Raw genomic sequence first — 57,458 nt, forward strand, 5'->3', positions numbered from 1 at the left:
GGGTGGAGAGGATCACGCCGCCGCGAGGACCGCCGAGGGTCTTGTGCGTGGTGGTGGTGACGACGTGGGCGTGCGGCACCGGGCTCGGGTGCAGACCCGCGGCGACCAGGCCGGCGAAGTGGGCCATGTCGACCATCAGGTATGCGCCGACCTCGTCCGCGATGCGGCGGAAGGCGGCGAAGTCCAGCTGGCGCGGGTACGCGGACCAGCCGGCCACGATCAGCTTCGGCCGGGACTCCTTGGCGAGGCGCTCCACCTCGTCCATGTCCACGACGCCGGTCTCGTCGACGTGGTACGGGACCACGTTGTAGAGCTTGCCGGAGAAGTTGATCTTCATGCCGTGGGTCAGGTGGCCGCCGTGGGCCAGATTCAGACCCATGATCGTGTCACCGGGCTGGAGCAGCGCGAACATCGCGGCGGCGTTCGCCTGCGCACCGGAGTGCGGCTGGACGTTCGCGGCCTCGGCGCCGAAGAGCGCCTTGATGCGGTCGATCGCGATCTGCTCGACCACGTCGACGTGCTCGCAGCCACCGTAGTAACGGCGGCCCGGGTAGCCCTCGGCGTACTTGTTGGTGAGGACGGAGCCCTGCGCCTCCATGACGGCCACCGGAGCGAAGTTCTCCGAGGCGATCATCTCGAGGGTGGACTGCTGGCGGTGGAGCTCGGCGTCGACAGCGGCGGCGACGTCCGGGTCCAGCTCGTGGAGGGAGGAGTTGAGAAGCGACATCAGGCGGTCCCTTGGGTCTCAGTTGCCGGAGAACTCGGTGTATTCGTCGGCGGTGAGCAGATCCCCCGGCTCCTCCGCGACGCGTACCTTGAACAGCCAGCCGCCCTCGAAGGGGGCGCTGTTCACCAGGGACGGGTCGTCCACCACGTCCTGGTTCGCCGCGGTGACCTCGCCGGTGACCGGCGAGTACAGGTCGCTGACGGACTTGGTCGACTCCAGCTCGCCGCAGGTCTCGCCCGCGGTCACCGTGTCACCGACCTCGGGGAGCTGGACGAAGACGACGTCACCGAGGGCGTTGGCCGCGTGCTCGGTGATGCCGACGGTCGCCACGCCGTCCTCGACGGCCGACAGCCACTCGTGCTCCTTGCTGTACCGCAGCTGCTGGGGGTTGCTCATGACCTGAATTCTCCTGTACGCGGGTGGGTGCTGATGAACGATGGTCTTACGGGATGAGACGCGACTGCGTCACGTTCGGCCCGGTGGGCGGGGCGTGAGCAGGATGCGATCGGGCCGTGAGCAGGACGCGATCGGGCCGTGGAGGGGCACGATCCGGGCGCCGTGGGCCCCTGCGCCTACTTCTGGCGCTTGTAGAAGGGCAGGGCCACGACCTCGTACGGCTCCTGGGTGCCCCGGATGTCCACGGCGACACCCTTGGTGCCGGGGGCGGCGAAGGCAGCGTCCACGTACGCCATGGCGATCGGCTTGCCCAGCGTCGGGGAGGGGGCGCCGGAGGTGACCTCGCCGATCACCTCGACGTCGGACCCGTCCACGGAGACGACCGCGAAACCGGCGCGCGGCACCCGGCGGCCCGCGGCGACCAGGCCGACGAGCTTGCGGGGCGGGGCGGTTTCGGCGCGCTCGGCGGCGGCGGTGAGCGCCTCGCGGCCCACGAAGTCGCCCTCCTTCTCGAACTTCACGACCCGGCCGAGGCCCGCGTCGAACGGGGTCAGCGCGGTGGTCAGCTCGTGCCCGTACAGCGGCATGCCCGCCTCCAGGCGCAGCGTGTCGCGGCAGGAGAGCCCGCAGGGGATCAGGCCGTGCGGGGCGCCCGCCTCGGTGAGGGCCTGCCAGAGCGTCTCGGCGTGCTCGGGGGCGACGAAGAGCTCAAAGCCGTCTTCGCCGGTGTAACCGGTACGGGCGATGAGCGCGGGGACTCCGGCGACCGTGCCGGGCAGGCCCGCGTAGTACTTCAGCCCGTCCAGGTCGGCTTCGGTGACGGCCTTCAGGACGGCGGGGGACGCGGGGCCCTGGACGGCGATCAGCGCGTACGCGTCGCGGTCGTCGCGGACCTCGGCGTCGAAGCCGGCGACGCGCCCGGTCAGGGTGTCCAGGACGGTCTGGGCGTTGCCCGCGTTGGCGACCACGAGGTACTCGGTGTCGGCCAGCCGGTAGACGATCAGGTCGTCCAGGATGCCGCCGTCCTCACGGACGATCATCGTGTAGCGGGCGCGGCCGACGCCGACCGTACCGATGTTGCCGACGAGCGCGTGGTTCAGGAAGGCGACGGCCCCGGGGCCGGTGACGGCGATCTCGCCCATGTGGGAGAGGTCGAAGAGCCCGGCGCGGGTGCGCACCGCGTGGTGCTCATCACGCTCGCTCGCGTACCGCAGCGGCATGTCCCAGCCCGCGAAGTCGGTCATGGTCGCGCCCAGGCGACGGTGGGTCGCGTCGAGGGCGGTCGTACGGGGGGCGGTGCTCATGAGGTGTGGCTCCCGGGGCGCAGGGCATGACGACGAGGACGGTCCCTCCCCATCTGTCATCGGAACCTGAGAGGTTCGCCGAGAGGCCCCTGACGGGTCGGCTTGCACCTTGGGTGGAGCCGTCGGACGGCTCGCTTTTCAGATCTGCCTCATCCACGCGGTACGGGGCCTGAGAGATTCAAGGGAGGAACTTGCTCCTTCGGCGCCCGGCACACACGGTGGCCGGAACTCTCCCGCGTGGATTCAAACGGCCGGTATGCAGTTGCGGGCACATCATCGCACGCAGCACGGACGGCCACGGCGCCCGGTACCCCGCCCGGAGCGCGGGCCCGGCTTCCCCTCCCGGACGGTTGCTCCGTATTACCTTTTCTTTACACTCTGTGAGCAGGTGTGGGGTGACTCGACAGGGGGAGTGCCGATGTCGTTGCGACCGTACGCGGGGGTGGTGCGGGCGGTGGTCCCGGCGCGGCACGCGCCATCCGCCGCCCAGCAGGGACCACCGGTCGTGCGCGACCTGCGGGGCGGGGCGGGGGACGGACCGAGGCGGCTGGAATTCGCCCCGGGGGACGTCGTCGTCGTCTCCGGGCTGCCCGGCAGCGGCAAGTCGACCCTGATCCGGCGCACCGTCACCGCCCGCGCCGTCGACTCCCAGGACACCCGGGACCGCTTCACGGCGGTCCTGCCCCGCTTACTTCCGTACGCCCTCTACCGCCCCCTGGTCCGCGCCGCCCACTACTACGGGCTGCTCGGGGCGCTCCGCTCCGGCGAGGCGGTCGTCGTCCACGACTGCGGGACCCAGGGCTGGGTGCGGCGCTGGCTGGCCCGCCACGCGGCACGCCGGGGCCGCACCCTCCACCTCGTGCTGCTCGACGTGACCCCCGGGACGGCCAGGGCGGGCCAGCGCGAACGCGGGCGCGGCGTCTCCGGTTACGCCTTCGCCCGGCACCGGCGCGCGGTCGGCCGACTGCTGCGGGACGCGGAGCGCGGCCTGCTGCCCCCGGGCTGCGGCTCCGCCGTGCTGCTGGACCGCCCCGCGGCCGGGGCGCTCCTCGCCATCGCCTTTGCGGCGGCGGCGACGGACGTGCGGGGCCCGGCAGCGGGCCCGGTGGTGGACGTGCCGGGCGTGGCGGTCGTCGACAGGGCCGTCGCCGACCTGCGGATCACCGAGGTGGCGGAGGCGCCGGAGGGGGTGCCGGGCGGGGTGCCCGGGATGCGGGAGAACCTCGGGGACGGCAGCGTGGCCGGGACGCCGGGGCCCCGCGCCGGTTAGTGTTTCTGCCCCAGGACCCGGTCGACAAGAGGACGCAGAGGCAGTGGACATCCCGGCACAGACGGCGCCCCACCAGCTCCAGGGGTGGCCGGCGAACGAGTTCGAAGAAGTGCTCAGCGCCTCGCTGGGGGTCCCCGGCGCGGGCGGCCGGCTCGTCGAGGTGCTCGGCCGCAGCCAGGTCTGGGTTCCGCTGCCGGCCGGGGGCAGTCCCGCCAGCGCCGATCTCGACCTGCCGACCATCGAACTCGACGGTGCCGCCTTCGTCCCCGTCTTCAGCTCCGAGGCACAGTTCCTCAGCTGCGTCGGCACCCACCTCTCCTTCGCCGTCGCGCCCGCCCGCGAGTTCGCGCGCGGACTGCCCCCGCAGGTGGGCATCGCGGTCAACCCGGGCGGTGCGGTGGGGCTTCCGCTGCCGCCCGCCGCCGTCGCCGAACTCTGTCGTGCCGGGAACACCCCGCTGGACGGGCCGGCCGGCGGCGGCCGGGTGCGGCTCTGGGAGCCGGACTGGAAGGAGGAGCCGGTCGACTTCCTCGCCGCCGTGTCCGCGGAGTTCCAGCGGACCGGTGTGGTCGCCACCGCCCGGCGGGCGCTGGCCAGCATCGAGGGCGGCGACCCCGTCCTCTTCATCGGTGTCCAGTTCTCGGCGTGGGACGAGGCGACGCAGAGCGCCCCCATGGACGCGCTGGGCCGCGCGCTCGGCCACGTGCAGGTGCCGTGGCCCGTCAACCTGGTCCTGCTCGACATGGCACAGGACCCGGTCGGCGACTGGATGGTGGAGAAGGTCCGGCCCTTCTTCCAGTGAGTCCGGCGCTTCTTCCGGTGAGTACGGCCCTTCTCCGGGTGACCGGCCGCACCCGCGGCGTCCGGGCCGGCCGCCGGCCGGGGTGGTGCGGGGCCGCCGTGTCCGGCATGTCGGACGGTGGCGTCAAGTCGGTGTCAGTAAGGGCGCATAAGCTGGTTTGATGGCGAGGCCGCTCCCGCACGCCCGGGGGCGGCGCGCGACACGGTGAATCGACGAGGGGCGGGACCCAGGGTGAGTGCGTCGGGCACGGCAGCGGCCGGGCAGGTCGAACACATGCTGCGCCAGGTGACCCCCGGGCGCTTCGACGCGTACGAGGAGCTGCTGAGGGCACTCTCGGACGGCCAGGTCTGGATGCTGCTCTGGCACGGCACGGCCGGCTCCCCGGATGCCCAGTACGGCAACATCCGGGTGGACGGCCTCGGTTACGCCCCGTGCGTCACCTCCGCCCAGGAGCTCGCGGCCAGTGGCTGGAACCGCGCCCACGAGGTGACCACCGGTCGGGAGATCGCCCGCTCGCTCTTCCCCGACCACTGGGGGATCTGGCTCAACCCGCACACCCCCGGGGGCGGCGTCGGCATCCCCTGGCTCGATCTGCGCCGGATCGCCAACGGTCTCGACCGGCTGCCCGCCGGCCCCCTCACCCTCTCCGAACCGGCCATCGAGATCCCGCAGTTCTACGCGCTGCTGTCGCAGAACGCGCACCGCACCCCGGCGATCCGCTCGCTGCGCCGTGCCTGGGTGCAGCCGGCGCTCGGCGCCCCGTACCTCGCCATCGGGCTCGACCTCTACGACACGGGACGGGTCGCCGTGGAGTCGGCCCGCGCGATGATGGGGCAGACGATCGGCGCGGTCCCGGAGGGGCTCCCCGTCTCGACGGTCGCGATGTCCGACGACTACGACCCGGTCGCGATGTGGCTGCGGGCCAACTCCCGTCCGTTCTACGACCGGGAGGCGCACGCGCAGCCCGTCGTGCCGCCACCGGCCGCCCCCGGTTACGGCTACCCGCCCGCGTACTGACGGGTACACCCTCCCCGGCCCGCTCCCCGGCGTGGTCGCGCCGTCGCGGTCCACGCGTTTCGGGAACCGCCGCCGCGAGGGAAGTGACCTGCGTGTTTCGGCCATCTCCGGCCGTCTTCCGGGCCCTTGACGCACCGTGTGCGGTGTCCGAGAGCAGCGCTCATGAGGCTTTCACGCCTTTTTCGCCGACGGACGGTGAAGCGTGCCGTCTGAGGGGTACATCGCCCCCATGCGCACCATGCCCTGCTCTGGCCACTTCCGCCGTCCAAAAGGGCATAGGCGCCCATCTGTCAGCATGCGGATTTCAACTGTGTTGCGTCCGGGGGTCGTTCGCGGGCGTCCGGATAACGGATCGACCACGTCGGATCACGGTTAGGCATCCATTCGCCGTCAAGTCTGGCAACAGATCACGACGGGGATGAAGACTCCCGCTCCAAGGGGCGATCCGTCCCGCGTCACCACGGACGAGAACCGCCGCCACCGCGGCAAGTGTGTGCCGGCCACCGCCGGTTGAGAGGGGTCCACGCCACGATGACGGCACCACTGCACGAGCCGACAACGGAAGCGGCCCCCCCGGCGGGATTCGAGGCGGGCGTGGCGCCCGGGAAGGCGGTGCAGGGCCGTTCCCTCGGCCGCATCGCCTGGGAGCGGCTGAAGCGCGACAAGGTGGCCCTCGGCGGCGGCATCGTGGTGCTGTTGCTGGTCGTCGTCGCCCTGCTGGCGCCCGTGATCACCCACCTGGTCGGCCAGTCCCCGTACGACCACCACGAAGAGCTGATCGACCCGCTGTTCTCCACGCCCACCGGCTCCTACGGGGCGATGAGCGGGAAGCACTGGTTCGGCGTGGAGCCGGTCAACGGCCGGGACATCTTCGCCCGCATCGTCTACGGCGCCCGGGTCTCGCTGCTCGTGGGCTTCCTCTCCGCCGTCGTCGCCATCGTGCTCGGCACGGTGCTCGGTGTGCTGGCGGGCTTCTTCGGTGGCTGGCTGGACGCGCTCATCAGCCGCGTGATGGACATGCTGCTCTCGTTCCCGCAGCTGCTCTTCATCATCGCCCTGGTCTCCGTGATGCCCAACAAGCTCCTGGGGCTGGAGGGCTCCGGTGTCCGGCTCGCCGTGATGGTCCTGGTCATCGGGTTCTTCGGCTGGCCGTACGTCGGCCGCGTGGTGCGCGGCCAGACCCTGTCCCTCCGGGAGCGGGAGTACGTGGACGCGGCGCGCAGCCTGGGCGCCGGACGGTTCTACATCCTCTTCAAGGAGCTGCTGCCCAACCTGGTGGCGCCGATCATCGTCTACACCACGATGATGATCCCCACCAACATCCTGACCGAGGCGGCTCTGAGCTTCCTGGGCGTCGGCGTGAAGCCGCCCTCCGCCTCCTGGGGCCAGATGCTGTCGGCCGCTCTGAGCTACTACGAGTCGGACCCGATGTACATGATCATTCCGGGCGTGGCGATCTTCATCACCGTCCTCTCCTTCAACCTCTTCGGCGACGGCGTGCGTGACGCGCTCGACCCGAAGGGTTCTCGCTGACTGCCGTACCACGGAGCCCGTGCGCCGCACGGGCCGATCTACACACGGAGGAATCCGAATCGTGACGACTCGACGGAACACACGGCGCAAGCAGGCCGTGGCAGCTGCTGCCGTGGTCGCGGCACTGCTCTCCACGGCGGCCTGTGGCGGCGGGGGCGACGACGGCAAGGGCAAGGGCGGTGGCGGCTCCGCGTCCGCGGCCGGTTTCGACGCGGCGAACAACAAGGTCGCCAACCCCTCGACGAAGGCGGGCGGCGAGCTGAAGTTCGCCGGTGTCCAGGACACCGACTCCTGGGACACCACGCGCGCTTACTACGGCTTCGTGTGGGACTTCATGCGCTACTACAGCCGTCAGCTGGTGACCAGCAAGACGGCCCCGGGCGCCGGCGGCACCGAGCTGACCCCGGACCTCGCCACCGACCGCGCGAAGATCACGGACGACGGCAAGACCTACACGTACACCCTGCGCGACGGGGTCTCGTGGGAGGACGGAAAGCCGATCACCTCGCAGGACGTCAAGTACGGCATCGAGCGCCAGTGGGCTCAGGACGTGCTGGCGGGCGGCCCCGTCTACCTGCGCGACATCCTCGACCCCAAGGGTGAGTACAAGGGTCCCTACAAGGACACCTCCCCCGACAAGCTCGGCCTGAAGGCCATCGACACCCCGGACGCGAAGACGATCGTCTTCCATCTGCCCGCCGCCAACAGCGACTTCGAGGCGATCCTCGCGCTGACCTCGTCCTCGCCGGTCCGGCAGGACAAGGACACCAAGTCGAAGTACGGCCTCAGGCCCTTCTCCTCGGGCCCGTACAAGTTCCAGTCGTACACGCCCAACAAGTCCACCGTGCTGGTCCGCAACGAGAACTGGAAGCAGTCCTCCGACCCGGTCCGCAAGCCGCTCCCGGACAAGATCTCGCTGACCCTGTTCTCCAACGCGGACGACATGGACAACAAGCTGCTCAGCGGCGAGTACGACCTCGACGTCAACCAGACGGGTCTCTCCCCGCAGGGCCGCACCAAGGCGCTCAAGGAGTACAAGGCGAACCTGGACAACCCGGTCTCCGGCTACATCCGTTACGCCGCCTTCCCGCAGAACGTCGCGCCGTTCGACAACATCCACTGCCGCAAGGCCGTGCTCTACGGAGCCGACCACAAGTCGCTCCAGACCGCCCGTGGCGGCCCGGTGGCCGGCGGCGACATCGGCACCAACATGCTGCCCCCGTCGGTGCCCGGCTCCGAGGGCCAGAAGTACGACCCGTACAACTTCACCGCCAACGACGGCGCGGCGGACACCGCCAAGGCGAAGGAAGAGCTGGCCGCCTGCGGCAAGCCGAACGGGTTCTCCACCACCATCGCGGTCCGCAACAACAAGCCCGTCGAGGTGGCCACCGCGGAGTCGCTCCAGGCGTCCCTCGCCAAGATCGGCGTCAAGGTCGACATCGACCAGTACGACGGTGCCCAGTACTCGGGCATCATCGGCAACCCGACCGTGGTGAAGAAGAAGGGCTACGGCATCATCATCATGGGCTGGGGCCCCGACTTCCCCTCGGTCCAGGGCTACGGCCAGCCCCTCTGGGACAGCAGCTACATCCTGGAGAGCGGCAACAACAACTTCGCCATGATCAATGACAAGGCGATCGACGCGAACTTCGACAAGTACGCCGTCGAGCTCGACGACGCCAAGAAGGTCGCCCTCTCCACCGCGCTCAACCACCAGGTGATGGAGGGCGCTTACTACCTGCCCTTCGTCTTCGAGAAGTTCATCAACTTCCGCTCCTCGCGCCTGACGAACGTCTACACCACCGACGCGTACAGCGGTGAGTACGACTTCATCAGCCTGGGCGTCAAGAAGTAATCATTCCCCCGGCACACCCGCCGAACGGCACGAAAGGCAGGTGAAGGCCGGAGCGGTTCGGCCGCGGGCCACCGGACGACCTCCGGTGGCCCGCGGCCCCCGCCGGGCCGAGAGCAGTGCTCACATACCTCATCAGGCGGCTGCTGGCCGCCGCAGTGATGCTGATCGTCATCATCGTGGTGGTCTTCAGCATCTTCTTCCTCATCCCCAAGTGGACGGGCGTCGACCCGGCCACGATGTACGTGGGCAAGACGTCGGACGCCGCAGCCGTCGAAGGCATCCGGCAGAAGCTCCACCTGGCCGAGCCGATCTACCTCCAGGTCTGGGAGTTCTTCAAGGGCATCTTCGTCGGGCGCACCTACTCCGGCGGCGGCGACGTCACCGAGTGTGCCGCGCCCTGCTTCGGTTACTCCTTCCGCAACGAGCAGGCCATCTGGCCGGTCATCACCGACCGCCTTCCGGTGACGCTCTCCCTCGCCATCGGTGCCGCGGTGCTCTGGCTGCTGGCCGGCGTCTCGGCCGGTGTGCTCTCGGCGCTCAAGCGCGGTTCGTTCTGGGACCGTTCGGCCATGATCGTCGCCCTCTCGGGCGTCTCGCTGCCGATCTTCTTCACCGCCATGCTGTCGCTGGGCATCTTCGACTACGGCCTGGGGTGGATCCACTCCGGTTTCGTCCCGCTGGAGGACGGCCTCGGCGGCTGGTTCCAGGGGCTGTTGCTGCCCTGGATCACCCTCGCCTTCCTCTACGCGGCGATGTACGCCCGCATCACCCGGGCCACCATGCTCGAAGTGATGGGCGAGGACTACATCCGCACCGCCCGCGCCAAGGGGCTGAGCGAACCGGTGGTCATCGGCAAGCACGCCATGCGCTCCACCATGACGCCCATCCTCACCATGCTCGGCATGGACCTCGGCGCCCTCGTCGGCGGCGCGATCCTCACCGAGACCGCCTTCAGCCTGCCCGGTCTCGGCCAGGCCGTGCTCAAGGCGATCAACGAGCGGGACCTCCCGGTGATCCTCGGCGTCACCCTCATCACCTCTCTCGCGGTGATCGTCGCCAACCTCCTCGTGGATGTCCTGTACGCCGTGATCGACCCCCGAGTGAGGCTGTCATGACCGAGCTGAGCAAGAGCGGGACGGCCGCGCCGGAGGCAGCCGCCCCCGCCTCGCCCGCCCCCCGCGCCTTCCTCGACGTCCGCGACCTGAAGGTGCACTTCCCGACCGACGACGGCCTGGTCAAGTCCGTGGACGGGCTGAGCTTCACGCTGGAGAAGGGCAAGACCCTCGGCATCGTCGGCGAGTCCGGCTCCGGCAAGTCCGTCACCTCGCTCGGCATCATGGGCCTGCACACCGCCGGTCAGTACGGCAAGCGCAGGGCGCAGCTGTCCGGCGAGATCTGGCTGGACGGCACCGAGCTGCTCTCCAGCGACCCGGACGAGGTCCGCAAGCTGCGCGGCCGCAACATGGCGATGATCTTCCAGGACCCGCTCTCCGCGCTGCACCCGTACTTCACCATCGGCAAGCAGATCGTGGAGGCGTACCGGGTCCACCACGACGTGGACAAGAAGACGGCCCGCAAGCGTGCCGTCGACATGCTCGACCGGGTCGGCATCCCGCAGCCGGACAAGCGGGTGGACAGCTACCCGCACGAGTTCTCCGGCGGGATGCGCCAGCGCGCCATGATCGCGATGTCGCTGGTCAACAACCCCGAACTGCTGATCGCGGACGAGCCGACGACCGCCCTGGACGTCACCGTCCAGGCGCAGATCCTCGACCTGATCCGGGACCTGCAGAAGGAGTTCGGCTCCGCCGTCATCGTCATCACGCACGACCTCGGCGTCGTCGCCGAGCTCGCCGACGACATCCTCGTGATGTACGGCGGGCGCTGCGTGGAACGCGGACCGGCCGAGAAGGTCTTCTACGAGCCGCGCCACCCCTACACCTGGGGGTTGCTGGGCTCGATGCCGCGCCTGGACCGCGAGCAGACCGACCGACTGATCCCGGTCAAGGGCTCCCCGCCCTCGCTGATCAACCTGCCGTCCGGGTGCGCCTTCAACCCGCGCTGTCCCTACGCGGACCTACCCAAGGACAACGTCACCCGTACCGTGCGGCCCGAGCTGCTGGAGGTGGAGAGCCGGCACTGGGCGGCCTGCCACCTCCCCGCGGAGCAGCGGGAGCGCATCTGGACCGAAGAGATTGCGCCCAAGCTGTGAGCGACGACGAAGCAGTGACGAGCCGGCCGCACGAGCCGGAACCGACGGCCCCCCGCGGGACGGCAGCGACGGCCGGGACCGCACCGGTGCCCGCGCCCCGCTCCGGGAAGGGCGTCGCCCAGGGCGAGGTGCTGCTCCGGGTCAAGGGGCTGGAGAAGCACTTCCCGATCAAGAAGGGCCTGTTCCAGCGCACCAGCGGCGCCGTACGGGCCGTCGACGGGATCGACTTCGAGGTCCGGGCCGGGGAAACCCTGGGCGTCGTCGGCGAGTCCGGCTGCGGCAAGTCGACCATGGGACGGCTGATCACCCGGCTGCTGGAGCCCACCGCCGGCACCGTCGAGTTCGAGGGCACCGACATCACGCACCTCGGGGTCGGCCGCATGCGGCCGTTCCGCCGTGACATGCAGATGATCTTCCAGGACCCGTACTCCTCGCTGAACCCGCGCCACACCATCGGCACGATCGTCAGCGCTCCCTTCAAGCTCCAGGGCGTCACCCCCGACGGGGGTGTCAAGAAGGAGGTGCAGCGGCTGCTGGAGGTGGTCGGCCTCAACCCCGAGCACTACAACCGGTATCCGCACGAGTTCTCCGGTGGCCAGCGCCAGCGCATCGGCATCGCCCGTGCGCTCGCGCTCAACCCGAAGCTGGTCGTGGCCGACGAGCCCGTCTCCGCGCTGGACGTCTCCATCCAGGCTCAGGTGGTGAACCTGCTCGACGACCTCCAGGACGAGCTGGGTCTCACGTACGTGATCATCGCCCATGACCTGTCGGTGGTCCGGCACGTCTCGGACCGGATCGCGGTGATGTACCTCGGCAAGATCGTGGAGCTCGCCGACCGCGAGTCGCTCTACAAGGCGCCGATGCACCCGTACACCAAGGCGCTCCTCTCCGCCGTGCCGATCCCGGACCCCCGGCGCCGGAACGCCAAGAGCGAGCGCATCCTGCTCACCGGTGACGTCCCCTCGCCGATCTCGCCGCCGAGCGGCTGCCGCTTCCACACCCGGTGTTGGAAGGCCACGGAGGTCTGCGTCACGCAGGAGCCGCCGCTGATCGCGCTGCGGACCGGTCACCAAGTGGCCTGCCACCACCCGGAGAACGCGCCGGACCAGGCTCCGGGCGAGACCGTACTGCCCCTGGCGCGTGAGGCGATCGTGGCCGCCACGCCGAAGGAGCCGGAGCAGCCGGCCGAGCCGGAGCCGGCGGCCCCGGAAGCTCCCGGGGCGCCCGCCGGGGCCGCCGGGGACGCCGGTGCTCCTGAGGCACCCGGGGCTGCCGGGGACGCCGGTGCCCCTGAGGCCCCCAGGGACACGGGGGACGGCGCGAAGGCGTAGCACCGGCACAATTGCCCGGTGCTCACCGAACTGTTCACGCCCTCCGTCCAGCACGCGCTCGATGTCGTCGGGATCTTCTTCTTCGCGATCTCCGGCGCTCTGCTCGCCGTACGCAAGAACTTCGATGTCTTCGGCATCGCGGTCCTCGCCGAGGTGACCGCGCTGGGCGGAGGGCTTCTCCGTGACGTGATCATCGGAGCGGTACCGCCGGCCGCCTTCACCGACCTCGGCTACTTCCTGACCCCGCTGATCGCGGCCGGCCTCGTCTTCTTCCTCCATCCGCACGTCGAACGCATCCAGGTCGGCGTCAACGTCTTCGACGCCGCCGGGCTCGGCCTGTTCTGTGTGAGCGGCACGGTCAAGGCGTACGACTACGGGCTCGGACTGACCTCCTCCGTCGCGCTCGGCCTCGCCACGGCGGTCGGCGGCGGTGTGCTGCGGGACGTGCTGGCCAACGAGGTGCCCTCGCTGCTGCGCTGGGACCGGGACCTGTACGCGGTGCCCGCGATCGTCGGCGCCTCCATGGCCGCGCTCTGCATCCAGTTCGACATCCTGAACGGCTGGACCAGTGCCTTCGCGGTCGTCACGGGGTTCGTCCTGCGGCTGCTGGCGATGCGCTTCCACTGGCGGGCGCCGCGCGCGTACAACCGCCGTTCGGCCCGGGGGGAGGAGGGGGCGGCGGCCACCTGAAGGTGCGGCGCGCACCACGCCCGCGCCGCCGTGCCCCAGCCTCGCGCGCACCATAAGCTACCGCTCAGTAAGTCCTCGGTGTAGCGTGCACGGCATGGCACAGGCAGCAGCGCACCCGGCACCGACCGGGCAGACGACCTCGGGACCGGCGACCCTCGCGCGGGCGGCCATCGGGGAGAGCGAGTTCGACCGGGACACCGCGGTCGTCCGGCGCGAGGAAGGCGTCTACGACGCGGAACTCTCCGCGGGGTGGACCATCATCCGCGCGGTCAACGGCGGTTATCTGCTGGCCCTCCTCGGCCGCGCCCTCGGTGACGCGCTGCCGCACCCCGACCCGTTCTCCGTCACCGCGCACTACCTCACCGCCTCCGTACCCGGCCCCGCCGTCATCCGTACCGAGGTGGTCCGCGCCGGACGCACCCTCTCCACCGGGCAGGCGACCCTCTACCAGCGGGCCGAGGACGGCAGCGAGGTCGCCCGCATCCGGGTGCTCGCCACCTACGGCGACCTCGACGCCCTCACCGACGAGGTCCGCACCACCGCCCTCCCGCCGTCGATCCCGCCGCTCGACCAGTGCCTCGGGGCGGAGGCGGGCAGCGACGTGATCCCCGGCAGCATCGCCATCACCGAGCGGCTCGACATCCGGCTCGACCCCGCGACGGTCGGCTGGGCCCTCGGCAAGCCGTCCGGCAAGGGCGAGATGCGCGGCTGGTTCGGCTTGGCGGACGGCCGCGACCCGGACCCGCTCTCGGTTCTGCTCGCCGTCGACGCGCTGCCGCCGACCGCGTTCGAGCTCGGCCTCAAGGGGTGGACCCCCACCGTCGAACTCACCACCCACATCCGCTGCCGCCCGGCCCCCGGCCCGCTGCGCGTCGCCATCACCACCCGCAACCTCGCGGGCGGCCTCATGGAGGAGGACGCCGAGGTCTGGGACAGCGCGGACCGCCTCGTCGCCCAGTCCCGCCAGCTCGCCCAGACCCCGCGGAGCTGATCGCGAGGGCCGCCGGGCCGATCGCGGGGCCCGCGGGGCCGACCGTGCGCCGTGGAGCCGATTCCGCCGAGCCCGCCCCGCAGCGTGGACCCGACCCGTCCGGCGGACCGCCGGACGGGTTCTGTGCTGTCCGGGCCTCCTCCGGCCGGGCCACGCCCGGGGCAGCGGCGGTCACCGGTACGGCTCCTGACGTGCCGTTTGCCCTCGGGGACTCCCGGGTACCCGGACTCAGCGCCGAGCGGCGGTGCAGCGACGCCGCACCCCAGGAGGCAATGCCCATGAGTCACAGCGACGGAACGCGTCTCGGGACCATCACCACCAAGGTCCCGGCCCGCCTCGACCGACTGCCCTGGTCACGATGGCACTGGATGATCGTGATCGGCCTCGGAACCGTCTGGATCCTGGACGGTCTGGAAGTGACCGTCGTCGGGAACATCGCCAGCCGTCTGTCCGAGGACGGCAGCGGACTGCCGATCTCCGACTCCCAGGTCACCGGCCTCGCGGCGGCCCTCTACGTCGCCGGAGCGTGTGTGGGCGCCCTCTTCTTCGGCTGGCTCACCGACCGCTTCGGCCGGAAGAAGCTCTTCCTGATCACGCTTGCGGTCTACCTCGTCGCCACCGCGATGACCGCGCTCTCCTTCTCCGTCTGGTGGTTCTTCCTCTTCCGCTTCTTCACCGGCTTCGGCATCGGCGGCGAGTACGCGGCCATCAACTCCGCCATCGACGAACTGATCCCGAGCAAGTACCGGGGCCGCGTCGACCTGATCATCAACGGCAGCTACTGGCTGGGCGCGATGGGCGGCGCGCTGCTCTCCGTCCTCGCGCTCAACACCGACATCTTCCCCAAGGACATCGGCTGGCGGCTCACCTTCGCCCTCGGTGTGGTCCTCGGCCTGGTCATTCTGCTGGTGCGGCGGCACGTGCCCGAGAGCCCCCGGTGGATGTTCATCCACGGGCGCTCCGAAGGTGCCGAACAGCTCGTCGACGGCGTGGAGAAGGAGATCGAGCAGGAGAAGGGCCGACCGCTCCCCGAGGCGGAGACCGCGATCACCATCGAGCAGCGGCACAGCGTCGGCTTCGTGGAGATCGCCCGTACCCTCTTCCGCGACTACCCGAAGCGGGCGACGCTCGGCTTCGCGCTCTTCATCGGCCAGGCGTTCCTGTACAACGCCATCACCTTCGGGTTCGGCTCGATCCTGGTGAAGTTCTTCGACGTCTCCAGCGGAACGACCGGGTACTTCTTCGCCGTCATCGCCTTCGGCAACTTCCTCGGCCCGCTGCTGCTCGGCCGGCTCTTCGACACCTGGGGCCGCCGCCCGATGATCGCCGGCACCTACATCCTCTCCGGCCTGCTGCTCTTCGGTACCGCAGCGCTGTTCGGCGCCGGGGTGCTCACCGCCACCACCATGACCGCCTGCTGGTGCGTGGTGCTGTTCTTCGCCTCGGCCGGGGCGAGCTCGGCCTACCTGACGGTCAGCGAGATCTTCCCGATGGAGACCCGGGCGATGGCGATCGCCTTCTTCTACGCCATCGGTACGGCCGCCGGCGGCATCTCCGGCCCGCTGATCTTCTCCGGGCTCACCGCGAGCGGGGTCGTGGGCGACGCCGTCATCGCGTTCTGCATCGGAGCCGCGCTGATGGTGATCGCGGGGATCGTCGCGGTCTTCTTCGCGGTCCCCGCCGAGCAGAAGTCCCTGGAGGACATCGCCACCCCGCTCTCCGCGCGGAAGGCGGAGCAGGCATGAGGGGGTGAGGAGGCTGCCGGGAAGAGGACTGGCCCCACGAGCCAGTACCTCGCCCGGCGGCCCGCCGCACGGTGTCTGACTACGGTGAGGCCGGGGCGGACGTCTCCCAGGCGGCCATCTGCTTCCGGAACTTGGTACAGCTGACGATGTCCTCCTCACCGCACTGCAGGGCGTGGACCAGGAGTTGGTGGGCGTGGTCGAGGTCGATCATCCGCTGCTCGACCTCGGCGATCTTGGCGCGGATCATCGCCCGCCTGCGCGGTTGGTCCTCCTGGAACTCGCCGATCTCCGCCAGAGTCAGCCCCGCCTGCTGACACTTGCGCAGCACCACGATCCGCTGCGCGGCCTCCGGGGGGTAGCGCCGCTGCCCGCTCTGGCGCCCGGGCTCGGGCAGCAGTCCCTGGCGCTCCCAGAAGCGGATGGCCGACGCCGGCACCCCGGTGATCTCCGCGAGCTGTCCGATGGTCATGCGCACGTGACCGCTCCTGCCGTTCCCGCTCGGGCCGGCCGTCGGCCGCTTGACTTGAACCTGAGTTTAAGTTGAAGAGTGGGACGTGCAAGCACGGCGGCGATCGAGAGCCGTCGGCAGCGGACTTCGGAGGTGCCGAATGGCAACCACACAGGTGGCGAACGAGCGGGCGCACGAGCTGGTCGCGGCGGCGGAGGTGCTCTTCACGGCGGGGGTGATGTCCCACTCGGGGCATGCCAACCTCAGCGCCCGGCTCGACGCGGAGAGCTTCCTGCTGACGCCGGGATTCGTTCGCGGGCTCCGCCCGGCCGACCTCGCGGCCGTCAGCCTCGACGGGCGGGTCCTGGAAGGGGAACTACGGTCGGTCAGCGCTGAGATCATCGCCATGCACAGCGCCGTCTACCGCGCCCGTCCGCACGTGGGCGCCGTCATCCACACCCACTCGCCCTCCGCGACGGCCTTCGCCGTCGCCCACCGACCTCTGCCGTGCCGGACCGAGCCGATGCTGCGCTTCGGACAGCCCGAGAAAGTCCCGGTGGTGCCGTGGGGGCCGCGCGGGTCCGACGTATCCGTCCGGGGCATCGTCGAGGTCCTGGAGCGGCATCCCACGACTTCGGCGGCCCTGCTGGCCAACCACGGACTGATCGTGTTCGGCCCGGACTCGGCGGCGACCGCCCACCTGGTGGTGGCCATCGAGGAGAGCGCCGAGGCGGAGATCGCGGCGGCGTCGATCGGCGGCGCCGTGGATTTCCCCGAGGGCGCCCTGGCCGCCGTACGCGTCTCGATCGCCAGGGTCGCGTCATGACCGGCGACGCGAGGACAGTCGCGGCGACGAGCGAGGACGCGACGACCGACGACGCCTTCGCCCGGCGCACGGAGGCCGTGCGCGCCCGCTACCGATCCACCCTCGGAGACGTTCCGGGTGGCGTGCAGGACCGGCTGCGCCTGGCGCGGGACTCCGGCCGGCTCCCCACCGAGGAGGCGCTCGCGGCGCTGCGGCACATTGTGCTGACCGACAGTCCGCTGGGCGCTCGCGTGCAGCAGCTCGTCCACTACGGGCAACTCCTGTCCCTCGGCCGGGAACACCCCGCCAGGATTCACGCCCGGGGTGCGCTCCACGCGGGCGCCACCGTCGCCGACCTCATCGGAGTCGCCGAGACAGCCCTCATCACCTCGGGCGTCCCGGCGTACGCCTTGGGAACGGAGATCGTCATCGACCTCCTGGCAACCACCGCCCTCCGACCTCCGTGCTGACGCGGCCGGACAGCCCCTGGGGGGTCCGCACAGCCGGCGGAAGCGCGAGATCGAGGCCGGGCGAGGCGCTGGCTACGACGATGTGATCGGCCGCCCCTCACCGCGAGCCTGGACGTGTGCCCGGAGACCGGCCGGGCCCGGCTCCTCTACCGCCGGGCCGACGAGATCGTCGAGCGGTACGGGGCCGGCGGGACCGGTTCGTACGGGGCGCGGGGTGCCGGGGCGGCGGGGATGCGGGCGGTGCGGGGGTCAGAACCGTCGGGCCTTCCCCCGTGCGAAGGCGGCCGATCTCCAGGCCGACCTGCCGGCCATCCCCTCGACGCCGGAGAGCCGCGGATGGTGCGCTTCCTTCTCACGGTCGCCGTAGAGCATCGTGACGTTGATGCGCAGGTTCTCGTAGCCCGGCCGGAAGCGGACGGCGTCCGAGGCGTGGAAGAGGTCGGAGTTGAAGATCACCGCCCGGTTCTGCCGGTAGGGGATCGTCATGCTGCGGGCCCGGGTGCGTCGCAGGAACGGGCGGATCACGTCCTGGCGGCCGTTGTAGGTCTCGAACCCCCAGGACAGGGGGGCGTCGACGTCGTGCACCACCAGGCCGCCCGAGTGCGCGTCGGCGTTCGCGTCGTCCGGGGTGACCCAGAAGTTGACGTTGACGGCGGCGAAGTCCGCGTGCGTGGTGACCTCGGCCGGTACGTGGGGTCCGCACTTGAAGCCCCACATCTGCCGCAGCGGGTAACGGTCGCCGATGAGCCGGGGCAGGGCGTCCCTCAGTTCCTCGGCGATCTGCATGAGCAGGGGGGAGACGAACCCGTCCTGCATGAGTGCGCCCAGCCGGCCGTGGGCGTACCGGTTGCCGGACCACACCGTCGACTCCAGGCAGAACCGGTACAGCTCGCCCAGCGCCTCCTCCGTGAGGAAGTCGTCCACATACACCACACCGGGGGCGTTCGCCAGGTACCGCTCCTCCACCGTCACCGGATCCCAGCCGGGGGACAGGGCGCGCGCCACGCGTGGAGTGTCGCGTACGTGCAGCAGCCGGTTGTAGGTGTCGGCGACGGACCGCTCCGCATCGGTGTCCAGGGGCTCCCGGGCATCGGGGCCCCGGGCCGCCAGTCGGTCGTGCACGGCCCGGTAGGCGTCGATGATCCGGCCGTACTCGGAGCCCAGCACGCCCAGACGCCGGAGGTGGTGCAGCTGGTCGATGTCGTGCCGCAGCTTCGGGACGCTCAGCGGAACGGCCGAGCGTCCGGCCGGATCGGAGGAAGGCCCCCAGCGCAGCAGGGCGGAGAGCGAGGCGCAGCCCTCGGCGAGCGGGAAGTCGTGGTGTTCCAGGGCGGCGTCGAGCGCGTCCGGCATCCACGCCAGGTCGTCCGCCTCCGCGCGCACCCCGTCGCGGAGCAGCGGCAGTGCCTCGTCCCGGCGCTCCGCGGCGACGAGCAGGAGGGCCAACGCGCGTCGCGCCGAACGGTCCTGGGGGTCGGCCCGCAGGGCTTCGCGGAGAACGCCCGCCTCCTCGTCCGCCCGGCCCGCGCGGACGGTGGCCCTCGCGCGGGCGACCACCGGCCCGGCACTCCACGGCGTGCCCACGCGGATCACCCGAGCCGGAAGGCGTCGCGTGCCTGGAGCTCCACCGCGTAGCGGGCCAGGCCGTTGAGGGTCACCGCGGCGTACGGAGGCACGAAGTGAGGGCTGAACGCCAGGTCCTCGTCCTCCTGCTGGGCCTTGATGTAGGTGGTCCAGGTGATGTTCGTGACGAACGGGGTGGTGCCCCGCGCCTCCATGCCGACGTTCTCCCGGTCCGCCTCCGTGCCCCCGTCCCTCCCTTCGCAGATCGTCTGCGCGACGTGGAGGTTGACGAAGTAGTGCAGCAGCTCGTCGGTGAGCCCGGCGATACCCGTTGCCGCCACACACCCTTCCAGCAGGGCGGCCACCACGTCCTGGCCCCCGTGGCTGACCGTCGCCTCGCAGAAGGAGTTGAGGAAGTGCTCCCTGGTGGGCACCTCGTCCGCGTGATGGTGCACGTACGCCTGGAACCAGCGCAGCAGCGCCGGACTGGCGAACACCGAGTAGATGAGCCGGTCGGCGAGGTCCGTCCGCTCCCGGGCCACGGGCGGGCCCCCCAAGTACTCCACCAGGATCTGGGTCGGACCGGTGATGAACTGCTCGCGCAGGAGGAAGTCGGTCTCCATGGCCTGGAAGAGCGCGTCGATACGGCGCACCGTCGCGGCACGGGACATCACGGTGGATCGGCGGGTGCTCTGGATGCTCTGGGTGCTCTGTGTACTCACGGGTCTTCCTTCGGGTGCGTCCATGCGCACCGGGCGGACCGGCGCGTGCTGAGCCACGCCCAGTTAAGGGCGAAGCCGCCGCGGAACGCTGAGCGGCGCGCCCCCGCCCGAGTGGCGCGGCCCGGGTTCACACCTTTGGCTGGTGGAGGCGCAGCCGGGCCCTCCACCGCCCCGGCTGCGCCTCGCGTGTCACCGGCCCGACGTCGTTCGACCGGGGCGCGATCACGGCCGCCGGTCGCCACGGGGCGAGGTGCGGCGAATCCTTCACCGGGTCGTCCGCCTTTCGGCGGAGTACGGTCACGAGGGAGCCCGACTCCGCCTTCTCGCGCCGAGGTTGGTGGCCCTCGCCTGCCTCGCGTGCCGCGTCCACCCGTCCCTCGGAGCCCGTCCGGTGCTGGCGGAGCCCGCAATTGCCGACGACAGTGATCTACCAGGGCTGACATGATGTCCGCCATGGGCAGAGTGGTGACCGCGAGGGAAGACCTCGCGTCCCGCCGTCGGTACGCGGCTCTCCGTCGGGAGTCCTTCGACGGTGGTGATCTCGTATCGGTGTGCCTGCGGCAGTTGTGGTTCACGCGGTGCTCGTTCCATGGTGCTGACCTGCGTCACGCCACCCTGGACGGCTGTTGCTTCACCCTGTGCGATCTTCGCGGGGCCAACCTGAGCGGCGCCTCCCTGCGAGGGGTCTCCTTCGCGGGCTGCGATCTGACGGGCGCCGATCTTCGGGCGGCGGACCTGACCGGCGCGCGAATGGGGCAGGTCCTCACCGGCACCCCGCCTCATGGACTGACCAAGACCGCCGGCATCAGGCTGGACAACGCAGTCCTCCGCGACCTGCAGCTCGACCAGGTCATCGGCTGGCCCCTCACCGGGTGACCGGCCGACGAGCCGAGGTGGGCGTAGCCGCCTCGACCCGGCCTTGATCCGCCGGGCGCGGCACTAGTCCAGCCAGTGGCGGCGTCCCAGCGTGATCAGGCGCAGGCGCCTGCGAGCCGTGCGGACGACCTCCTCCTCGGTGCCGGGCTCCGTGTCCAGCAGGGTGGATGCGGTGATCACCATGTGGTCGACGTGGAGCCCGCCCAGCATCAGCAGGTCCTCCCGGCTCCACCCCGCCGACTCCGCCTCCCCGCCCAGCGCGTCGGCCACCTCCCGGGCGAACAGCGCGAGTTGGGCCGCGATGGCCGCGCGCACCGGGGCCACCCCGCCGTGCTGTTCCCGGGCGATGAAACGGAAGTGCGCGGGCATCGCCGCCACATGGTCGGCGATGACCGCGATGCTCCGCTCCACCCGCTCCTCGCTCTCCCCGGTCTCGGTGAGCACCGCGCCGATCATCCCGTGCAGGCTCCCGAGCGTCTGGTCGACCAGGGCCACGCCGAGCGCCGCCGTGTCCTCGAAGTGGCGGTAGAAGGCCGTGGGTGCCACTCCCGCCGCCCGGGTCACCTCCCGCAGGCCGAGACCGCTCAGGCTCTGGTGCTCCAAGAGCTGGAGGGCCGCGTCCAACAGGGCCTGACGCGTCCTCAACTTCTGTGCCTGGCGGGCTCCGGTGGTGTGACTCATGCCATTCAGTAAACAACTGTTCTCCGGACCGAGGAAGGGGGGCCGGGTTTAGACTGGGTGGTCAGTGAACAGTCGTACTCTCACGGGGCCCGGTGATCGCCGGCCGCACCCAGGGGCGCGCCCGAGGCGTGCCGCTCCCGACGACCAGAAAGGCCGCTCATGCTCGCCCTCGTCGCCGCACTGCTCCTGTTCGGCATCCTGCTCGGGCCGGTCGCGCACCTTCCGGTCGCGGTGACCCTGGTGGCCGCCACCGCGATCGGCTGCTGGCTGATCGGCTTCGCGGTCCGCGAGCGCCGGTCCCACTGAGCCGGTCCCGCGCAGACGCGCAGACCCCCTCGCGCACCAGCGGACCACCTCGCAGACATCCGCCTTCCGACCGAAGGAGCTCCCGCCATGGCCCTCTCCTCGCTCGTCGCCCCGGTCTTCGGGCCCCGCCGCTCCGAAACCCGCGACGCCCGGCCCGCCGCGGCCGAGTCCCCGGCCGCCCCGGCCGACCGCGCGGCCACCCGGGCGGGTACCCGTGATGCCGACAGCCTCGCCGTCGCCTCGTTCGTCCTCGGTCTGCTGGGCCTGCTCGCCTTCAACCTGGTGCTCGGCCCCACCGCCGTCGTCATGGCGCTGATCGCTCTCGCCCGGTCCACCGAACGGCGCGGGAGGGCCTTCCTGGGGCTCGCGCTGGGCGTCGCCGACCTCGTCGTCCTCGCCTTGGTGGTCACCGCCCACGGGGTGGTCGCCTGGGGCTCGTAGAATCGGACGCACCATGGCTTACCTCGACCACGCCGCGACCACGCCGATGCTTCCGGAGGCGATCGCGGCGATGACCGCGCAGCTCGCCGCGACCGGCAACGCGTCCTCCCTGCACGCAGCCGGGCGCCGGGCCCGCCGTACCGTCGAGGAGTCCAGGGAGACCCTCGCCGACGCCCTCGGCGCCCGCCCCAGCGAGGTGGTCTTCACCTCGGGGGGCACCGAGGCCGACAACCTCGCCGTCAAGGGGCTGTACTGGGCCCGCCGGGACGGCGAGCCCCGGCGCACCCGGGTGCTGGCCGGGCCGGTCGAGCACCACGCGGTGCTGGACGCGGTCGACTGGCTCGCCGAGCACGAGGGTGCGACCGTCGAGTACCTCCCCGTCGACCGCTACGGCCGGGTGCACCCCGAAGCGCTGCGCGAGGCGATCCTCCGGGACCCCGACGACGTCGCGATGATCACGGTGATGTGGGCGAACAACGAGATCGGCACCGTCATGCCGGTGCGGGAACTCACCGCGGTGGCAGCTGAGTTCGGCATCCCGATGCACGCAGACGCGGTGCAGGCATTCGGGCAGCTGGAGGTCGGGTTCGCCGACTCCGGGCTCGCCGCCATGACGGTCAGCGCGCACAAGATCGGCGGGCCGTTCGGCATCGGCGCCCTGCTGCTGGGCCGCGCCCACACCCCCGTACCCGTCCTGCACGGCGGTGGGCAGGAGCGGCACGTGCGGTCCGGCACCCTCGACGTCCCCGCCGTCGCCGCCTTCGCGGTCGCCGGTGACCACGCCGCCCGTCACCGTGCGGAGTTCGCCCGCCGCGTCGGGGGGCTCCGCGACGACCTGGTCGAGGCCGTGCTGAGGGCCGTCCCGGACGCCGTGCTCGGGGGCGACCCCGCTCCCGGTGGCCGGCTCCCGGCCAACGCCCACTTCAGCTTCCCCGGCTGCGAGGGTGACTCCCTCCTGCTGCTGCTGGACGCCCAGGGCATCGAATGCTCCACCGGCTCCGCCTGCACCGCCGGGATCGCCCAGCCCAGTCACGTGCTGCTGGCCACCGGCACCGATCCCGACCTGGCGCGGGGCACCCTGCGCTTCTCCCTCGGCCACACCTCGACCGCCGGGGACGTGGCCGCCGTGGCCGGCGCGATCGGCCCCGCCGTCGAACGCGCCCGTACCGCCGGACTCAGCTGAGGCACCGGCGGCCGTCAGGCCGGTCGGGCCGGTCGGGCCGAGGCCGCCCGGCGTATCAGCTCCATGTACCGGTCCCAGTCCCAGTGCGGCCCGGGGTCGGTGTGGTCCGTCCCCGGCACCTCCACGTGTCCGATGACGTGCTCCCGGTCGACGGGGATGCCGTACCTCCCGCAGACCGAGGCCGTCAGCCGGGCGGAGGAGGCGTACATCGCGGCGGTGAAGTCCTTGGGGCGGTCGACGAACCCCTCGTGCTCGATGCCCACGCTCCGCTCGTTGTACGAGCGGTTGCCCGCGTGGTACGCCACGTCCAGCTCCCGGATCATCTGCGTCACCGACCCGTCCCGGCCCACCACGTAGTGCGCGGCGGCCCGGTGCGCCGGGTCCTGGAAGACCCGTACCGCGCTCGCCAGGCTGCCCTGGGTGACGTGCACGACCACCCGGTCTATCCGGTAGTCGTCGGGGCGGTCCGCGCGACGCCAGTTCGCCTCGGAGGCCGCCGTCCAGAGCGCGCCGGCGTAGTCCAGCTCACCGGGGGTGCGCGGCTGCTCCACACCCGGCACCCGCCACCACGCGTGCTTCAGCTCGTCCCGCGTCAGAGCGGCGGCCGTGACCGCCGCGGCCATGGCCGAGCCGCCGATCAGCAGGGTGCGACGGCTCACACCGTCCGCCGTCCCGTCCGGGCCGGACCGGCTGCCTCCCGTGGTTCCCATGACAGCTGCAACGCATATCCGCGGGCGATCGGTTCCCGGCGCCCCGTACTCTGGACGGGCTATGACTCAGACTTCCCAGCGCCCCCTCCGTGTGCTCGCCGCCATGTCCGGCGGAGTCGACTCCGCCGTCGCCGCCGCGCGCGCCGCCGAGGCGGGGCACGACGTGACCGGTGTGCACCTCGCCCTCTCCGCGAACCCGCAGTCGTTCCGCACCGGAGCGCGCGGCTGTTGCACCATCGAGGACTCCCGCGACGCCCGCCGGGCGGCGGACGTCATCGGCATCCCGTTCTACGTGTGGGACCTGGCGGAACGCTTCCGTGAGGACGTCGTGGAGGACTTCGTCGCGGAGTACGAGGCCGGCCGCACGCCCAACCCCTGCCTGCGCTGCAACGAGAAGATCAAGTTCGCGGCGCTGCTCGACAAGGCGCTCGCCCTGGGCTTCGACGCCGTGTGCACCGGCCACTACGCCACCGTCGTGCTGAACGACGACGGCAGCCGTGAGCTGCACCGCGCCTCGGACATGGCCAAGGACCAGAGCTACGTCCTCGGGGTGCTGGACGAGAAGCAGCTCGCGCACGCGATGTTCCCGCTCGGCGACACCCTCACCACCAAGGAAGAGATCCGCGCCGAGGCCGAGGCGCGCGGACTGGCCGTCGCCAAGAAGCCCGACAGCCACGACATCTGCTTCATCGCGGACGGCGACACCCAGGGCTTCCTGGCGAGCCGGCTCGGCGGCAAGGCCGAGGGGGACATCGTCGACGAGTCGGGCGCCAAACTCGGCACCCACGACGGCGCCTTCGGCTTCACCATCGGCCAGCGCAAGGGGCTGCGCATCGGTCATCCGGCCGCCGACGGGAAGCCGCGCTACGTCCTGGACATCTCCCCGGTGAACAACACCGTCACGGTCGGCCCGGTGGAGGCCCTCGACGTCACGGCCCTCACTGCGATCAAGCCGCGCTGGTGCGGCACCGCCCCGGCCGGCCCCGGCACGTACACCGCTCAGCTGCGCGCCCACGGCGGCGAGAGCGAGGTGACCGCGGAGCTGATCGACGGCACCCTGCACGTCTCCTTCGCCGAGCCGGTGCGCGGGATCGCCCCCGGCCAGGCGGTCGTCCTCTACGACGGCACCCGGGTCGTCGGGTCGGCCACCATCGCGGCCACCGTCCGGCGCGAGACGGCCCCGACCGCCTCCTGAGGCACCGCAACCCGCCACCCGCGCCCGGCGAACAGCGGCCCGCCACCCCGACGGAGCCCCGCGGCCGACCCCCGTCCGGCCGCGGGGCTCCGTCACGCCTGGTGGACGAGCCCGCGCCGGGCGAAGAAGTCCGTCAGGACCGGGGCGAGCACCTGCGGGGAGAGCTCCCTCGTCTGGCCGCTGAGGGTCCGGTGCCGGGCGTCGGGGATCGCGAGCGCCAGGGCGAGCGCCGTCTCCCGCACCTGGCCCGCGCTGAATCCGCCGCTGACGATCAGTGTGCGGGCGGTCACCGCCCCGAACCGCTCCAGCGGGGGCGCCCCGTCCCCGAGCAGCGCGTCGTCGTACTCCAGCGTGGGCGCCAGCGCCTCCAGCCCCGCCCACAGGGGTGCCCGACGCATCCGCGCCACCGTCTCCGGCGGCACACCCGTCCGCGCCAGGAACAGCTCCACGGCCCCGCCCCGGTCGCCGGCCGTCAGCCGCTCGCGCAGCTCCGCCGTGCACCGCGCCTTGTAGCGCAGCCCTTCCTCGCCCGGGGTGTAGGGCGGTTCGAAGACCGCCAGCACCTCCATGGGCACGCCCGCCGCCTGTGCCTCCAGCGCCAGCGCCCCGCCCGACGACATGCCGAACACCGCCACCGGCCCGTCCGCGGCACCGATGACCGCCGCGAGATCCTCGATCTCACGCTCCGGCGCGTACGGACCACCGGGTCCACCGCCGCTGGCGCCCCGGCCCCGGCGGTCGTACGTCACGACGGTGAAGCGGCGCGCGAGCAGCACGGCGAGCGGGCCCTCGGTCGCGGCGGTGCTCAGCGCGCCCCCGACCAGCACCACCGTCGCCCCGTCGCCCTGTCGGAGGTAGGCGATCGGGGTGCCGTCCAGCGAGAGAATCCTGTCCATGGGAGGGCAGACCCCCGGCACCCGGGGAACTCATCGCCGCCGCCGAGAATTTCTCCGGTGGAGGCGAAGCGGGCTCAAAAGCGTCGGGGCGGGGCCCATCGGCAGTCAGTCGGTGACGGTCTCGGTCCCGTAGAAGCAGAAGTGGTCCTTGATCGCCGCCACTTCGGGCTTCGGGTCGGGATAGGCCCAGACGAGATCGGCCGCTCCCGGCAGTGACCAGTAGGAGGCATCTCCCTTGAACGGACAGTGTGTACGGGTCGTGGAGGCCGTCAGCAGCTCGGTGCGGACGTCTTCGGGCGGCAGGTAGTAGCGGACCGGGCAGCCGGTCTCGCGCAGCACGAGCGGCCGTCGGCTTTCGGCCAGCAGGAGGCCCTCGTGGACGACCCGGACGTGGTCGGTGCCGGGCTCGACGGTGATGCGGTGTCCCTCGACGGAAGTCATGACAGGTGCAGCGGACGGCGCACCCGTTTTCTTCCCCCGTCCCCACGCCTTTGGGGCGCGTCCGGCCCGGGCCCCGGGCTCTTCCGGGGCGCCTCCGGCCCGGCCCGCGTGCCGCCGTACGGTGTCCGTATGAACATCTGTGTCTTCCTCTCCGCGGCCGACCTCGACGAGCGCTACACCCGGCCCGCCCGGGAATTCGCCGAGCTGCTCGGAAGGGGCGGGCACACCCTCGTCTGGGGCGGCTCGGAGAGCGGGCTGATGAAGGTGGTCGCGGACGGCGTACAGGAGGCGGGCGGACGCCTGGTCGGCGTGTCCGTGGACTTCATGGCGCACCACGCCCGCGAGAACGCCGACGAGATGGTCTTCGCCCGCGACCTCGCCGAGCGCAAGGCGCTGCTGCTGGAGAAGGCCGACGCCGTCGTGATCATGGTCGGGGGCATGGGGACGCTCGACGAGGCCACCGAGATCCTGGAACTCAAGAAGCACGGCAAGCACACCAAGCCGGTGGTCCTGCTCAACGCGGACGGCTTCTACGACGGTCTGCGGCAGCAGTTCCTGCGGATGGACGAGGAGGGCTTCCTGCCGATGCCCCTCACCGACCTCGTCTTCTTCGCCGAGGACGGCGTCGGCGCGCTGGCCCACCTGGAGGAGTCCGCAGGCCGGCTCTGATCCCGGCCCCCCGGGCCCCGCGCGCCCGCCCGGTGCCGGTCCGGGACCGGGTGGGATCATGGAGCCCATGCCTACCCACCTCATCACCGGCGCCGGTTCCGGCATCGGAGCAGCCGTCGCCCGCCGCCTCCGCGACCGCGGTGACGACCTCGTCCTGCTGGCCCGCGACGCCGGCCGCGCCAAGGAACTCGCCGCCGCCCACCCCGGGGCCCGTACGCTCGTCGGTGACCTCGGCAACCCCGACCGGCTCTCCTGGGCCTTCGGCCAGCAGCCGATGCCCGAGAGCCTCGACTCGCTGCTGCACATCGCCGGCGTGGTCGAGCTGGGGAACATCGGCGAGCTCACCCCGAAGGCATGGCACTTCCAGCTCAACGCCAACCTCGTCGCTCCCGCCGAACTGACCCGGCTGATGCTCCCGCAGCTGCGCGTCGCGCGGGGGCACGTCGTCTTCGTCAACTCCGGCGCCGGACTCGCCGCGTCCGCCCAGTGGGGCGCCTACGCCGCCAGCAAGCACGGCCTCAAGGCGCTCGCCGACTCGCTGCGCCACGAGGAGCACGGCAACGGCGTCCGCGTCACCTCCGTCTACCCCGGCCGTACCGCCAGCCCCATGCAGGCCAAGGTCCACCAGCAGGAGGGCAAGGAGTACGACGCCGGACAGTGGATCGACCCGGAGTCCGTCGCCACCACACTCCTCATGGCGCTCGACCTCCCCCGCGACGCCGAGGTCAACGACCTGACGGTCCGCCCCGGTCGCTGACCCCGGCCGCCCGGCTCCCCCTCCCCGACGGGCGGCGGACGGGCGGCGGACAGGTGACGGACGGGCGGCGGACAGGGCCGCCGCCCCGGGACCGTACGCTTCCCGGGTGAGCGAGAAGAGCAGGTTCAGCGAGTGCGCGGCGACCGGGGTCGGGTCCATGCCCGGGGGCGACGCGCGGGAGACGGCGAAGACCGTCACCGGGTCCTTCGCGGACGGACAAGGCATCCCCCACCTGGCCGAACTCCCCGCCCGGGGCCCCGGCGCGGACATGATCGGACGGACCGTAGGACTCCTCGTGGAGATGTACGGGCACGTCGAGCCGAGCGGCTGGCGGATCAGCGACCGCCCCGGCCGCGACACCCGCCGCGCCCGTTCCTGGCTCGGCGAGGACCTCGACGCCCTGGAGGAGTACACCCAGGGGTACGGAGGAGTGCTCAAGGTCCAGGCGGTGGGGCCGTGGACCCTCGCCGCCTCCCTGGAGCGGCGCAACGGCGAGGCCGTCCTCGGCGACCCCGGCGCCTGCCGCGACCTCGCCGGGTCGCTCGCCGAGGGACTCCGGGCGCACCTCGCGGAGGTGCGCCGCCGCATTCCCGGCGCCGACGTCGTGCTCCAGCTCGACGAACCCTCACTGACCGCCGTACTCGGCGGGCGGGTCAGGACCGCGAGCGGCTACCGCACCTACCGCTCCGTGGACCGCCAGGTCGTCGAGGACACCCTGCGCGACCTGCTCGCCGTCGCCGGGGACGGCGCGGGGCTCGTGCACTCCTGCGCCCCCGAGGTCCCCCTCGCCCTGCTGCGGCGGGCCGGGGCCGCCGGGATCTCCTTCGACTTCTCGCTGCTCACCGAGCGGGAGGAGGAGGCGATCGGCGAAGCGGTCGAGAGCGGCACCCAGCTCCTCCTCGGCATCGTGCCGGGCACCGACGCCGCCTCGGCGGGATTGTCGGACCCGGGCGGTAGCGTCATGGGGGTCAGGACGCTGTGGAGCAGGCTGGGACTGAATCCGGGGACTCTCGCCGAGTCCGTCGTACTCACCCCGTCGTGCGGCCTCGCGGGCGCCTCACCCGCGTACGCACGTGCCGCGCTCGCCCACTGCGCCCGGGCGGCGCGATCCCTCGCGGACAACCCCGAGTGACGGGACGCGCGGCACGGTGCCCCGCCCCGGGGCCCGTGCCGCGCACTCCGCACCCTTCGAGAGACAGCCCCCAACGGGAGGACGGGACGATGACCGGCACCGGCGACGAGCGGACCCAGCAGGACACGGCGGTGCCCACCGAGGCACGGGAGCGGCACGCCCTCGTCGCCGACCAGATCGAGGACCACCGCTTCCGGTACTACGTGCGGGACCAGCCGGTCGTCAGCGACGCCGAGTTCGACCGGCTGCTGCGCGAACTGGAGGCGCTGGAGGAGGCCCACCCCTCGCTGCGCACCCCGGACTCGCCGACGCAGAAGGTCGCCGGTCCGTACATCACCGAGTTCACCTCCGTCGAGCACCGCGAGCGGATGCTCTCGCTGGACAACGCCTTCGACGACCTGGAGCTGGCCGCCTGGTTCGAGCGGGTCGCCAAGGACGTCGGCGCCACCGGCCACTCCTTCCTCTGCGAGCTGAAGGTGGACGGCCTCGCCGTCAACCTCACGTACGAACACGGCAGGCTGACCCGCGCCGCCACCCGGGGCGACGGCCGCGTCGGCGAGGACATCACCCCCAACGTCCGCACCATCGCCGAGATCCCGCACCGGCTGGAGGGCGACCGGATTCCCGCGCTGGTCGAGATCCGCGGCGAGGTCTTCTTCCCCATGGAGGACTTCGAGGGGCTCAACGCCCGCCTGGTGGAAGCCGGCGACAAGCCCTTCGCCAACCCGCGCAACGCGGCGGCCGGCTCGCTCCGCCAGAAGGACCCCAAGGTCACCGCCTCCCGCCCGCTGCACATGGTGGTCCACGGCATCGGCGCCCGCGAGGGCTTCGACATCGACCGCCTCTCGCACGCCTACGAACTCCTGCACGAGTGGGGCCTGCCGACCGCCCAGCACAACAAGGTGGTGGACACCCTCGACGGCGTACGCGAGTTCATCCGGTACTTCGGCGAGCACCGGCACTCCGTGAAGCACGAGATCGACGGGGTCGTCGTCAAGCTCGACGAGATCCCGCTCCAGGGCCGGCTCGGCTCCACCGCCCGCGCCCCGCGCTGGGCCATCGCCTGGAAGTACGCCCCGGAGGAGGTCAACACCAAGCTGGTCAACATCCGCGTCGCCGTCGGCCGCACCGGCCGCGTCACTCCGTACGCCCAGGTCGAGCCCGTGCTCGTGGCGGGTTCCGAGGTCGAGTTCGCCACCCTGCACAACCAGAACGTCGTCAAGGCGAAGGGCGTCCTCATCGGCGACACCGTCGTGCTGCGCAAGGCCGGCGACGTCATCCCCGAGATCCTCGGCCCGGTCGTGGACCTGCGCGACGGCACCGAGCGGGAGTTCGTGATGCCCACCGACTGCCCCGAGTGCGGCACCCCGCTGAAGCCGGCCAAGGAGGGAGACGTCGACCTCCGCTGCCCCAACGCCCGCTCCTGCCCGGCCCAACTGCGCGAACGCGTCTCCTACCTCGCCGGTCGCAAGTGCCTCGACATCGACCACTTCGGGTACGTGGCGGCCGCTGCCCTGACCCAGCCGCTGGAGCCCGCCGAGCCGCCGCTGCGCGACGAGGGCGACCTCTTCGGGCTGACGGTCGAGCAGCTGCTGCCGATCCGCGCCTACGTCCTGGACCCGGACAGCGGACTGCCCAAGCGCGACCCGAAGACCGGCGAGGAGAAGATCGCCACCGTCTTCGCCAACCAGCAGGGTGAGCCGAAGCGGAACGCGCTCGCCATGCTGGAGGGCATCGAGGCGGCCAAGCAGGCCCCGCTGGCCCGGGTGCTGACAGGGCTCTCCATCCGGCACGTCGGACCCGTCGCCGCGCAGGAGCTGGCCCGCCAGTTCCGCACCATCGACGCCATCGAGGCCGCGACCGAGAAGGAACTGGCGGACGCCGACGGCGTCGGCGACATCATCGCCGCCTCCGTCACGCAGTGGTTCGCCGTGGACTGGCACCGGGAGATCCTGCGCAAGTGGAGGGAGGCCGGGGTCCGGATGGCGGACGAGAGCACCGGCCAGGACGAGGGCCCGCGCCCGCTGGAAGGGCTCACCGTCGTCGTCACGGGCACCCTGGTCGGGTACACCCGGGACGGCGCCAAGGACGCGCTGCAGAGCAGGGGCGCCAAGGTCACCGGCTCGGTGTCGAAGAAGACCTCCTTCGTCGTCGTCGGCGACAACCCCGGCTCCAAGTACGACAAGGCGATGCAGCTCAAGGTGGCCGTCCTCGACGAGGCCGGGTTCGGGGTCCTGCTCGACGAGGGACCGGAGGCCGCGCGCGAGGCGGCGCTGCCGGCCGAGGAGCAGGCACCGGAGGAGCAGGCACCGGAGGAGCAGGCCCCGGAGGAGCAGGCCCCCGAGGAGCAGTGACCCGAGCAGTGCCCCGGGGGCGCGTCCCCCGGCCGTGAGGTGGGGGCGCCGGCCGGGCGGGGCGCGAGGACCGGGGCCGGTCCGGCATCGAGACGTCTCGGAACCACCCGGGGGAGTGGCCGTGCCCCGGAGCGGGGATGACACCGCACGGGCGGGAGGCGCCGGTCCGTCCGGCCTACCAGCACCACCCGTTCGGACCACGGCTGAGGGCGGCACGTCCGGCCCGGACCGGCCCCAAGAGGCCCGGAGCGCTGACCGGGAAGCCCTCGGCGTCCTACTGTTGGCTCCTGCGCCCCCCCGTGCACGGCTGCGAGGTGGGAGCGGGCCGTGGTGGCATGGGAGCGGGGGCCACCGTGTGACATCGGCACCGCAGGCTGTGAGAGGGACGGAATGAAGCCGACCGAGAACGCCGCACCCGTGTCACGCACGCAGGGTTTCGCGAGTCCCGTGCCGCACGTGGGCGCCGTCCTCGTGGCCCTCGCCGCCGTACAACTCGCCGCCGGCCTCGGCCGTGGCCTGCGGCACGGTGCCGCCCTCTTCCCGGACGGAACCGTCGGCTGGTCCCTGGCCGTCCTGACCGGCGTCATCGTCGGCCACCTCGTCGCCCTCGGCCGGGACCGGTGGTGGGGCGGCACGGGCTCCGGCTCCGCGCTGACCCTCGCCGTCCTGCTGCTCTACGGCTGGGTGCCCGCCGGACTCGTCAGCGTGATCGTCGTCGTCCTCGTCGGGGTCGCCCGACGCCACCGCTGGCAGCAGGGACTCCTCCACGGAGCCGTGGACATACTCGGCATCGGTGCCGCGGCCCTCGTGCTCGCCGCCCTCGGAGTCGAACCCAGCGTCGAGACGCCCTGGCAGCCCCTCGCCTGGGGTATCGACGCCCTGCCGGCCGTGGTGGGCTGCGCCGGTACCCATCTCCTCGTCACCCGGGCCCTGCTCTGGTACGCCCGCGCACCCCAGGGCGGCGGACTGCCGACCATCGCCCGCACCACCCTGCTGCGCCAGGGACTCGTCGCCGTCGCCCTGCTCGGCATCGCCCCGCTGATCTGCGTCGTCGCGATGACCATGCCCGTCCTGCTGCCGCTCTTCGCGGTACCGCTCATCGCGCTGGACTCCACGCTGTGGATCGCCCGCGCCCGCGCCGAGGAACAGCTCCGCGACCCGCTGACCGGACTGCCCAACCGGCAGTGGCTCCTCCAGCGGATCTGGTCCGCGCTGGAGGAAGCCGAATCCCTCGGCAACCGCTCCGCCCTGGTCCTCATCGACCTGGACCGCTTCCGCGCCGTCAACGACACCCTCGGCCACCTGGCCGGTGACCGGCTGCTGCTCCAGATCGCCGACCGGCTCCGGCTCGCCCTGCCGCGCGGCGCGGAGGCCGCCCGCCTCGGCGGCGACGAGTTCGCGGTGCTGCTTCCGTACACCGAGTCCACCACCAGCGCCCAGCGCGTCGCCCGGCACCTCGTCGCCGAACTCTCCTCCTCGCTCGACCTCGACGGGCTCTCCATGGTGCTGGAGGCCAGCGCCGGGGTCGCCGTCCATCCCGACCACGCGCAGGACGCCGAAGGACTGCTGCGCCGCGCGGACGTCGCCATGTACCAGGCCAAGCGGGACCGCACGGGCGTGGAGGTGTACGAGTCGAAGCGGGACAGCAACACCCCGGACCGGCTCGGACTCCTCGGCGACCTCCGCCGGGCCCTGGACGCGGGGGACGTGGAGCTGCACTACCAGCCCAAGGTCCGCTTCGACGGCCAGGTGGCCGGTCTCGAAGCCCTGGTGCGGTGGGTGCACCCCGAGCGCGGCCGGGTCCCCCCGGACGAGTTCATCGCCATCGCCGAGTCGTCCGGCCTGATGCCCCACCTGACCGATTACGTCCTGGAGACGGCCCTCGCCCAGGTCGCCCGCTGGCGGGCGGAGGGCCTCGACGTGCCCGTCGCCGTCAACGTCTCGCCGAGGGACGTGCACACCCCCGGTTTCGCCGGCGGGGTCGCCGCCCGGCTGGCCCGGCACGGTGTCCCGGCCGGTTCCCTCCAACTGGAGATAACCGAACACGTGCTGCTGGAGGACCCGCAGCGAGCCGCCGACACCCTGGCCGGTCTCACCGGGCACGGCGTCAAGATGTCGCTCGACGACTTCGGCACCGGCTACTCCTCCCTCGTCCACCTGCGCCGGCTGCCGGTGAGCGAACTCAAGATCGACCGGTCGTTCGTGGCCCGGCTCGCCGTCGACCAGGAGGACGCGGAGATCGTGCGCTGCACGATCGACCTCGCCCACTCGCTCGGACTGCTGGTCGTCGCGGAGGGCGTCGAGGACGACGAGACCTGGGAGCGGCTGCGGGACCTGCGCTGCGACGCCGTACAGGGCTGGCTGGTGGCTGCCGCGATGCCGCCGCAGGAGGCGACGGCCTGGCTGCGGGCGCGCGGCGAACACGGCTGGCGGCGCCCGGCCGAACTGAAGGCCGCGGCGGCAGCGGCGGCGGCCGGGGCAGTGGCCGGGGCGGTGGCCGGGGCGGTGGCCGGGACACCGGAGCCCGAGCAGCTCCCGTCCGGCCGCACGGTGAACTCCCGCCCGGCCACGGCCTGAGGCGGCGCGGCGGGCGGAGGTCACGAGCGGCGGGCACGGGGGGACGGGCCCGGGGGTACGGAGGAGGGCGCGGGGCCCGTGCCGGGGCGGCGCGGCGCCGGGCCCCCGCCGGGACCGCGCGGCACCCGGTGGCGGAGGCGCGGGCGGGCGACCCCATAGGATTGGGCCAAACCGACGTGGCCAATCCCGTTGGCCGACGTCACACCGTAGCCACACACCCCAACCCCTGAGGATCGCTGCATGCCTGGCATCACGCGCGAGGAGGTCGCCCACCTCGCCCGGCTGGCGCGTCTGGAGCTGAAGGGCGAAGAGCTCGAGCACTTCGCCGGTCAGCTCGACGACATCATCGGCGCGGTCGCCCGCGTCTCCGAGGTCGCCGACCAAGACGTACCGCCGACCTCCCACCCGCTGCCGCTGACCAACGTCATGCGGGCCGACGTGGTCCGCCCGTCGCTCACCGCCGAGCAGGCGCTCTCCGGCGCTCCCGCCCAGGAGCAGCAGCGTTTCAAGGTGCCGCAGATCCTGGGGGAGGAGTAATCACCATGACCGACCACAGCACCGTCATCAAGCTCACCGCGGCCGAGATCGCGTCGGCCATCGCCGCGGGCGAACTCACCGCCGTCGAGGTCACCGAGGCCCACCTGGCCCGGATCGAGGCCGTGGACGAGAAGGTCCACGCCTTCCTGCACATCGACCGCGAGGGCGCGCTCGCGCAGGCCCGCGCCGTCGACGCGAAGAAGGCCGCCGGCGAGAAGCTCGGCCCGCTGGCCGGCGTCCCGCTCGCGCTGAAGGACATCTTCACCACGAAGGACATGCCGACCACCGTCGGTTCCAAGATCCTCGAAGGCTGGGTCCCGCCGTACGACGCGACCCTCACGAAGAAGCTGCGCGAGGCCGACGTCGTCATCCTCGGCAAGACCAACATGGACGAGTTCGCCATGGGGTCCTCCACCGAGAACAGCGCCTACGGCCCGACCGGCAACCCGTGGGACCTCACCCGCATCCCCGGCGGCTCCGGCGGCGGTTCCTCCGCCGCGCTCGCCTCGTACCAGGCGCCGCTCGCCATCGGCACGGACACCGGCGGCTCGATCCGCCAGCCCGCCGCCGTCACCGGCACCGTCGGCGTCAAGCCCACCTACGGCTCGGTCTCCCGCTACGGCATGGTCGCCTTCTCGTCCTCCCTCGACCAGGGCGGCCCCTGCGCCCGCACGGTCCTGGACGCGGCCCTGCTCCACGAGGCCATCGCCGGGCACGACCCGATGGACTCCACCTCCATCGACGCCCCGGTCCCGCCGGTCGTCGAGGCCGCGCGGAACGGCTCCGTGGCGGGCATGCGCGTCGGCGTCGTCAAGCAGTTCTCGGGCGAGGGCTACCAGGCCGGTGTCGTCCAGCGCTTCACCGAGTCGGTCGAGCTGCTCCGTTCGCTGGGCGCGACCGTCGTGGAACTGGACTGCCCCTCGTTCGACCTGGCGCTCTCCGCGTACTACCTGATCGCGCCGTCCGAGTGCTCCTCGAACCTGGCCCGCTTCGACGCCATGCGCTACGGCCTGCGGGTCGGCGACGACGGCACGAAGTCCGCCGAGGAGGTCACCGCCCTCACCCGTGAGGCCGGCTTCGGCGACGAGGTCAAGCGCCGCATCATCCTCGGTACGTACGCCCTGAGCTCCGGGTACTACGACGCGTACTACGGATCGGCGCAGAAGGTCCGCACCCTCATCACCCGGGAGTTCGAGAAGGCCTTCGAGCAGGTCGACGTCATCGTGTCGCCGACCACGCCGACCACCGCCTTCCCGATCGGCGAGCGCGCCGACGACCCGATGGCGATGTACCTCGCGGACCTGTGCACCATCCCGACGAACCTCGCCGGCAACTCCGCCATGTCGCTGCCGTGCGGCCTGGCACCCGAGGACGGCCTGCCGGTCGGTCTTCAGATCATCGCCCCGGCGATGAAGGACGACCGTCTGTACAAGGTCGGAGCCGCCGTCGAGGCCGCCTTCGTGGAACAGTGGGGGCACCCGCTGCTCGAGGAGGCTCCGTCGCTGTGAGTGCCATGGCAAAGAAGGCCAAGAACTTCAAGAAGTCCCGGACCGGTCTGTACGTCTCGCTGGGCAGCACCGCCTTCGGTGCGATCAGCGTCGCCAAGCAGGCGAAACTGGCCCGCAACGACAACGACGTGCTGCGGCTCATCGACGCGGCCGTCTCCGCCGCCGCGATCGTCACCGGCCTCGCGATCCTGTACCGCGAACTGAAGCGTCTCGGCGACGACGACGTCCTGCTGGGCTGAGAGGGAAAGTTACACCGTGACTGTCATTGACCTGGTGTCGTACGAGGACGCTCTCGCGACGTACGACCCCGTCATGGGCCTCGAAGTCCATGTCGAGCTGGGCACCAAGACCAAGATGTTCTGCGGCTGCTCCACCGAGCTCAAGCAGGACGCCAACACGCAGACCTGCCCGGTCTGCCTCGGTCTGCCCGGCGCACTCCCCGTCGTCAACGAGATCGGCGTCGAGTCCGCCATCAAGATCGGCCTCGCGCTGAACTGCGAGATCGCCGAGTGGTGCCGCTTCGCCCGGAAGAACTACTTCTATCCGGACATGCCGAAGAACTTCCAGACCTCCCAGTACGACGAGCCGATCGCCTTCAACGGTTATCTGGACGTCCAACTGGAGGACGGCGAGATCTTCCGCGTGCAGATCGAGCGCGCCCACATGGAAGAGGACACCGGCAAGTCGACGCACGTGGGCGGGGCCACCGGCCGCATCCACGGCGCCTCGCACTCGCTGCTCGACTACAACCGCGCCGGCATTCCCCTCATCGAGATCGTCACCAAGCCGATCGAGGGAGCGGGCGCCCGCGCCCCCGAGGTCGCCAAGGCGTACGTCGCCGAGCTCCGCGAGCTCATCAAGGCGCTCGGCGTCTCGGAAGCCCGCATGGAGATGGGCCAGATGCGCTGCGACGTGAACCTGTCGCTGCGCCCGAACGGCACCGTCCCCCTCGGTACCCGCTCCGAGACGAAGAACGTGAACTCCCTGCGTTCCGTCGAGCGCGCCGCCCGGTTCGAGATCCAGCGGCACGCCGCGGTGCTCTCCTCCGGCGGCACGATCGTGCAGGAGACCCGGCACTTCCACGAGGAGGACGGCTCCACCACCTCCGGCCGCATCAAGGACAACGCCGAGGACTACCGCTACTTCCCGGAGCCGGACCTGGTGCCGGTCGCCCCGGCCCGCGAGTGGGTCGAGGAGCTCCGCAAGGGGCTCCCCGAACTGCCGCGCGTGCGCCGCAACCGGCTCCGTGAGGAGTGGGGCGTCTCCGAGTTCGACATGCAGTCGATCCTCAACGCCGGTGCCGTCGACCTGATCGTCGCCACCACCGAGGCGGGCGCCCCGTCCGACCAGGCCCGCAAGTGGTGGATGGGCGAGCTGGCCCGCAACGCCAACGAGACCGGCCGCGGCCTCGACGAGCTGCCCATCACCCCGGCGCAGGTCGCCCGGGTGACCGAGCTCGTCGCCGCGGGCGACCTCAACGACAAGCTGGCCCGCCAGGTCATCGAGGGCGTCCTCGCGGGCGAGGGCGACCCGGACACCGTCGTCGAGAAGCGCGGTCTGAAGGTCGTCTCCGACGAGGGCGCGCTCTCCACGGCCGTCGACGAGGCCATCGCCGCCAACGCGGGCATCGCGGACAAGATCCGGGCCGGCAAGGTCGCGGCGGCGGGCGCGCTCGTCGGCGCGGTCATGAAGGCCACCCGCGGTCAGGCCGACGCGGCCCGGGTCAGCGAGTTGATCCTGGAGAAGCTCGGCGTCGAGGGCTGACCCCGGAGAAGCCCGGCGCGGAGGGCTGACCCCCGGTCACCTCCCGTCAACGGCTCCGTTCGTACGAAGGGGCGACGCATCCGGCATCGGGTGCGCCGCCCCTTCGCGCGTGCACGGCCTGCCCGCGCCGTGCGCGCCCCGCCCCGCACCGCCCCCGTTCACGCCCGCCCCCGGTGGCGGGCCCGTCGGCCCCGGAGGGTCCGCTGAACACCGTGCTCGCCGCGACCGTCTCCGTCGCCGTCCTCCTCGCGGTCCTGGCGTTCGCCGTCGTACGCCCGCGCGGACTGCCCGAGGCCGTGCTGGCCGTCCCCGCCGCCGTGCTGGTGGTCGTGATCGGGGCGGTACCGCTCGAAGAGGCGCGCGAGCAGACCGCGGACCTGCTGCCGGTCGTCGGATTCCTCGCCGCGATCCTCGTCCTGGCCCAGCTCTGCGCCGACGAAGGGCTCTTCAAGGCCGCCGGCGATCTGGTCGCCCGGCTCTGCGGGGGCCGCACCGGGCCGCTGCTCGGCGGGGTGTTCGTGGTGGCGTCCGTCATCACCGCCGTGCTCTCGCTCGACGCCACGGTCGTGCTCCTGACCCCCGTCGTCTTCGCCACCGCCGCCCGGGTGGGCGCGCGCCCCCGCCCGTACGTCTACGCCTGCGCGCACCTGGCGAACTCGGCGTCGCTCCTGCTGCCCGTCTCCAACCTCACCAACCTCCTCGCCTTCACCGCGAGCGGGCTCTCCTTCACCCGGTTCGCCGCGCTGATGACACTGCCCTGGCTGGCCGCCATCGCCGTCGAGTACGTCGTCTTCCGCCAGGTCTTCGCCGAAGACCTGGCGGCCGGCGCCCATGCGCCGGACCCGGACGCCGAACGGACCGAGGTGCCCGTCTTCACCCTGGTGGTGCTGGTGCTGACCCTGCTGGGGTTCGTCGTCACCTCCTTCGCGGGCGCGGAACCCCTCTGGGCCGCCCTGGCCGGAGCCCTGGTCCTCGGGGTGCGCGCGCTGGGGCAGCGCAGGACCACCCCGCTGCGGCTGCTGCACTCGGCGAACCTGCCGTTCTGCCTCTTCGTCCTCGCCCTCGGCGTCGTGGTCAAGGCCGTCGTGGACCACGGGCTCGGCACCGGCATCGGCAAGGTGCTCCCCGACGGCTCCTCCCTGGCCGCCCTCCTCGCCGTCGCGGCCGTCGCCGCCGTACTGGCCAACCTGATCAACAACCTCCCCGCGATCCTCGCCCTGCTGCCGGTCGTCGCGGCAGCCGGCCCCGGACCGCTGCTCGCCGCGCTGATCGGGGTCAACCTCGGCCCGAACCTGACGTACGTCGGCTCGCTGGCCACCCTGCTGTGGCGCCGCATCCTGCACGCCCACGACTCCCCGCCCGACCTCGGCCACTTCACCCGGCTCGGCCTGCTGACCGTCCCCGCCACGCTCGCCGTCTCGACGGTCGCGCTGTGGGGGTCGCTGCGGCTGATCGGGGTGTGAGGGACGTCGGGACGGGCAAGCAGCAGACGGCTCACCTGAGTGCGACGCGTCGTACGGGTGCTCACGCGTGCGATTTCCTAGGAGAACCTGTACCCGGCGAAATCGGCGAGGTGGACGTACCCGATGCGCCGGTAGAGGGCGTTACTGGTGGGGTTGTCCGGGTCGGTGAACAGGACGACGTCCGACGCGCCCGCGTCCAGTGCGGCCCGGCTCGCCTCGACCGTCACGGCGCCGGCGTAACCGCGGCCCCGGAGGTGAGCCGGGGTGTAGACGGGGTCGATCCGGACCATACCGCCGATGAGCGAGGTCGCGGCCGCCATCGAGACCGGGGTGCCCTCCGGGCTCTCCCAGAAGGTGAAGTGCCGGTCACCGAAGCGCGAGTCGTCCCAGGAGCCGGCGTCGATCACCTCGATGGAGGGCTGCTCCCCGACCTCGACGCAGAACTCACGGCACCAGCGCACGAGGTGTTCGCGGTCCGTCGCGCCCGTGAGACGGCCCCGGCCCTCCGGGCGCGGCCGCGGCGGGGTGAGGGTGCCGAGACGGTGGAGATGCGTCCGCCAGAAGAGTGCCGACGCCGCGCCCGTGTGCCGCTGCCAGGAGTGGGCGAACGCGGTGGCGGTGTCGTGGTCCGCGATGACATGGGCGGGTGAATGGCCGAGGACGGCCAGGCGGGCGGCGAGGGCCTCGGTCTGCTCGACGGAGAGGGGAGTGAGACCCAGGCGGCCGCGCGACGTGAGATAGAAGACTCCGTGGACCTCGCCCCGGACCTCCTGCCGGCCGAAGACGGCGGTGACGGGGCCCTGGGCGTCCGGCTTGCGCATCCGGAGTTTCTCGATGTCCGTCAACGGCGTGTTGTGCAGGGCGGGGCGAGAGCGCAGGAAGTCCCCGGCGTGGGCGAGGAAGTCCTCGACGTCCTGGGTGAGGTGCCATTCATTCGGAAGCATGCTTCATGATCCCGGCATCCCGGATCTCCTCGACCACGGGGAACCGCTTGCTCGACGCTGCGGCCGTCCCGCCATTCCTGGCGGGTGCGCGACGGCCCTTAAGCTCCGTACGCATGAACGACGACAGCGTGTACGTGGGCAACGCCGGTGCCGACGCGGCCCTGGACCGGGGATGGATTCTCGGGCATTTCAAGGACGCCGGGGACCCCCGCCACAGTCAGGACGTCGAGATCAAGTGGGGGGTCCACCCGCGCGGCGACGAGCGGGCGCAATGGGTGCGGGGCGAGGCGCGGACGGCGCTGCTGGTGCTCATCAGCGGGCGGTTCCGGGTGGAGCTGCCCCGCCGGGACGTGGTGCTGTCCCGCCAGGGCGACTACGTCGTCTGGGGGCACGGTGTCGACCACTCCTGGTTCGCGGAGGAGGAGTCGGTCGTGTTGACGGTCCGGTGGCCCTCGGTGCCCGGTTACGCGGTGCTCGCGGCGCCGGACGCGGGTGGGGGTGCGGCTTCGGGGGTGGGTGGGGGTGCGGCTTCGGGGGTGGGTGTGCGTGCGGGAGATGCCCGAGGGGATGACGGCGGGACCGCGTCTTCTGACGGCGGGACCGCGTCTTCGCATTCGCATGAGCCCGGATGAGGTCGGTCCTCGGGCCCCACGGGCGGGCCGGGCGGGGCTGTGAACCGTTCCGGACAGCCCCGGTAGTCCGGGACGTTAAGAGGGTTCTCATACGAAACACCTAGCGTGCGGCGCATGAACACACCCCCCGCCAAGACCTCCACCGCCCCCGCCGCCGAAGACGACCGCGAGGAGCAGCAGCCGCCCGTGTCCGACGCCGCCGACGCGGTGGCGCAGGGCGGCTCCCCGTCCGCCGGGTCCGCCGGGTCCGCCGGGTCCGCCGGGTCCGCCGGGGAGAATAACGAGCCGACGGGCGCGCTCACCAAGCCCGACGCGCTCACCAAGCCCGGCGCCGAGTCCGGCTCCGGCACCGCGACCGGCTCCGTCACCAGGACCGACGAGTCCGGCGAGTTCGACGACCTGGACGACGAGCACTTCGACGAGGACGACGACGACACGGCTTCCCGGGGCGTCGGCGCCGGTGCCGGGGCGATCGTCTCGGCCGCCCTCGGCGTCGTCGGCCTGGTCGGCGGCTGGAGCGGCAAGGTCGCCTCCGAGCGCGAGACCCTGATCGGCCAGATCAAGACCTCCAACGGCGGCAGCGCCGCCCAGCAGATCCACGAGATCTACGGCGACGCCTGGCACACCACCGCCCTCGTGAACGGCATCTTCGCGCTCGTCGCCCTGCTCGTCGGCGTCTACGTGCTGGTACGGCCCGCCTTCGGCACGCCCTCCGTGAAGCCGCAGCCGTCCTGGATCCGCTCCGTCGCCCTCGGCGGTGTGGTGCTGGGCGCGATCGGGATCGTCATCTCGATCGCCATGTACTTCGACCTGATCGCCGGGCTGCCGAACGCCTCCTGACCCGGCCCCGGGCCGTGGCGGCCGGCCCTGCCCTGGACCGTGTCCGACCATTCCCGCCGGGCGGGCGGTGTCCGGCACGGCGCCTCGCGGTGTTGTCGGACTGCCCGAGTACATCCAGTACACGGGCGATCCTCCGCCTTGCGATGCACCGCGCCGGACACCGCCCGCTGATCCGACGCGCATGGTCGGACACGGTCTGGGCCGGCCGCCACCACTACTCCACCTCCACCAGCACGATCCGGTCGTCGCCCGGCCCGGGGTCGCCGCGCCCGTCGGTGTTGCTGGTCACCACCCACAGCTTGTCGCCGCCCGCCGCGACCACCGTCCGCAGCCTGCCGTACGTCCCCTCCAGGAACGCCCGGGGCTTCGCCAGGGGTTCCTCCTCCGTGCCGGTCAGCGGAATCCGCCAGAGCCGCTCGCCGCGCAGACCTGCCATCCAGATCGAACCCTTCGCGTACGCGATGCCGCTGGGGGACGCCTCGGCCGTCTTCCACTCGGCGACCGGGTCGATGAAGTCGCCGCCCGTGCCCTTCGGCGCGATGCCCTCGACGTCGGGCCAGCCGTAGTTGCCACCCGGCTCGATCCTGTTCAGCTCGTCCCAGGTGTCCTGGCCGAACTCCGAGGCCCACAGCCGCTTCTCGCGGTCCCACGCCAGACCCTGCACATTGCGGTGGCCGGGGGAGTAGACCACCGAGTCCGCCTCAGGATTGCCGTGCACCGGCTCCCCGTCCGGGGTCATCCGCAGGATCTTGCCCGCCAGCGAGTCCTCGTCCTGCGCCAGCCCGTCGTCACCGGTCTCGCCGGTGCCCGCGTAGAGCATCCGGTCCGGCCCGAAGGCGATCCGGCCACCGTTGTGGATCGCGCCCTTCGGGATGCCGCGCAGGATGGTGTCCGGCGCCCCCAACTGCTGTCCGGCGGGACGCCGTTCGTCGTACACCATCCGGGCGATGCGGTTGTCGGACTCGGTGGTGAAGTACGCGTACACCTGGTGGTCGGCGCCGTACGTCGCGGAGACGGCGAGACCCAGCAACCCGCCTTCACCGGCCGGCGACACCCCGGGGACGGACCCCAGCAGCGTCTTCTTCCCGCTCCCGGCGTCGACACGGGTCACCGTGCCCTCGTCCCGGGAGGAGACGAGCAGGTCGCCGCCCGGCAGCACCGCGAGCCCCCAGGGGGAGGCCAGGCCGGTGGTGAGGGTGGAGACGACCTTCGCGGAACCCTCCGCCGGCGGCAGCGAGGCCGTGGCGGACGCGGACGGCGAGGCGGCTCCGGCGGGGCCCGTCGCGTGCGAGCCCCCCGATGCCCGGTCCCCCGGCTCCCCCGAGGAGGACGAGCAGCCGGCCGTCAACGCCAGCGCCGCTGCTGTGAGGAGAGCCACCGCCGGGCCGCGTGCCCCGGTGACACGTACTGATCCGAACACCGCACCGCGCACAGAACCGATCCTTCTCCGGGCCCGCCGGGCCCCGTCGTCCGCTCCCGGGCCGCCCGTCCGCGGACCGTCCCGCCCATGGTGCCCGTACCGGCGCCGGGTACGCGGGCATCGCGCCGATCCGGCGCCGTTCTCCCGCCGGAAGTGCTCGCGCACGATCAATTGGCGTCCGTCGGGGCGGGTCTCAGTCCCACGAACCGAGGGCGGGCGGGAGCGCGGCGATCTCGGCGAGATCGCCGTCCGTCAGCACCAGCCCGGCGGCCCCGGCGTTCTCCACCGCCCACTCCTCCCGCTTCGCGCCGGGCACCGGCACCACGTGCGGGCCCTGCCGCAGCACCCACGCCAGCGCCACCTGAGCGGGCGTCGCCCCGTGGCGCTGCGCGACCCGGCGCAGCCCGGCCACCACCGGCTGGTTCGCGGCCATCATCTCGGCGGTGAACCGGGGGTGGCGGGCCCGGGGATCGTCCGGCTCGAAGCCCTGCCCCGGCTTCAGGGTGCCCGTGAGGTAGCCGCTGCCCAGCGGCATCGCGGCCAGCAGCCCCACCCCCCGCGCGGTGCACCAGGGCAGCAGGGACACCAGCGCCTCCGGGGACCACACCGACAGCTCCGCCTCGACCGCGCTGACCGGGAAGACCTGTTGCACCCGCTCCAACTGCTGGATCGTCGCGTCGTGCAGCCCCGCCCGGGACCGGCGCGGGACGCGCGCCCCCACGGCGCACAACCCCAGCGCCCGCACCTTCCCGGCGGACACCAGCTCGGCCATCGCACCCCAGGTTTCTTCCACCGGCACCTCCGGATCGGCCCGGTGCAGCTGGTACAGGTCGATCACATCGGTCTGCAGCCGTCGCAGCGAGGCGTCGCAGGCCCGGCGGACGTACCCGGCGCGGCCGTTGGCGACGATGTGCTGATCGCCCACCATCAGGCCGCACTTGGTCGAAATGAAGGCGTCCTCGCGCCGCCCCTCGAGTGCCCGGCCGATGAGCCGCTCATTGGTGAACGGGCCGTACATGTCCGCCGTGTCGAGCAGCCGGACCCCCGCGTCGAGAGCCGCGTGCACCGTCCGCAGCGAGCGTTCGCCGAGCCGTTGTGACGCGCTGTAGCCCCAACTCATCGGCATACAGCCCAGCCCCACCGCGCCCACGGCGAGCGCCGCCCCACCGATCGTCCTGCGCTCCAACTGCCCGAACCCTCCCTCGGCCCACCGCCCAGGGCTCGCCCCGTGCTCGCCCCACGATAGGGAGTGGACAGCCACGTTGCGTCACGCGGCTCGGAAGGACAGCGCCGCGCGACCACGCCGCCACCTCCGGCAGCCGCGCCCCGGGCCGGCCTCCGAGGGACGCCACTCAGGTGGTGCCCGGCAGATCATGGCCGCGGCCGCGACCCCGGCAGCCGCGCCCTGCCCGGCCTTGATCCACCGGACACCACTCAGGCGGCCTCCGGACACCGCCTAACCTCGGACGCATGACTTCCACCACCCGCACCGATGTGTGGCTGCCGCTGCCGGCCGACTCGATCGACGGGCTCCCCGAGGGCCTCACTTACCACTTCTGGGACGGCGGGCCGGAGTTCCCGGCCGACCCGGCGCACTGCGCCTTCTACGTGGTGCCGTACATGAAGGGCCCGGAGGCATCCGTCCGTCCGATCCCCGAGATGCGCGCTGTCCAGGTCGTGCAGACCCTCTCGGCCGGCACCGACCACGTGGAACCCGCCCTCGCGGGGCTCCCGGCCGGCGTGCGCCTCTGCAACGCCAAAGGCGTGCACGAGGCTTCCACCGCCGAACTCGCCCTCGCGCTGATACTCGCCTCGCTCCGGGACGTCCCGGGCTTCGTGCGGGGCCAGGACGACGAGGAGTGGCGGTCCGGCTTCTACCCGGCGCTCGCCGACAAGTCCGTGCTCATCGTGGGGTACGGGTCCATCGGTTCGGCCGTCGAGGACCGGCTCGCGCCCTTCGAGTGCGCGCGGATCGCACGCGTGGCGCGCTCTCCCCGGACCACCGCGCGCGGGCCCGTGCACGCGCTCGACCAGCTGCCCGCTCTCCTTCCGCGGGCGGACGTGGTGATCCTGTCCACTCCGCTGAACCCGTCCACGAGAGGGCTGGTGGACGCCGCGTTCCTCGCCGCGATGCCGGACGGCGCACTGCTGGTGAACGTCGCCCGGGGCCCGGTCGTGGACACCAAGGCACTCCTGGCCGAGCTGGAGTCGGGACGGTTGCGGGCCGCGCTCGACGTCACCGACCCGGAACCGCTGCCCGCCGGCCATCCGCTCTGGCACGCCCCCCACGTCCTGATCAGTCCGCACGTGGGCGGCAGCACCTCCGCGTTCCTGCCGAGGGCCAAGCGGTTGATCGCCGGCCAGCTGACCCGGTTCGCCGCGGGGGAGCCGGTGCGGAACGTCGTGCACACCACCGGCTGACAGCGTCCCGGAGCCGCGTCACCACACCCCGTGCGTGCAACACCCCAGGTCGTCACGGAGAGTAGAGAGACTATGGCTTTGCGTGACGAGTCTGGTGTATCGTCCAGAGGCGGGGGCTGCGCCGTGGAAGGACGGCGGCGGGGCGGGCAGCTGGACGCGAGGGGGCAGTGGGCGATGTGCGGCCAAAAGCGGGACGGACGAACACCGAACCGGCGACATCGGACTTCGGCGCGAGCGCTGCCGGGTGGCCGCCCGCCGTCGCGACCGGTGCCGGACCGGGTGCCGAGGGGGCGGAGTGTGCCGGTGGGCCGGAGCGTGCCGGCGACGCACGGAGCCGTGCGACGGGCCGCCCCGGACCCGAGGGCCGTCCGGTGAGCGCGCTGGAGGCTCCGCTCTCCCGTCGGCCGGTCCTGTCCGCCCGCGCGAAGGTGCTGCCCCAGATCCTGCTCGCCCTCGTCTGCGCGGGGTACGCCGTCGGTGCCGCGGTCGGCTGGGGCTCGGCCCGACTGGCCCTCTTCATGGGCGACTTCGGCCTCAGCCTGGCGGCCCTCATCGCCTCCGTCTCCTGCTTCCTGTACGCGGGCGCGGCCGGCCGGCCCGCCCGCGCCGCCTGGCTGCTCTTCTCGTTCTCCTCCGCGATGGCCGCCTGCGGAAACGCCGTCTGGGGCTGGTACGAAGTCGTCCTCGACGGGCACGTACCCCCGATCTCCGCCGCCGACTTCTTCTTCCTCTGCTTCGCCCCGCCGGCGATCGTCGGACTCCTGGTGCTCGCCAAACGCCCCGCCAACCGGGCCGGCTGGTTCTGTCTGGTGCTCGACAGCTGGCTGATCGGCGGATCGCTGCTCACCCTCTCCTGGAGCCTCGCCCTCGCGCACACCACCGACGTCGTCGGCGAGGGGGAGAGCGTCGCCCGCGCCGCGCTGTCGCTGGCCTATCCGCTGCTCGACATCGTGCTCGTCTCCATGGTCATGGCCCTGCACTTCCGGCGGAACAACGCCAACCGCTCGGCGGTCAACACCGCCATCGCCGGACTCGCCCTGACGGTCGTCAGCGACGCCCTGTTCACCTCGCCGCTGCTCCGCTCGACCTATCAATCCGGGCAGCTCCTCGACGCGGGCTGGTTCGCCGGTTCGCTCCTCCTCGCGTACGCGCCCTGGGGCGTACGGCACGCGGCCGCGCAACCGGGGCACCCCGCACTCCCCGAGCGCCCCGCCCGCGCGGGGCGCGCCACCAGCCGCCCGATCGCCGGATCGCTGGCCGCGCTCACGCCCTACCTCGCCGCCGCCGTCTGCACCCTCAGCATCCTGTACAACGTCGTGGAGGGCCGCCGGGTCGACGCCGTGGTGGTCTTCACCGGCTGCGCCGTCGTGCTGGCCCTCGTGCTGCGTCAGGCGATCATGCTGCTGGACAACCTCACCCTCACCCAGCGGCTCGCCCAACAGGAGAACCACTTCCGCTCCCTGGTCCAGGGTTCCAGCGACGTCATCATGATCGCCGACCCCAACGGCAAGCTCCGCTACGTCAGTCCGGCGGCCGCCGGGGTGTACGGCTGCCCGGCGGAAGACCTGCTCGACACCGAACTCATCTCGATCATCCACCCCGACGACCGCGGCGGAGTCGTCCACCAAGTGCGCCGCTTCCTCGCCGCCCACCCCGTCGAGGAGCCCACCACCCGGATCGAGTGCCGCTTCCGGTCGGGCGCCGGGGAGTGGCTCAACGTCGAGTCCACCGTCAACCGCCACCACGGCGGCCTCCTGCTCAACAGCCGCGACGTCACGGAACGCGTGCGCCTCCAGGCCCAGTTGCAGCACAACGCCGAACACGACCCGCTCACCGACCTGCCGAACCGGGCGCTCTTCACCACCCGGGTGCGTCAGGCACTCGGCGGACGGCGCGTCGGCGATCTCGGCACCGCCGTGCTCTTCATCGACCTCGACGGCTTCAAAGCCGTCAACGACACCATCGGGCACCAGGCGGGCGACGAACTCCTCGTCCAGGCCGCCCGGCGGCTCGCCGACTCCGTCCGGGCCGGGGACACCGCCGCCCGCCTCGGCGGCGACGAGTTCGCCGCGCTGATCGTCGGCGACGGCACCCGTGACCAGGCCGCCCGGGAGTACCAGGTCCACGAGATCGCGGACCGGCTGCGCCTCACCCTCTCCCAGCCCTACCTCATCGGCCCCGGCGAGGTGCGGGTGGCGGCCTCCATCGGGGTCGCCTTCGCCGAGCCCGGGATCACCCCCACCGACCTGATGCGCAACGCCGACCTCGCGATGTACCGCGCCAAGGCCGCCGGCAAGGACCGCGTCGAGCTGTACGCCCCCCAGATGCAGGCCGACGTCGTACGCCGCTCCGAGCTCGCCGCCCGGCTGCGCACGGCCCTGCGCGACGGCGAGTTCGCCCTGCTCCACCAGCCCGTGGTCCACCTCGCCACCGGCACCGTCGCCGCGGTGGCCGCGCAGGCCCGCTGGCGGTCCTCCCAGGGCATCCTCTTCACCCCCGCCGAGTTCCTGCGCGTCGCGGACGACGGCGACCGCACCGCGGAACTCGGCCGCTGGCTCCTGGAGGAAGCCGTTGAGCAGGCCGCCGAGCGCACCAGGGCCGGGTACCCGGTCTCCGTCTCCGTCCGGCTCTCCGCCGGGCGGCTGCTGGACAACGCCCTCCCCTTCGGCTCCGTCGAGGCGCTGCTGACCCGGCACGGCCTGCCCTCCGGGGCGCTGATGATCGAAGTGGGCGACAGCGACCCCCGGATCTCCTTCGACGAGCTCGAACGCCGCCTCGTGGCGCTCCGCCGGCTCGGCGTGCGTATCGCGCTCGACGGCTTCGGCAGCGGGTACGCCGCCATCAACGCGCTGCGCCGCCTCCCCATCGACGTACTCAAACTCGACCGGGGTCTCGTCGAGGGTGTGGTGGAGTCGGCCCGGCTGTACAAGATCACCAGCGGGCTGCTGCGGATCGCCTGCGATCTCGGGATGCAGTCGGTGGCGGACGGCGTGGACGTCCCGGAGCAGGTGCTCGCGCTGCGCGCCATGGGGTGCACCCACGGCCAGGGGGTGGCCTTCTCCGGGCCGCTGGACGAGTACCGCCTGCGCCACGCGCTGCGGCGCGGGCACTTTCCCGTACCCGGCGGCGTACCGGCAGCTCAGCCCGTGTTCGCCGGGGGTTCGCCGCCCCGGCTGGGTGGCCCACATGGTGAGACGTCCGTCCCACCCGCTTGACACGGTCGGCGTGCCGGAGAGAGGGTCAATGCCATGCGCACCCGAATTCTCGTACTTGGAAAGCGCGTCGGCTGAAGCGGAGTGGCACGACACTCCGCCTACCGCACCGGCGCGCTCCCCTCGCTTGCCTCACGGCACGAGGGGTTTTTTGTTGCACTGGCGCTCCCCAAAACCCCGCAAAACCCTCAGCCTCGAGAAGAGAATGCCGATGACCGAGCAGGCCACCGGGGCCCACCACCCCCAGTCGCGGTCCCGTACCGGCGGACAGCCGTCCGCCATCGTTGAGCACGTCACGGGCGCGCAGTCCCTCATCCGTTCTCTCGAGGAAGTCGGCGCCGACACGGTATTCGGCCTTCCCGGCGGCTGCATCCTTCCCGCCTACGACCCGCTGATGGACTCCACCCGGGTGCGCCACGTCCTGGTCCGGCACGAGCAGGGTGCGGGTCACGCGGCCTCCGGTTACGCCCTGGCCACCGGCAAGGTCGGTGTCTGCATGGCGACTTCGGGCCCCGGCGCCACCAACCTGGTGACCCCGATCGCCGACGCGCACATGGACTCCGTGCCGATCGTCGCGATCACGGGGCAGGTCGCCTCCGCGTTCATCGGTACCGACGCGTTCCAGGAAGCCGACATCTGCGGCATCACCATGCCGATCACCAAGCACAACTTCCTGGTGACCAACGCCGACGACATCCCGCACACCATCGCCGAGGCGTTCCACATCGCTTCGACGGGCCGTCCGGGCCCCGTCCTCGTGGACATCGCCAAGGACGCCCTCCAGGCGCAGACGACCTTCAGCTGGCCGCCCACCCAGGACCTCCCCGGCTACCGCCCGGTCACCAAGCCCCACGCCAAGCAGATCCGCGAAGCCGCCCGGCTCATCACCCAGGCCAAGCGCCCGGTGCTGTACGTCGGCGGCGGCGTGATGAAGGCCGGTGCCACGGCCGAGCTGAAGGTGCTGGCCGAGCTGACCGGAGCCCCGGTCACCACCACCCTGATGGCGCTGGGCTCCTTCCCCGACAGCCACCCGCTGCACGTGGGCATGCCCGGCATGCACGGTTCGGTCACCGCCGTCACCGCGCTGCAGAAGGCCGATCTGATCGTCGCCCTCGGCGCCCGCTTCGACGACCGCGTCACCGGCAAGCTGGACAGCTTCGCCCCGTACGCCAAGATCGTGCACGCCGACATCGACCCGGCCGAGATCGGCAAGAACCGCCACGCCGACGTGCCGATCGTGGGCGACGCCCGCGAGGTCATCGCCGACCTGGTCCAGGCGGTCCAGGCCGAGCACACCGAGGGCAACACCGGTGACTACAGCTCCTGGTGGAAGGACCTCAACCGCTGGCGCGAGACCTACCCCCTCGGCTACGACCTGCCCGAGGACGGCAGCCTCTCCCCGCAGCAGGTCATCCAGCGCATCGGTGAACTCGCCCCGGAGGGAACGATCTTCGCCGCGGGCGTGGGTCAGCACCAGATGTGGGCCTCGCACTTCATCCAGTACGAGCAGCCCTCCACCTGGCTCAACAGCGGGGGCGCCGGAACCATGGGCTACGCGGTCCCGGCCGCGATGGGCGCCAAGGTCGGCCGGCCGGACGCTCCCGTCTGGGCCATCGACGGCGACGGCTGCTTCCAGATGACCAACCAGGAACTCACCACCTGCGCCCTGAACAACATCCCGATCAAGGTCGCCATCATCAACAACGGTGTCCTCGGGATGGTCCGCCAGTGGCAGACCCTCTTCTACAACCAGCGGTACTCCAACACCGTGCTGAGCGGCGGGGCCGACGTCGACGGCGTCCCGTCGAAGGGCACCCGGGTGCCGGACTTCGTCAAGCTCTCCGAGGCGATGGGCTGCTACGCCATCCGCTGCGAGGACCCCGCAGACCTGGACAAGGTCATCGAAGAGGCCAACGCCATCAACGACCGCCCGGTCGTCATCGACTTCATCGTCCACGAGGACGCCATGGTGTGGCCGATGGTCGCCGCCGGCACTTCCAACGACGAGGTCATGGCCGCCCGCGGCGTCCGCCCCGACTTCGGCGACCACGAAGACGACTGAGAGACAGAGAGAGACCGCCTCCATGTCCAGCAAGCACACGCTCTCCGTTCTCGTCGAGAACAAGCCCGGTGTCCTCGCCCGGATCACCGCCCTGTTCTCCCGACGCGGGTTCAACATCGACTCGCTCGCCGTCGGGACCACCGAACACCCCGACATCTCCCGCATCACCATCGTGGTCAATGTCGAGGACCTGCCCCTGGAGCAGGTGACCAAGCAACTCAACAAGCTGGTCAACGTCCTGAAGATCGTCGAACTGGAGCCCGGCGCTGCGATCCAGCGCGAGCTCGTCCTGGTGAAGGTCCGCGCGGACAACGAAACCCGCTCGCAGATCGTCGAGATCGTCCAGCTGTTCCGCGCCAAGACCGTCGACGTCTCCCCGGAGGCGGTCACGATCGAGGCGACCGGAGGTGCCGACAAGCTGGGCGCGATGCTCAAGATGCTGGAGCAGTACGGCATCAAGGAGCTCGTCCAGTCGGGCACCATCGCCATAGGGCGCGGCGGCCGCTCGATCACCGACCGGTCCCTGCGCGCACTCGACCGCACCGCATGACCCTCGGGGGGCCCGCGGCGCACCGCCCGGGCCCTCCCGCCCCGTCTCGCCGCTCGGATGGCGAGACCGGAGAACGTACACGGCGCTCCCCGCCGTACGGTGGGACGCAACACCTGCACACCAAGGAGAAACACCAGTGGCCGAGCTGTTCTACGACGCCGACGCAGACCTGTCCATCATCCAGGGCCGCAAGGTCGCGGTCATCGGTTACGGCAGCCAGGGCCACGCCCACGCGCTGTCGCTGCGCGACTCCGGCGTCGACGTGCGCGTCGGTCTGCACGAGGGTTCCAAGTCCAAGGCCAAGGCCGAGGAGCAGGGCCTGCGCGTGGTCACCCCGGCCGAGGCATCGGCCGAGGCCGACGTCATCATGATCCTCGTGCCGGACCCGATCCAGGCCCAGGTCTACGAGGAGTCCATCAAGGACAACCTCAAGGACGGCGACGCGCTGTTCTTCGGCCACGGCCTGAACATCCGCTTCGACTTCATCAAGCCGCCGGCCAACGTCGACGTCTGCATGGTCGCCCCCAAGGGTCCGGGCCACCTGGTCCGCCGTCAGTACGAGGAGGGCCGCGGCGTTCCCTGCATCGTGGCCGTCGAGCAGGACGCCTCGGGCAAGGGCCTGGAGCTGGCGCTCTCCTACGCGAAGGGCATCGGCGGCACCCGCGCCGGCGTCATCAAGACGACCTTCAAGGAAGAGACCGAGACCGACCTCTTCGGTGAGCAAGCCGTCCTCTGCGGTGGCACCGCCGCCCTGGTCAAGGCCGGTTTCGAGACGCTGACCGAGGCCGGCTACCAGCCGGAGATCGCGTACTTCGAGTGCCTCCACGAGCTGAAGCTCATCGTGGACCTCATGTACGAGGGCGGCCTGGAGAAGATGCGCTGGTCCATCTCGGAGACCGCCGAGTGGGGCGACTACGTCACCGGCCCGCGCATCATCACGGCCGACACCAAGGCCGAGATGAAGAAGGTCCTCACCGAGATCCAGGACGGCACCTTCGCCAAGAACTGGATGGCCGAGTACCACAACGGTCTGCCCAAGTACAACGAGTACAAGAAGGCCGACAGCGACCACCTGCTGGAGACCACCGGCCGTGAGCTCCGCAAGCTCATGAGCTGGGTGAACGACGAGGCGTAAGCCTGCCGGCCGCCGGGCGTTGCCCCGTACGAGGGGCCCCGCCCGGCGGCCGCACGCCCGGCCCCGTGTCACTGCGGGGCGCGACGGGCGGCACACACGGACCGGAAGGACACCGCCGAGAGACCGTGGCCGTACGCACGTACCGTCCGTCCATTCTCGTGAGAGTGATCCTTCCACCGGGGAGCGTTCAACGCCCCGGCGCATGACTACACTGCTCAACACATATACGCGTCAGGGCCCACAGTGTCGTGGTCTACCACGCGGCTAGCCTCCACGCCTGCGGCCGTCGGGACGGCCGTCCGCACTGGGATTTGTGAGGACACACGTGAGCTCGAAACCTGTCGTACTCATTGCCGAAGAGCTGTCGCCCGCCACGGTCGACGCCCTGGGACCGGACTTCGAGATCCGGCACTGCAACGGCGCCGACCGCGCCGAACTGCTCCCTGCCATCGCCGATGTCGACGCGATCCTGGTGCGTTCCGCCACGAAGGTCGACGCCGAGGCCATCGCCGCGGCGAAGAAGCTCCGGGTCGTCGCCCGCGCGGGTGTCGGTCTGGACAACGTCGACGTCTCCGCCGCCACCAAGGCCGGCGTGATGGTCGTGAACGCACCGACCTCCAACATCGTCACGGCCGCCGAGCTCGCCTGCGGTCTGCTGGTGGCCACCGCCCGCCACATCCCGCAGGCCAACACCGCCCTGAAGAACGGCGAGTGGAAGCGGTCGAAGTACACGGGTGTCGAGCTGAGCGAGAAGACCCTCGGCGTCGTGGGCCTCGGCCGCATCGGCGTGCTGGTCGCCCAGCGCATGTCCGCCTTCGGCATGAAGATCGTCGCGTACGACCCCTACGTGCAGCCGGCCCGCGCCGCGCAGATGGGCGTCAAGCTCCTCAGCCTGGACGAGCTGCTGGAGGTCTCCGACTTCATCACCGTGCACCTGCCCAAGACGCCGGAGACCCTCGGTCTCATCGGCGACGAGGCGCTGCACAAGGTGAAGCCCTCGGTGCGCATCGTCAACGCCGCCCGCGGCGGCATCGTGGACGAGGAGGCGCTCTACACCGCCCTCAAGGAAGGGCGCGTCGCCGGAGCCGGCCTCGACGTGTACACCAAGGAGCCCTGCACGGACTCCCCGCTCTTCCAGTTCGACCAGGTCGTCTGCACCCCGCACCTCGGCGCCTCCACGGACGAGGCCCAGGAGAAGGCCGGCATCGCCGTCGCCCGGTCGGTGCGCCTCGCGCTCGCCGGCGAGCTGGTGCCGGACGCGGTCAACGTCCAGGGCGGAGTCATCGCCGAGGACGTGCGTCCGGGCCTGCCGCTCGCCGAGAAGCTCGGCCGCATCTTCACCGCGCTCGCGGGCGAGGTCGCGGCCCGCCTCGACGTCGAGGTCTACGGCGAAATCACCCAGCACGACGTGAAGGTGCTCGAACTCTCCGCGCTCAAGGGCGTCTTCGAGGACGTCGTGGACGAGACCGTCAGCTACGTCAACGCCCCGCTCTTCGCGCAGGAGCGCGGTGTCGAGGTCCGCCTCACCACCAGCTCCGAGTCGGCCGAGCACCGCAACGTCGTCACCGTGCGCGGCACCCTCTCGGGCGGCGAGGAGGTCTCGGTCTCCGGCACGCTGGCCGGCCCCAAGCACCTCCAGAAGATCGTCGCCATCGGTGAGCACGACGTCGACCTGGCGCTCGCCGACCACATGGTCGTCCTGCGCTACCAGGACCGACCCGGTGTCGTCGGCACCGTCGGCCGCATCCTCGGTGAGGCCGGTCTGAACATCGCGGGCATGCAGGTCTCCCGCGCGGACGTGGGCGGCGAGGCGGTCGTCGTCCTCACCGTCGACGACACCGTCCCGCAGCCGGTGCTGAACGAGATCTCCGAGGCGATCGGGGCCGCCATGGCCCGCTCGGTGAACCTCGTCGCCTGAGATCCTCCCGTGTGACCTTCGCACCCGGGGCCCGTACCGTCCGTCCGGACGTACGGGCCCCGGGTGCGTTGTGCCCTCCCCGGCACGGTCCCGCGCACCCGGAGGCGCTGAATAGTCCGGTATGGGCCCGGAGTTGGGTCCTGGGGCCCACGACCGGGACTGCCGCCCGCCCCTAGCGTGTGCGGCAGTCGTGTCGCGTACGGGCACCGGGGGTTGGGGTCAGCATGTCGGCAGTCGGTGGGATTCCCGTGGGCGGGGCCGGAGGGGTGGCTCCGGCGCCCGGTGGCAGAGAGCCGATGCCACGCGCGTTGGCTCTGGCCCAGATCCTCCTCCTGGTGCTGGCCGCCGCGACCGCGGTGGGCGCGATCGGCCTGTTCGGCTCCGCTTTCGCGGTGGACGCGGTGGGCGGCCGACTGCTCGGCGTCGCCGCCTGGGCGGCCCTGCCCGGCGCGCTCGCCTGGTGGCTCTCGCGCCGGCTCCACGAGGGCGGCAACGGCCTCCGCCGATCGCTGATCGCCCTCCAGCTCTGGCTGGCGCTCGGGGGCCTCTCCAACCTCGCCGATGGTTCGGCACACGGCCTCACCCAACTCCTCGTACCCGTGTTGGTACTGATCCTCCTCTTCCGGCGCCGGAGCCGGGAGTGGTTCCTGCTGCCGCCCGGACGCCGGGCCGCGAAGCCGGAGTTCTCGTTCCCGCACCTGATCACCTGGCGCCGCGACCGCGGCCAGACCGCGCTGGAGTACCTGGGCCTGGTCCTCATCGTCGTCGCGCTCATCGGGGCGCTCACGGTCGGCGGCCTGGGCGGCCGGATCACCGGTGGCCTCCACTCCGCGATCTGCTCGCTCACCGGCTCCTCCTGCCCCGTCTCCGGCAGCGGTTCGGTGGAGGCGGGCAGCAGCACGGGCGGCGGTACGGACGGTGCGACGGGCGGTGCGACGGGCGGCAGTTCGGGCACGGCCGCCAGCGGCGGTACGGGCTCCACCGGCGAGGGCTCGTCCGCGACGACCGGCGGCACCGGATCGGACGGCGGCTCCACGGTGACCGGGGGCTCCGCGGACGGGGGCTCCACCGGCGGGGGCACCTCGGCGGGAGGGTCCACGTCCGGCACGTCCGGCGGCACGTCCGGCGGCACGTCCGGTACGGACACGTACCCCGAGACGTCCGAGGAGCCGGAGGCCGCCTACGACCCACCGGTACGCGCCACCGACTCCCCGGACGACAAGGACGACAAGGACGACAAGGGCGGCAACGGGGACGGGGAAGGCAAGGGCGACAAACAGGACTGCGGCGGCTGGGGATTCTTCGGCTGCGCCTGGGACCAGACCACCCAGGTGGTCAAGGGCGTCGCGGTCGACGGCGTCTGGGGCGACATCACCGGCATCGTCAGCCTCGTCAAGCCCGAGACCTGGTCCGGCATCGCCGACTACGGCAAGCAGCTCGGCAGCGACTGGATGCGGGACTCCAAGGACGCTTCGGGCAAGTGGAGCGACGGGGACTACCTGGGCGCGGTCTTCGACTGGGGCAAGGCCTCGGTCAACACGGTCGTCGGCGTCGGCGACACCGTCTTCGTCGGCGACGAGGTGCGGGAGCGGTGGAACAACGGCGACAAGACCCGAGCCGTCACCGATGTGCTGTGGAACGTCGGGTCGCTCTTCATCCCGGGGTACGACGTCGGCAAGGTCGCCGGAAAGGTCGGCGAACTCGGCAAGATCGGCAAAGCCGCCGAAGAGGTGGCCGAGGCGGCCGGGGACGCCGGTGCCGCGGCCCGGCGGGCGGCCAAGGCCGCCGAGGCGGGTGACCTCGAAGGGCTGAGCAAGGCGGCGAAGGAGGCCGACGAGGCCGCGGACAAGGCGGAGGACGCGGCCCGGAAGACCGGCTGTGTCATCGCCTCCGGTCCGCCGCTCGTACGCGTCGGCGGCGGCGACGGCCCGGGGGGAGGGCCCGGCGGGGTCGCCGGGGCGGGCACCGGCATCCTCGCCTCGGGCCCGGCGGGCCGGATCGTCCTCGCGGAGGGCGGCTGCGACCCGGCCGCCAAGGAGGCGGCGGAAAAGGCCCGCGCCGACGCCCGCGCCGCCGCGCTGGAGAAGAAGCGGCTGGAGGAGCCCGAACGCGCCCGCAAGGCGGCCGAGGACCTGAAGCAGTACCCGGAGCCCCGCCACAACGACACCTCGGACCCGCGCAACTACGAACCGGCCCCATGGGCCAAGGACCTGAAGGACCCCGAGCTGGGCTCCGCCGACCTCGGTGACGGGTACTGGGCGAGCCGCGACCGCAACCCCCAGCCCAACTGGACCAACGAGTCCTGGCTCCGCTACCAGGAACAGGTCACCGGCACCGTCCGCGGCCGTGAGTACGTCGTACCGAATCCCAAGGAGGGGAAGCCGGCGGTCGAGTACGACGGCTGGGACTCCAGCAGGCAGACGTTCCTGGAGGCGAAGAACGGCTACACCAGCTACCTCGCCCAGCCGGGCAGGACGGCGCTCACCGCATCCGGCAAGGAGAAGTTCCTCGCGGAGGCGCGCGCCCAGGTGGAGGCGTCCGGGGGCCGCGCGGTCGAATGGCACTTCTCCGACCCGGACGTGGCCAAGGCCGCCCGCGCCGCCTTCCGCGAGGAAGGGCTGCCGATCAAGGTGGTGCACACCGCGCAGAAGCCGATCGACAGCGCGAGGAAGCCGGGCGCGTTCGACTGAGGTCCGGCCGGTCAGGGTCGGCCGGCAGGGTCCTCCCGCGCCGCCGGCCGTGCCTCTCGGCCGTTCGTCTCCACCAGGAGGCGGACCGTGTCCGGGTCCAGCGCCGGGTTCGCGGCGGCGGCGTGCGCCAGCTCCTCGTCGTCGAGGAGTTCGGCCAGCCGGCACGGCGGAAGAGCCGGGTGGCGCGCCGCCGCGGCCCGCACGGCGGGGTCAGGGTCCCGGGAGAGCCGCTCCACGACGGCCGACCCGGTACGGGGGTCGCG

At 71.8% G+C, this 57,458-nt stretch carries 49 protein-coding genes, 2 pseudogenes and 1 riboswitch (2 of these 52 cut by a window edge); of the genes and pseudogenes, 37 read left to right on the plus strand and 14 right to left on the minus strand.

The genetic code is table 11. The features are described 5' to 3' along the window. From glyA to gcvT, 3 genes are all read right to left on the minus strand, one after another. Positions 1–727 carry the 5' portion of a serine hydroxymethyltransferase gene (gene glyA, locus ACFYPN_RS20695; protein ID WP_358762739.1) on the minus strand. The gene continues 536 nt to the left of window position 1, outside the view, so 727 of the gene's 1,263 nt are visible here — the first part of the coding sequence; its start codon is at positions 725–727; its stop codon lies off the left edge, out of view. Between the two features lie 18 nt (positions 728–745). Then, positions 746–1,123, minus strand: coding sequence for a glycine cleavage system protein GcvH (gene gcvH / locus ACFYPN_RS20700; RefSeq protein ID WP_358762741.1), 378 nt, complete (start codon positions 1,121–1,123; stop codon positions 746–748). A 176-nt stretch (positions 1,124–1,299) separates the two neighbouring features. Beyond that, positions 1,300–2,427: a glycine cleavage system aminomethyltransferase GcvT gene (gene gcvT, locus ACFYPN_RS20705; RefSeq protein ID WP_389299955.1), complete on the minus strand. Its 1,128-nt coding sequence runs from the start codon at positions 2,425–2,427 to the stop codon at positions 1,300–1,302. Positions 2,428–2,575: 148 nt separating this feature from the next. Further along, positions 2,576–2,673, minus strand: a riboswitch (glycine riboswitch). Positions 2,674–2,845: 172 nt separating this feature from the next. Between gcvT and ACFYPN_RS20710 the strand changes: the two are divergent. The 11 genes and pseudogenes from ACFYPN_RS20710 to ACFYPN_RS20760 form a co-directional block, all read left to right on the plus strand. Continuing rightward, positions 2,846–3,499: pseudogene (locus ACFYPN_RS20710) on the plus strand (AAA family ATPase); the annotation flags it as partial. A 241-nt stretch (positions 3,500–3,740) separates the two neighbouring features. Further along, positions 3,741–4,499, plus strand: a complete 759-nt coding sequence (locus ACFYPN_RS20715) for an enhanced serine sensitivity protein SseB (protein ID WP_389299958.1) — start codon at positions 3,741–3,743, stop codon at positions 4,497–4,499. 231 nt (positions 4,500–4,730) lie between these two features. Continuing rightward, a complete protein-coding gene (locus tag ACFYPN_RS20720; protein ID WP_389299960.1) occupies positions 4,731–5,516 on the plus strand; it encodes an enhanced serine sensitivity protein SseB C-terminal domain-containing protein in 786 nt (261 codons plus the stop codon). A gap of 531 nt (positions 5,517–6,047) precedes the next feature. Continuing rightward, complete coding sequence (locus tag ACFYPN_RS20725; protein WP_358762749.1) at positions 6,048–7,049, plus strand: ABC transporter permease; 1,002 nt, start codon at positions 6,048–6,050, stop codon at positions 7,047–7,049. 58 nt (positions 7,050–7,107) lie between these two features. Beyond that, complete coding sequence (locus tag ACFYPN_RS20730) at positions 7,108–8,904, plus strand: ABC transporter substrate-binding protein (protein WP_358762831.1); 1,797 nt, start codon at positions 7,108–7,110, stop codon at positions 8,902–8,904. A gap of 116 nt (positions 8,905–9,020) precedes the next feature. Beyond that, positions 9,021–10,019 (plus strand): ABC transporter permease, encoded by a 999-nt coding sequence (locus tag ACFYPN_RS20735; protein ID WP_358762751.1) that lies wholly within the window; start codon positions 9,021–9,023, stop codon positions 10,017–10,019. After that, positions 10,016–11,116, plus strand: coding sequence for an ABC transporter ATP-binding protein (locus tag ACFYPN_RS20740; RefSeq protein ID WP_358762753.1), 1,101 nt, complete (start codon positions 10,016–10,018; stop codon positions 11,114–11,116). The genes ACFYPN_RS20735 and ACFYPN_RS20740 overlap by 4 nt, the downstream gene beginning before the upstream one ends. 86 nt (positions 11,117–11,202) lie before the next feature. Then, complete coding sequence (locus tag ACFYPN_RS20745; RefSeq protein WP_358762755.1) at positions 11,203–12,447, plus strand: dipeptide ABC transporter ATP-binding protein; 1,245 nt, start codon at positions 11,203–11,205, stop codon at positions 12,445–12,447. Positions 12,448–12,465: 18 nt separating this feature from the next. Continuing rightward, complete coding sequence (locus ACFYPN_RS20750) at positions 12,466–13,137, plus strand: trimeric intracellular cation channel family protein (protein WP_358762757.1); 672 nt, start codon at positions 12,466–12,468, stop codon at positions 13,135–13,137. 94 nt (positions 13,138–13,231) lie between these two features. Further along, on the plus strand, positions 13,232–14,128 hold the full coding sequence (locus ACFYPN_RS20755; protein ID WP_358762759.1) for a thioesterase family protein: 897 nt from the start codon (positions 13,232–13,234) through the stop codon (positions 14,126–14,128). Positions 14,129–14,406: 278 nt separating this feature from the next. After that, positions 14,407–15,873 carry an MFS transporter gene (locus ACFYPN_RS20760; protein WP_389299967.1) on the plus strand — a complete coding sequence of 489 codons (1,467 nt, stop codon included), beginning with the start codon at positions 14,407–14,409 and terminating at the stop codon, positions 15,871–15,873. Between the two features lie 79 nt (positions 15,874–15,952). Here the strand turns inward: ACFYPN_RS20760 and ACFYPN_RS20765 are convergent, their stop codons facing one another. Continuing rightward, the gene (locus tag ACFYPN_RS20765) at positions 15,953–16,342 is read right to left on the minus strand and encodes a MerR family transcriptional regulator (protein WP_358762763.1); all 390 of its coding nucleotides are present in this window, start codon (positions 16,340–16,342) and stop codon (positions 15,953–15,955) included. Between the two features lie 139 nt (positions 16,343–16,481). Between ACFYPN_RS20765 and ACFYPN_RS20770 the strand changes: the two genes are divergently transcribed. Further along, a complete protein-coding gene (locus ACFYPN_RS20770) occupies positions 16,482–17,147 on the plus strand; it encodes a class II aldolase/adducin family protein (protein WP_358762765.1) in 666 nt (221 codons plus the stop codon). Next, positions 17,144–17,596 carry a carboxymuconolactone decarboxylase family protein gene (locus ACFYPN_RS20775; protein WP_389299969.1) on the plus strand — a complete coding sequence of 151 codons (453 nt, stop codon included), beginning with the start codon at positions 17,144–17,146 and terminating at the stop codon, positions 17,594–17,596. The genes ACFYPN_RS20770 and ACFYPN_RS20775 overlap by 4 nt, the downstream gene beginning before the upstream one ends. Before the next feature lie 249 nt (positions 17,597–17,845). On the opposite strand, the gene ACFYPN_RS20780 is transcribed toward ACFYPN_RS20775, so the two are convergent. Together ACFYPN_RS20780 and ACFYPN_RS20785 are read right to left on the minus strand one after the other, a co-directional pair. Beyond that, complete coding sequence (locus ACFYPN_RS20780) at positions 17,846–19,180, minus strand: hypothetical protein (protein WP_389299971.1); 1,335 nt, start codon at positions 19,178–19,180, stop codon at positions 17,846–17,848. A gap of 5 nt (positions 19,181–19,185) precedes the next feature. Next, a complete protein-coding gene (locus ACFYPN_RS20785; protein ID WP_389299973.1) occupies positions 19,186–19,881 on the minus strand; it encodes a hypothetical protein in 696 nt (231 codons plus the stop codon). A gap of 453 nt (positions 19,882–20,334) precedes the next feature. On the opposite strand from ACFYPN_RS20785, the gene ACFYPN_RS20790 reads away from it, so the two are divergent. Beyond that, the gene (locus tag ACFYPN_RS20790) at positions 20,335–20,757 is read left to right on the plus strand and encodes a pentapeptide repeat-containing protein (RefSeq protein ID WP_389299975.1); all 423 of its coding nucleotides are present in this window, start codon (positions 20,335–20,337) and stop codon (positions 20,755–20,757) included. 63 nt (positions 20,758–20,820) lie between these two features. On the opposite strand, the gene ACFYPN_RS20795 is transcribed toward ACFYPN_RS20790, so the two are convergent. After that, positions 20,821–21,438 (minus strand): TetR family transcriptional regulator, encoded by a 618-nt coding sequence (locus tag ACFYPN_RS20795; RefSeq protein ID WP_358762774.1) that lies wholly within the window; start codon positions 21,436–21,438, stop codon positions 20,821–20,823. Positions 21,439–21,597: 159 nt separating this feature from the next. On the opposite strand from ACFYPN_RS20795, the gene ACFYPN_RS20800 reads away from it, so the two are divergent. The 3 genes from ACFYPN_RS20800 (at position 21,598) to ACFYPN_RS20810 (ending at position 23,368) form a co-directional block, all read left to right on the plus strand. Then, the gene (locus tag ACFYPN_RS20800) at positions 21,598–21,744 is read left to right on the plus strand and encodes a hypothetical protein (protein ID WP_358762776.1); all 147 of its coding nucleotides are present in this window, start codon (positions 21,598–21,600) and stop codon (positions 21,742–21,744) included. Positions 21,745–21,831: 87 nt separating this feature from the next. Further along, entirely contained in the window at positions 21,832–22,185 is a 354-nt protein-coding gene (locus tag ACFYPN_RS20805) for a DUF4190 domain-containing protein (RefSeq protein WP_358762778.1), read from the plus strand. A 13-nt stretch (positions 22,186–22,198) separates the two neighbouring features. Then, complete coding sequence (locus ACFYPN_RS20810; RefSeq protein ID WP_358762779.1) at positions 22,199–23,368, plus strand: cysteine desulfurase family protein; 1,170 nt, start codon at positions 22,199–22,201, stop codon at positions 23,366–23,368. 14 nt (positions 23,369–23,382) lie between these two features. Here ACFYPN_RS20810 and ACFYPN_RS20815 read toward each other — a convergent pair whose 3' ends face one another. Then, the gene (locus ACFYPN_RS20815; protein WP_358762781.1) at positions 23,383–24,078 is read right to left on the minus strand and encodes a peptidoglycan recognition family protein; all 696 of its coding nucleotides are present in this window, start codon (positions 24,076–24,078) and stop codon (positions 23,383–23,385) included. 61 nt (positions 24,079–24,139) lie between these two features. Here ACFYPN_RS20815 and mnmA point away from each other — a divergent pair, with 61 nt between their 5' ends. After that, positions 24,140–25,273, plus strand: coding sequence for a tRNA 2-thiouridine(34) synthase MnmA (gene mnmA / locus ACFYPN_RS20820; protein ID WP_358762783.1), 1,134 nt, complete (start codon positions 24,140–24,142; stop codon positions 25,271–25,273). 92 nt (positions 25,274–25,365) lie between these two features. On the opposite strand, the gene ACFYPN_RS20825 is transcribed toward mnmA, so the two are convergent. Both ACFYPN_RS20825 and ACFYPN_RS20830 read right to left on the minus strand, forming a co-directional pair. Continuing rightward, complete coding sequence (locus tag ACFYPN_RS20825) at positions 25,366–26,169, minus strand: alpha/beta fold hydrolase (protein ID WP_389299978.1); 804 nt, start codon at positions 26,167–26,169, stop codon at positions 25,366–25,368. Between the two features lie 105 nt (positions 26,170–26,274). Next, positions 26,275–26,610, minus strand: coding sequence for a DUF427 domain-containing protein (locus ACFYPN_RS20830; protein WP_358762787.1), 336 nt, complete (start codon positions 26,608–26,610; stop codon positions 26,275–26,277). 129 nt (positions 26,611–26,739) lie between these two features. On the opposite strand from ACFYPN_RS20830, the gene ACFYPN_RS20835 reads away from it, so the two are divergent. The 10 genes from ACFYPN_RS20835 (at position 26,740) to ACFYPN_RS20880 (ending at position 39,371) form a co-directional block, all read left to right on the plus strand. After that, positions 26,740–27,279: a TIGR00730 family Rossman fold protein gene (locus ACFYPN_RS20835; protein WP_358762789.1), complete on the plus strand. Its 540-nt coding sequence runs from the start codon at positions 26,740–26,742 to the stop codon at positions 27,277–27,279. 67 nt (positions 27,280–27,346) lie between these two features. Continuing rightward, positions 27,347–28,036: an SDR family oxidoreductase gene (locus tag ACFYPN_RS20840; RefSeq protein WP_358762791.1), complete on the plus strand. Its 690-nt coding sequence runs from the start codon at positions 27,347–27,349 to the stop codon at positions 28,034–28,036. Between the two features lie 106 nt (positions 28,037–28,142). Beyond that, positions 28,143–29,168: a methionine synthase gene (locus ACFYPN_RS20845; protein WP_389299983.1), complete on the plus strand. Its 1,026-nt coding sequence runs from the start codon at positions 28,143–28,145 to the stop codon at positions 29,166–29,168. A gap of 89 nt (positions 29,169–29,257) precedes the next feature. Next, positions 29,258–31,522, plus strand: a complete 2,265-nt coding sequence (ligA, locus tag ACFYPN_RS20850; RefSeq protein WP_389299986.1) for an NAD-dependent DNA ligase LigA — start codon at positions 29,258–29,260, stop codon at positions 31,520–31,522. Between the two features lie 390 nt (positions 31,523–31,912). Continuing rightward, positions 31,913–34,099: a putative bifunctional diguanylate cyclase/phosphodiesterase gene (locus ACFYPN_RS20855; RefSeq protein WP_389299988.1), complete on the plus strand. Its 2,187-nt coding sequence runs from the start codon at positions 31,913–31,915 to the stop codon at positions 34,097–34,099. A gap of 240 nt (positions 34,100–34,339) precedes the next feature. After that, a complete protein-coding gene (gene gatC / locus ACFYPN_RS20860; protein WP_358762798.1) occupies positions 34,340–34,636 on the plus strand; it encodes an Asp-tRNA(Asn)/Glu-tRNA(Gln) amidotransferase subunit GatC in 297 nt (98 codons plus the stop codon). Positions 34,637–34,641: 5 nt separating this feature from the next. Continuing rightward, positions 34,642–36,144 carry an Asp-tRNA(Asn)/Glu-tRNA(Gln) amidotransferase subunit GatA gene (gene gatA / locus ACFYPN_RS20865; protein ID WP_389299989.1) on the plus strand — a complete coding sequence of 501 codons (1,503 nt, stop codon included), beginning with the start codon at positions 34,642–34,644 and terminating at the stop codon, positions 36,142–36,144. Positions 36,145–36,149: 5 nt separating this feature from the next. Continuing rightward, a complete protein-coding gene (locus ACFYPN_RS20870; protein ID WP_358762833.1) occupies positions 36,150–36,383 on the plus strand; it encodes a hypothetical protein in 234 nt (77 codons plus the stop codon). Positions 36,384–36,399: 16 nt separating this feature from the next. Next, positions 36,400–37,908, plus strand: coding sequence for an Asp-tRNA(Asn)/Glu-tRNA(Gln) amidotransferase subunit GatB (gene gatB, locus ACFYPN_RS20875; protein WP_389299992.1), 1,509 nt, complete (start codon positions 36,400–36,402; stop codon positions 37,906–37,908). A 203-nt stretch (positions 37,909–38,111) separates the two neighbouring features. After that, a complete protein-coding gene (locus ACFYPN_RS20880; RefSeq protein ID WP_389300258.1) occupies positions 38,112–39,371 on the plus strand; it encodes an SLC13 family permease in 1,260 nt (419 codons plus the stop codon). Between the two features lie 77 nt (positions 39,372–39,448). Here ACFYPN_RS20880 and ACFYPN_RS20885 read toward each other — a convergent pair whose 3' ends face one another. Beyond that, complete coding sequence (locus tag ACFYPN_RS20885) at positions 39,449–40,315, minus strand: GNAT family N-acetyltransferase (protein ID WP_389299994.1); 867 nt, start codon at positions 40,313–40,315, stop codon at positions 39,449–39,451. Positions 40,316–40,428: 113 nt separating this feature from the next. Between ACFYPN_RS20885 and ACFYPN_RS20890 the strand changes: the two are divergent. Continuing rightward, a pseudogene (locus ACFYPN_RS20890) lies at positions 40,429–40,788 on the plus strand (signal peptidase I); the annotation flags it as partial. Positions 40,789–41,061: 273 nt separating this feature from the next. Next, entirely contained in the window at positions 41,062–41,787 is a 726-nt protein-coding gene (locus ACFYPN_RS20895; protein ID WP_389299997.1) for a hypothetical protein, read from the plus strand. Positions 41,788–42,001: 214 nt separating this feature from the next. Here the strand turns inward: ACFYPN_RS20895 and ACFYPN_RS20900 are convergent, their stop codons facing one another. Together ACFYPN_RS20900 and ACFYPN_RS20905 are read right to left on the minus strand one after the other, a co-directional pair. Beyond that, the gene (locus ACFYPN_RS20900; RefSeq protein ID WP_358762808.1) at positions 42,002–43,219 is read right to left on the minus strand and encodes a PQQ-dependent sugar dehydrogenase; all 1,218 of its coding nucleotides are present in this window, start codon (positions 43,217–43,219) and stop codon (positions 42,002–42,004) included. A gap of 181 nt (positions 43,220–43,400) precedes the next feature. After that, positions 43,401–44,357, minus strand: coding sequence for an aldo/keto reductase (locus ACFYPN_RS20905; RefSeq protein ID WP_389300261.1), 957 nt, complete (start codon positions 44,355–44,357; stop codon positions 43,401–43,403). Positions 44,358–44,677: 320 nt separating this feature from the next. Between ACFYPN_RS20905 and ACFYPN_RS20910 the strand changes: the two genes are divergently transcribed. From ACFYPN_RS20910 to ACFYPN_RS20940, 7 genes are all read left to right on the plus strand, one after another. Beyond that, positions 44,678–45,628, plus strand: coding sequence for a 2-hydroxyacid dehydrogenase (locus ACFYPN_RS20910; RefSeq protein WP_389299999.1), 951 nt, complete (start codon positions 44,678–44,680; stop codon positions 45,626–45,628). Positions 45,629–45,999: 371 nt separating this feature from the next. Next, complete coding sequence (locus ACFYPN_RS20915; protein ID WP_389300001.1) at positions 46,000–48,843, plus strand: putative bifunctional diguanylate cyclase/phosphodiesterase; 2,844 nt, start codon at positions 46,000–46,002, stop codon at positions 48,841–48,843. 202 nt (positions 48,844–49,045) lie between these two features. Next, positions 49,046–50,902 (plus strand): acetolactate synthase large subunit, encoded by a 1,857-nt coding sequence (locus ACFYPN_RS20920; RefSeq protein WP_358762811.1) that lies wholly within the window; start codon positions 49,046–49,048, stop codon positions 50,900–50,902. Positions 50,903–50,924: 22 nt separating this feature from the next. Then, on the plus strand, positions 50,925–51,452 hold the full coding sequence (gene ilvN / locus ACFYPN_RS20925; RefSeq protein ID WP_358762813.1) for an acetolactate synthase small subunit: 528 nt from the start codon (positions 50,925–50,927) through the stop codon (positions 51,450–51,452). A gap of 136 nt (positions 51,453–51,588) precedes the next feature. Further along, a complete protein-coding gene (ilvC, locus tag ACFYPN_RS20930; RefSeq protein WP_358762815.1) occupies positions 51,589–52,587 on the plus strand; it encodes a ketol-acid reductoisomerase in 999 nt (332 codons plus the stop codon). Between the two features lie 325 nt (positions 52,588–52,912). After that, complete coding sequence (gene serA / locus ACFYPN_RS20935; RefSeq protein ID WP_358762817.1) at positions 52,913–54,505, plus strand: phosphoglycerate dehydrogenase; 1,593 nt, start codon at positions 52,913–52,915, stop codon at positions 54,503–54,505. Positions 54,506–54,801: 296 nt separating this feature from the next. Beyond that, positions 54,802–57,195, plus strand: a complete 2,394-nt coding sequence (locus ACFYPN_RS20940) for a Tox-REase-5 domain-containing protein (RefSeq protein WP_389300004.1) — start codon at positions 54,802–54,804, stop codon at positions 57,193–57,195. Between the two features lie 11 nt (positions 57,196–57,206). On the opposite strand, the gene ACFYPN_RS20945 is transcribed toward ACFYPN_RS20940, so the two are convergent. Beyond that, positions 57,207–57,458 carry the end of a hypothetical protein gene (locus ACFYPN_RS20945; protein ID WP_389300007.1) on the minus strand. It continues 1,353 nt past the right edge of the window, so 252 of the gene's 1,605 nt are visible here — the last part of the coding sequence; its start codon lies beyond the right edge, outside the window — the gene reads right to left on this strand; its stop codon occupies positions 57,207–57,209.

Origin of the sequence: Streptomyces sp. NPDC005576, assembly GCF_042871745.1 — a bacterium.
GTDB lineage: Bacteria > Actinomycetota > Actinomycetes > Streptomycetales > Streptomycetaceae > Streptomyces.

Bases quoted from the DNA above. Each gene is read 5' to 3' on its own strand.
- gcvH (WP_358762741.1), bottom strand. From the start codon at position 1,123: ATGAGCAACCCCCAGCAGCTGCGGTACAGCAAGGAGCACGAGTGGCTG.
- gcvT (WP_389299955.1), bottom strand. From the start codon at position 2,427: ATGAGCACCGCCCCCCGTACGACCGCCCTCGACGCGACCCACCGTCGC.
- ACFYPN_RS20725 (WP_358762749.1), top strand. From the start codon at position 6,048: ATGACGGCACCACTGCACGAGCCGACAACGGAAGCGGCCCCCCCGGCG.
- ACFYPN_RS20740 (WP_358762753.1), top strand. From the start codon at position 10,016: ATGACCGAGCTGAGCAAGAGCGGGACGGCCGCGCCGGAGGCAGCCGCC.
- ACFYPN_RS20755 (WP_358762759.1), top strand. From the start codon at position 13,232: ATGGCACAGGCAGCAGCGCACCCGGCACCGACCGGGCAGACGACCTCG.
- ACFYPN_RS20760 (WP_389299967.1), top strand. From the start codon at position 14,407: ATGAGTCACAGCGACGGAACGCGTCTCGGGACCATCACCACCAAGGTC.
- ACFYPN_RS20765 (WP_358762763.1), bottom strand. From the start codon at position 16,342: ATGACCATCGGACAGCTCGCGGAGATCACCGGGGTGCCGGCGTCGGCC.
- ACFYPN_RS20770 (WP_358762765.1), top strand. From the start codon at position 16,482: ATGGCAACCACACAGGTGGCGAACGAGCGGGCGCACGAGCTGGTCGCG.
- ACFYPN_RS20775 (WP_389299969.1), top strand. From the start codon at position 17,144: ATGACCGGCGACGCGAGGACAGTCGCGGCGACGAGCGAGGACGCGACG.
- ACFYPN_RS20790 (WP_389299975.1), top strand. From the start codon at position 20,335: ATGGGCAGAGTGGTGACCGCGAGGGAAGACCTCGCGTCCCGCCGTCGG.
- ACFYPN_RS20795 (WP_358762774.1), bottom strand. From the start codon at position 21,438: ATGAGTCACACCACCGGAGCCCGCCAGGCACAGAAGTTGAGGACGCGT.
- ACFYPN_RS20800 (WP_358762776.1), top strand. From the start codon at position 21,598: ATGCTCGCCCTCGTCGCCGCACTGCTCCTGTTCGGCATCCTGCTCGGG.
- ACFYPN_RS20805 (WP_358762778.1), top strand. From the start codon at position 21,832: ATGGCCCTCTCCTCGCTCGTCGCCCCGGTCTTCGGGCCCCGCCGCTCC.
- ACFYPN_RS20810 (WP_358762779.1), top strand. From the start codon at position 22,199: ATGGCTTACCTCGACCACGCCGCGACCACGCCGATGCTTCCGGAGGCG.
- ACFYPN_RS20815 (WP_358762781.1), bottom strand. From the start codon at position 24,078: ATGGGAACCACGGGAGGCAGCCGGTCCGGCCCGGACGGGACGGCGGAC.
- mnmA (WP_358762783.1), top strand. From the start codon at position 24,140: ATGACTCAGACTTCCCAGCGCCCCCTCCGTGTGCTCGCCGCCATGTCC.
- ACFYPN_RS20825 (WP_389299978.1), bottom strand. From the start codon at position 26,169: ATGGACAGGATTCTCTCGCTGGACGGCACCCCGATCGCCTACCTCCGA.
- ACFYPN_RS20830 (WP_358762787.1), bottom strand. From the start codon at position 26,610: ATGACTTCCGTCGAGGGACACCGCATCACCGTCGAGCCCGGCACCGAC.
- ACFYPN_RS20835 (WP_358762789.1), top strand. From the start codon at position 26,740: ATGAACATCTGTGTCTTCCTCTCCGCGGCCGACCTCGACGAGCGCTAC.
- ACFYPN_RS20840 (WP_358762791.1), top strand. From the start codon at position 27,347: ATGCCTACCCACCTCATCACCGGCGCCGGTTCCGGCATCGGAGCAGCC.
- ligA (WP_389299986.1), top strand. From the start codon at position 29,258: ATGACCGGCACCGGCGACGAGCGGACCCAGCAGGACACGGCGGTGCCC.
- ACFYPN_RS20855 (WP_389299988.1), top strand. From the start codon at position 31,913: ATGAAGCCGACCGAGAACGCCGCACCCGTGTCACGCACGCAGGGTTTC.
- gatC (WP_358762798.1), top strand. From the start codon at position 34,340: ATGCCTGGCATCACGCGCGAGGAGGTCGCCCACCTCGCCCGGCTGGCG.
- gatA (WP_389299989.1), top strand. From the start codon at position 34,642: ATGACCGACCACAGCACCGTCATCAAGCTCACCGCGGCCGAGATCGCG.
- ACFYPN_RS20870 (WP_358762833.1), top strand. From the start codon at position 36,150: ATGGCAAAGAAGGCCAAGAACTTCAAGAAGTCCCGGACCGGTCTGTAC.
- ACFYPN_RS20885 (WP_389299994.1), bottom strand. From the start codon at position 40,315: ATGCTTCCGAATGAATGGCACCTCACCCAGGACGTCGAGGACTTCCTC.
- ACFYPN_RS20895 (WP_389299997.1), top strand. From the start codon at position 41,062: ATGAACACACCCCCCGCCAAGACCTCCACCGCCCCCGCCGCCGAAGAC.
- ACFYPN_RS20910 (WP_389299999.1), top strand. From the start codon at position 44,678: ATGACTTCCACCACCCGCACCGATGTGTGGCTGCCGCTGCCGGCCGAC.
- ACFYPN_RS20920 (WP_358762811.1), top strand. From the start codon at position 49,046: ATGCCGATGACCGAGCAGGCCACCGGGGCCCACCACCCCCAGTCGCGG.
- ilvN (WP_358762813.1), top strand. From the start codon at position 50,925: ATGTCCAGCAAGCACACGCTCTCCGTTCTCGTCGAGAACAAGCCCGGT.
- ACFYPN_RS20940 (WP_389300004.1), top strand. From the start codon at position 54,802: ATGCCACGCGCGTTGGCTCTGGCCCAGATCCTCCTCCTGGTGCTGGCC.